Annotated in this window: 58 protein-coding genes and 1 riboswitch (1 of these 59 only partly in view); of the genes, 20 read left to right on the forward strand and 38 right to left on the reverse strand. The window is 45.4% G+C overall.

Annotation, left to right across the window (positions count from 1 at the left end):
• Positions 1–191: hypothetical protein (locus QOZ98_RS16875; RefSeq protein WP_308788479.1), on the forward strand; the 191-nt coding region annotated here is incomplete at its 5' end.
• Between the two features lie 571 nt (positions 192–762).
• Here the strand turns inward: QOZ98_RS16875 and QOZ98_RS16880 are convergent.
• The gene (locus tag QOZ98_RS16880) at positions 763–1629 is read right to left on the reverse strand and encodes a nucleotidyltransferase-like protein (protein WP_308788480.1); all 867 of its coding nucleotides are present in this window, start codon (positions 1627–1629) and stop codon (positions 763–765) included.
• Between the two features lie 263 nt (positions 1630–1892).
• Between QOZ98_RS16880 and QOZ98_RS16885 the strand changes: the two genes are divergently transcribed.
• Positions 1893–2246, forward strand: a complete 354-nt coding sequence (locus tag QOZ98_RS16885) for a YgzB family protein (RefSeq protein WP_142829770.1) — start codon at positions 1893–1895, stop codon at positions 2244–2246.
• A gap of 95 nt (positions 2247–2341) precedes the next feature.
• Here QOZ98_RS16885 and perR read toward each other — a convergent pair whose 3' ends face one another.
• The 4 genes from perR to bcp all read right to left on the reverse strand — a co-directional run bounded on the left by perR (position 2342) and on the right by bcp (position 4893).
• On the reverse strand, positions 2342–2785 hold the full coding sequence (perR, locus tag QOZ98_RS16890; protein WP_142829772.1) for a peroxide-responsive transcriptional repressor PerR: 444 nt from the start codon (positions 2783–2785) through the stop codon (positions 2342–2344).
• Positions 2786–2906: 121 nt separating this feature from the next.
• Positions 2907–3458: a cob(I)yrinic acid a,c-diamide adenosyltransferase gene (locus tag QOZ98_RS16895; protein WP_308788481.1), complete on the reverse strand. Its 552-nt coding sequence runs from the start codon at positions 3456–3458 to the stop codon at positions 2907–2909.
• A gap of 2 nt (positions 3459–3460) precedes the next feature.
• Positions 3461–4402: a D-2-hydroxyacid dehydrogenase gene (locus tag QOZ98_RS16900; RefSeq protein ID WP_308788482.1), complete on the reverse strand. Its 942-nt coding sequence runs from the start codon at positions 4400–4402 to the stop codon at positions 3461–3463.
• Positions 4403–4416: 14 nt separating this feature from the next.
• A complete protein-coding gene (gene bcp / locus QOZ98_RS16905; protein ID WP_308788483.1) occupies positions 4417–4893 on the reverse strand; it encodes a thioredoxin-dependent thiol peroxidase in 477 nt (158 codons plus the stop codon).
• Between the two features lie 125 nt (positions 4894–5018).
• On the opposite strand from bcp, the gene QOZ98_RS16910 reads away from it, so the two are divergent.
• Positions 5019–6305 (forward strand): glutamate-1-semialdehyde 2,1-aminomutase, encoded by a 1287-nt coding sequence (locus tag QOZ98_RS16910; protein WP_308788484.1) that lies wholly within the window; start codon positions 5019–5021, stop codon positions 6303–6305.
• A 40-nt stretch (positions 6306–6345) separates the two neighbouring features.
• The gene (locus QOZ98_RS16915) at positions 6346–7431 is read left to right on the forward strand and encodes an FUSC family protein (protein ID WP_308788485.1); all 1086 of its coding nucleotides are present in this window, start codon (positions 6346–6348) and stop codon (positions 7429–7431) included.
• Between the two features lie 32 nt (positions 7432–7463).
• Here the strand turns inward: QOZ98_RS16915 and QOZ98_RS16920 are convergent, their stop codons facing one another.
• From QOZ98_RS16920 to mutY, 9 genes are all read right to left on the reverse strand, one after another.
• The gene (locus QOZ98_RS16920) at positions 7464–8315 is read right to left on the reverse strand and encodes an ABC transporter permease (RefSeq protein ID WP_185960111.1); all 852 of its coding nucleotides are present in this window, start codon (positions 8313–8315) and stop codon (positions 7464–7466) included.
• 53 nt (positions 8316–8368) lie between these two features.
• The gene (locus tag QOZ98_RS16925; protein WP_308788543.1) at positions 8369–9373 is read right to left on the reverse strand and encodes an ABC transporter permease; all 1005 of its coding nucleotides are present in this window, start codon (positions 9371–9373) and stop codon (positions 8369–8371) included.
• An 85-nt stretch (positions 9374–9458) separates the two neighbouring features.
• Positions 9459–11075 carry an ABC transporter substrate-binding protein gene (locus tag QOZ98_RS16930; protein WP_308788486.1) on the reverse strand — a complete coding sequence of 539 codons (1617 nt, stop codon included), beginning with the start codon at positions 11073–11075 and terminating at the stop codon, positions 9459–9461.
• A gap of 29 nt (positions 11076–11104) precedes the next feature.
• Positions 11105–12088 carry an ABC transporter ATP-binding protein gene (locus QOZ98_RS16935; protein ID WP_308788487.1) on the reverse strand — a complete coding sequence of 328 codons (984 nt, stop codon included), beginning with the start codon at positions 12086–12088 and terminating at the stop codon, positions 11105–11107.
• The gene (locus QOZ98_RS16940) at positions 12063–13082 is read right to left on the reverse strand and encodes an ABC transporter ATP-binding protein (RefSeq protein ID WP_308788488.1); all 1020 of its coding nucleotides are present in this window, start codon (positions 13080–13082) and stop codon (positions 12063–12065) included. The genes QOZ98_RS16935 and QOZ98_RS16940 overlap by 26 nt, the downstream gene beginning before the upstream one ends.
• Positions 13083–13232: 150 nt before the next feature.
• On the reverse strand, positions 13233–14978 hold the full coding sequence (locus tag QOZ98_RS16945; protein ID WP_308788489.1) for an ABC transporter ATP-binding protein: 1746 nt from the start codon (positions 14976–14978) through the stop codon (positions 13233–13235).
• A gap of 59 nt (positions 14979–15037) precedes the next feature.
• A complete protein-coding gene (gene ntdP / locus QOZ98_RS16950; RefSeq protein WP_142829796.1) occupies positions 15038–15583 on the reverse strand; it encodes a nucleoside tri-diphosphate phosphatase in 546 nt (181 codons plus the stop codon).
• Positions 15584–15686: 103 nt separating this feature from the next.
• Positions 15687–16433, reverse strand: coding sequence for an enoyl-[acyl-carrier-protein] reductase FabL (fabL, locus tag QOZ98_RS16955; protein WP_142829798.1), 747 nt, complete (start codon positions 16431–16433; stop codon positions 15687–15689).
• 2 nt (positions 16434–16435) lie between these two features.
• Entirely contained in the window at positions 16436–17485 is a 1050-nt protein-coding gene (gene mutY / locus QOZ98_RS16960) for an A/G-specific adenine glycosylase (RefSeq protein ID WP_308788490.1), read from the reverse strand.
• Between the two features lie 148 nt (positions 17486–17633).
• On the opposite strand from mutY, the gene QOZ98_RS16965 reads away from it, so the two are divergent.
• Positions 17634–18614, forward strand: coding sequence for a metal-dependent hydrolase (locus QOZ98_RS16965; protein WP_308788491.1), 981 nt, complete (start codon positions 17634–17636; stop codon positions 18612–18614).
• Positions 18615–18718: 104 nt separating this feature from the next.
• On the opposite strand, the gene QOZ98_RS16970 is transcribed toward QOZ98_RS16965, so the two are convergent.
• From QOZ98_RS16970 to recX, 3 genes are read right to left on the reverse strand one after another with little or no spacing between them, the layout of a single operon-like run.
• On the reverse strand, positions 18719–18970 hold the full coding sequence (locus QOZ98_RS16970; RefSeq protein ID WP_142829804.1) for a YfhJ family protein: 252 nt from the start codon (positions 18968–18970) through the stop codon (positions 18719–18721).
• Between the two features lie 4 nt (positions 18971–18974).
• A complete protein-coding gene (locus QOZ98_RS16975; protein WP_308788492.1) occupies positions 18975–19307 on the reverse strand; it encodes a YfhH family protein in 333 nt (110 codons plus the stop codon).
• The gene (gene recX / locus QOZ98_RS16980; RefSeq protein WP_308788493.1) at positions 19300–20106 is read right to left on the reverse strand and encodes a recombination regulator RecX; all 807 of its coding nucleotides are present in this window, start codon (positions 20104–20106) and stop codon (positions 19300–19302) included. The genes QOZ98_RS16975 and recX overlap by 8 nt, the downstream gene beginning before the upstream one ends.
• Positions 20107–20315: 209 nt before the next feature.
• On the opposite strand from recX, the gene QOZ98_RS16985 reads away from it, so the two are divergent.
• Positions 20316–21215, forward strand: a complete 900-nt coding sequence (locus QOZ98_RS16985) for a TIGR01777 family oxidoreductase (protein ID WP_308788494.1) — start codon at positions 20316–20318, stop codon at positions 21213–21215.
• 41 nt (positions 21216–21256) lie between these two features.
• On the forward strand, positions 21257–22621 hold the full coding sequence (gene rlmD / locus QOZ98_RS16990) for a 23S rRNA (uracil(1939)-C(5))-methyltransferase RlmD (protein WP_308788495.1): 1365 nt from the start codon (positions 21257–21259) through the stop codon (positions 22619–22621).
• Positions 22622–23116: 495 nt separating this feature from the next.
• Here the strand turns inward: rlmD (QOZ98_RS16990) and QOZ98_RS16995 are convergent, their stop codons facing one another.
• Positions 23117–24295: an MFS transporter gene (locus QOZ98_RS16995; protein WP_308788496.1), complete on the reverse strand. Its 1179-nt coding sequence runs from the start codon at positions 24293–24295 to the stop codon at positions 23117–23119.
• A 79-nt stretch (positions 24296–24374) separates the two neighbouring features.
• On the opposite strand from QOZ98_RS16995, the gene QOZ98_RS17000 reads away from it, so the two are divergent.
• The 3 genes from QOZ98_RS17000 (at position 24375) to QOZ98_RS17010 (ending at position 27353) form a co-directional block, all read left to right on the forward strand.
• Positions 24375–24755 carry an OsmC family protein gene (locus QOZ98_RS17000; RefSeq protein WP_308788497.1) on the forward strand — a complete coding sequence of 127 codons (381 nt, stop codon included), beginning with the start codon at positions 24375–24377 and terminating at the stop codon, positions 24753–24755.
• 332 nt (positions 24756–25087) lie between these two features.
• Complete coding sequence (locus QOZ98_RS17005) at positions 25088–25282, forward strand: SE1561 family protein (protein ID WP_308788498.1); 195 nt, start codon at positions 25088–25090, stop codon at positions 25280–25282.
• A 202-nt stretch (positions 25283–25484) separates the two neighbouring features.
• Positions 25485–27353, forward strand: coding sequence for a heavy metal translocating P-type ATPase (locus QOZ98_RS17010; RefSeq protein WP_308788499.1), 1869 nt, complete (start codon positions 25485–25487; stop codon positions 27351–27353).
• Positions 27354–27375: 22 nt separating this feature from the next.
• Here QOZ98_RS17010 and QOZ98_RS17015 read toward each other — a convergent pair whose 3' ends face one another.
• On the reverse strand, positions 27376–28341 hold the full coding sequence (locus tag QOZ98_RS17015; protein WP_308788500.1) for a YihY/virulence factor BrkB family protein: 966 nt from the start codon (positions 28339–28341) through the stop codon (positions 27376–27378).
• Positions 28286–28861 carry a YtxH domain-containing protein gene (locus QOZ98_RS17020; protein ID WP_308788501.1) on the reverse strand — a complete coding sequence of 192 codons (576 nt, stop codon included), beginning with the start codon at positions 28859–28861 and terminating at the stop codon, positions 28286–28288. Before QOZ98_RS17020 ends, QOZ98_RS17015 begins: the two co-directional genes overlap by 56 nt.
• Positions 28862–29048: 187 nt before the next feature.
• Here QOZ98_RS17020 and QOZ98_RS17025 point away from each other — a divergent pair, with 187 nt between their 5' ends.
• Entirely contained in the window at positions 29049–30410 is a 1362-nt protein-coding gene (locus QOZ98_RS17025) for an alanine/glycine:cation symporter family protein (RefSeq protein ID WP_308788502.1), read from the forward strand.
• A gap of 58 nt (positions 30411–30468) precedes the next feature.
• Positions 30469–30690, forward strand: coding sequence for a DUF1128 domain-containing protein (locus QOZ98_RS17030; RefSeq protein ID WP_142829829.1), 222 nt, complete (start codon positions 30469–30471; stop codon positions 30688–30690).
• Between the two features lie 374 nt (positions 30691–31064).
• Here the strand turns inward: QOZ98_RS17030 and QOZ98_RS17035 are convergent, their stop codons facing one another.
• The 4 genes from QOZ98_RS17035 to QOZ98_RS17050 form a co-directional block, all read right to left on the reverse strand.
• A complete protein-coding gene (locus QOZ98_RS17035) occupies positions 31065–32051 on the reverse strand; it encodes a class I SAM-dependent methyltransferase (RefSeq protein WP_308788503.1) in 987 nt (328 codons plus the stop codon).
• The gene (locus QOZ98_RS17040; protein ID WP_308788544.1) at positions 32048–33355 is read right to left on the reverse strand and encodes an FAD-dependent oxidoreductase; all 1308 of its coding nucleotides are present in this window, start codon (positions 33353–33355) and stop codon (positions 32048–32050) included. The genes QOZ98_RS17035 and QOZ98_RS17040 overlap by 4 nt, the downstream gene beginning before the upstream one ends.
• Positions 33356–33466: 111 nt before the next feature.
• Complete coding sequence (locus QOZ98_RS17045; protein ID WP_308788504.1) at positions 33467–34378, reverse strand: pseudouridine-5'-phosphate glycosidase; 912 nt, start codon at positions 34376–34378, stop codon at positions 33467–33469.
• A complete protein-coding gene (locus tag QOZ98_RS17050) occupies positions 34375–35469 on the reverse strand; it encodes a carbohydrate kinase (RefSeq protein WP_308788505.1) in 1095 nt (364 codons plus the stop codon). The genes QOZ98_RS17045 and QOZ98_RS17050 overlap by 4 nt, the downstream gene beginning before the upstream one ends.
• A gap of 147 nt (positions 35470–35616) precedes the next feature.
• Between QOZ98_RS17050 and QOZ98_RS17055 the strand changes: the two genes are divergently transcribed.
• The 4 genes from QOZ98_RS17055 to QOZ98_RS17070 all read left to right on the forward strand — a co-directional run bounded on the left by QOZ98_RS17055 (position 35617) and on the right by QOZ98_RS17070 (position 39866).
• Entirely contained in the window at positions 35617–36849 is a 1233-nt protein-coding gene (locus QOZ98_RS17055; RefSeq protein WP_308788506.1) for an aminopeptidase, read from the forward strand.
• An 85-nt stretch (positions 36850–36934) separates the two neighbouring features.
• Positions 36935–37075: a hypothetical protein gene (locus QOZ98_RS17060; RefSeq protein WP_185960109.1), complete on the forward strand. Its 141-nt coding sequence runs from the start codon at positions 36935–36937 to the stop codon at positions 37073–37075.
• Between the two features lie 182 nt (positions 37076–37257).
• Positions 37258–38265 carry a rod-share determining protein MreBH gene (gene mreBH, locus QOZ98_RS17065; RefSeq protein ID WP_308788507.1) on the forward strand — a complete coding sequence of 336 codons (1008 nt, stop codon included), beginning with the start codon at positions 37258–37260 and terminating at the stop codon, positions 38263–38265.
• Between the two features lie 1034 nt (positions 38266–39299).
• The gene (locus QOZ98_RS17070) at positions 39300–39866 is read left to right on the forward strand and encodes a beta-class carbonic anhydrase (RefSeq protein WP_142829844.1); all 567 of its coding nucleotides are present in this window, start codon (positions 39300–39302) and stop codon (positions 39864–39866) included.
• Positions 39867–39873: 7 nt separating this feature from the next.
• On the opposite strand, the gene QOZ98_RS17075 is transcribed toward QOZ98_RS17070, so the two are convergent.
• The 3 genes from QOZ98_RS17075 to QOZ98_RS17085 all read right to left on the reverse strand — a co-directional run bounded on the left by QOZ98_RS17075 (position 39874) and on the right by QOZ98_RS17085 (position 42792).
• Complete coding sequence (locus QOZ98_RS17075; RefSeq protein ID WP_308788508.1) at positions 39874–40356, reverse strand: DinB family protein; 483 nt, start codon at positions 40354–40356, stop codon at positions 39874–39876.
• Positions 40357–40442: 86 nt separating this feature from the next.
• The gene (locus tag QOZ98_RS17080) at positions 40443–40991 is read right to left on the reverse strand and encodes a GNAT family N-acetyltransferase (RefSeq protein ID WP_308788509.1); all 549 of its coding nucleotides are present in this window, start codon (positions 40989–40991) and stop codon (positions 40443–40445) included.
• A gap of 1 nt (position 40992) precedes the next feature.
• A complete protein-coding gene (locus QOZ98_RS17085) occupies positions 40993–42792 on the reverse strand; it encodes a M3 family oligoendopeptidase (RefSeq protein WP_308788510.1) in 1800 nt (599 codons plus the stop codon).
• A 193-nt stretch (positions 42793–42985) separates the two neighbouring features.
• Between QOZ98_RS17085 and QOZ98_RS17090 the strand changes: the two genes are divergently transcribed.
• Positions 42986–43720 (forward strand): tryptophan-rich sensory protein, encoded by a 735-nt coding sequence (locus tag QOZ98_RS17090; protein ID WP_308788511.1) that lies wholly within the window; start codon positions 42986–42988, stop codon positions 43718–43720.
• Between the two features lie 130 nt (positions 43721–43850).
• On the opposite strand, the gene map is transcribed toward QOZ98_RS17090, so the two are convergent.
• Positions 43851–44603, reverse strand: coding sequence for a type I methionyl aminopeptidase (gene map, locus QOZ98_RS17095; protein ID WP_142829855.1), 753 nt, complete (start codon positions 44601–44603; stop codon positions 43851–43853).
• A 135-nt stretch (positions 44604–44738) separates the two neighbouring features.
• The gene (thiT, locus tag QOZ98_RS17100) at positions 44739–45314 is read right to left on the reverse strand and encodes an energy-coupled thiamine transporter ThiT (RefSeq protein WP_308788512.1); all 576 of its coding nucleotides are present in this window, start codon (positions 45312–45314) and stop codon (positions 44739–44741) included.
• 97 nt (positions 45315–45411) lie between these two features.
• Positions 45412–45510, reverse strand: a riboswitch (TPP riboswitch).
• A 147-nt stretch (positions 45511–45657) separates the two neighbouring features.
• Between thiT and QOZ98_RS17105 the strand changes: the two genes are divergently transcribed.
• Both QOZ98_RS17105 and QOZ98_RS17110 read left to right on the forward strand, forming a co-directional pair.
• Positions 45658–46731, forward strand: a complete 1074-nt coding sequence (locus QOZ98_RS17105) for a M20 family metallopeptidase (protein WP_308788545.1) — start codon at positions 45658–45660, stop codon at positions 46729–46731.
• 67 nt (positions 46732–46798) lie between these two features.
• Complete coding sequence (locus QOZ98_RS17110; RefSeq protein WP_185960110.1) at positions 46799–46945, forward strand: hypothetical protein; 147 nt, start codon at positions 46799–46801, stop codon at positions 46943–46945.
• Positions 46946–47284: 339 nt separating this feature from the next.
• On the opposite strand, the gene QOZ98_RS17115 is transcribed toward QOZ98_RS17110, so the two are convergent.
• The 4 genes from QOZ98_RS17115 to QOZ98_RS17130 form a co-directional block, all read right to left on the reverse strand.
• The gene (locus tag QOZ98_RS17115; protein ID WP_308788513.1) at positions 47285–48196 is read right to left on the reverse strand and encodes an SGNH/GDSL hydrolase family protein; all 912 of its coding nucleotides are present in this window, start codon (positions 48194–48196) and stop codon (positions 47285–47287) included.
• Between the two features lie 12 nt (positions 48197–48208).
• Positions 48209–49438 (reverse strand): aminopeptidase, encoded by a 1230-nt coding sequence (locus tag QOZ98_RS17120; protein WP_308788514.1) that lies wholly within the window; start codon positions 49436–49438, stop codon positions 48209–48211.
• Entirely contained in the window at positions 49435–50595 is a 1161-nt protein-coding gene (locus QOZ98_RS17125; RefSeq protein ID WP_308788515.1) for a DEAD/DEAH box helicase, read from the reverse strand. Before QOZ98_RS17125 ends, QOZ98_RS17120 begins: the two co-directional genes overlap by 4 nt.
• A 106-nt stretch (positions 50596–50701) precedes the next feature.
• A complete protein-coding gene (locus QOZ98_RS17130; protein ID WP_308788516.1) occupies positions 50702–52171 on the reverse strand; it encodes an MDR family MFS transporter in 1470 nt (489 codons plus the stop codon).
• 173 nt (positions 52172–52344) lie between these two features.
• Between QOZ98_RS17130 and QOZ98_RS17135 the strand changes: the two genes are divergently transcribed.
• Entirely contained in the window at positions 52345–53205 is an 861-nt protein-coding gene (locus QOZ98_RS17135) for a TetR/AcrR family transcriptional regulator (protein ID WP_308788517.1), read from the forward strand.
• A 33-nt stretch (positions 53206–53238) separates the two neighbouring features.
• Here QOZ98_RS17135 and QOZ98_RS17140 read toward each other — a convergent pair whose 3' ends face one another.
• The 5 genes from QOZ98_RS17140 to QOZ98_RS17155 form a co-directional block, all read right to left on the reverse strand.
• The gene (locus QOZ98_RS17140) at positions 53239–54687 is read right to left on the reverse strand and encodes an amidase family protein (protein ID WP_308788518.1); all 1449 of its coding nucleotides are present in this window, start codon (positions 54685–54687) and stop codon (positions 53239–53241) included.
• A 44-nt stretch (positions 54688–54731) separates the two neighbouring features.
• On the reverse strand, positions 54732–54890 hold the full coding sequence (gene fbpA / locus QOZ98_RS17145; RefSeq protein WP_308788519.1) for a Fur-regulated basic protein FbpA: 159 nt from the start codon (positions 54888–54890) through the stop codon (positions 54732–54734).
• A gap of 146 nt (positions 54891–55036) precedes the next feature.
• Positions 55037–56398, reverse strand: coding sequence for a 23S rRNA (uracil(1939)-C(5))-methyltransferase RlmD (rlmD, locus tag QOZ98_RS17150; protein ID WP_308788520.1), 1362 nt, complete (start codon positions 56396–56398; stop codon positions 55037–55039).
• A 72-nt stretch (positions 56399–56470) separates the two neighbouring features.
• The gene (gene cydS / locus QOZ98_RS18930) at positions 56471–56581 is read right to left on the reverse strand and encodes a cytochrome bd oxidase small subunit CydS (protein WP_407676716.1); all 111 of its coding nucleotides are present in this window, start codon (positions 56579–56581) and stop codon (positions 56471–56473) included.
• A 14-nt stretch (positions 56582–56595) separates the two neighbouring features.
• A protein-coding gene (locus QOZ98_RS17155; protein ID WP_308788521.1) for a cytochrome d ubiquinol oxidase subunit II crosses the window boundary here: on the reverse strand, positions 56596–57054 show its end. It continues 570 nt past the right edge of the window; the window shows 459 of its 1029 coding nt (coding positions 571–1029); the start codon falls outside the window, past its right edge — the gene reads right to left on this strand; the stop codon is at positions 56596–56598.

Below are 57054 nucleotides of genomic sequence, written 5' to 3' on the forward strand. Positions count from 1 at the left end.
GTGATCTGCCTACGCTGATCAGTAAAGTTGCGCGGGCCGTTTTGCGCGGCCGTTGCGTGTTTGTTGACGTTTTGCTGTTCAGTTTTCAAGGTTCAGTACGTCCGTCCTGTAAAAGCAACTTCTCTAAGTTATCACCGTTTAGTGAAAGAGTCAAGCCTTTTTATTATTGCGAAAAACTTAATTTCTCTTAGCGACGTGTATTATCATAATATATTTCCTCAAAGAATGTCAATGATTAAAGCGAAAAAAGTTTAAGAATCTTTATTACACTAGTAAACATATTAATAAATCATTATTCCTTTGCCCCTAAAATCATTTCCACTACGAAAAAAGAAGCTGCTGTTAAAAGCCGGATGAACGGATTTTAACAGCAGCTTCTTTTTTCTTCTTCATATTATACTTAAGCTTTGAACACCTTAATCATCTACTCATCAGCGTCAGAGGGGTGAATGTTCTCTTCGCTTTTCCAATTTTGTTTTATCCATCTGTATAAACTGAACTCAAGAATAATAATTCAAATGCAGCTTTGGGAATCACTCGATATGCCAGTGGATAGCCCAGCGCTAAGATAGGTGCACAAAAATTATAAGCTAATATTTTTCACGGTCACTTTTGAACATGAGAGCAGAAAAGCGATGACACCAATTAAAGATTATTAGTTCAACTTACTAGTTAAAAATAAAACATTTGCTTACCATTTTGAAGGAAAGGATAATCTACATCTTTCCTTCAAAAAAGTTCTTATCCACCACTACCCTCTTTTCAGTTCTTCACGTAATAATAGCGATGAAAGATCCCTTCGCTTTTAGTGGTAACACCGTTTATAAAAATCAGATCTTTCTCTATAAGGTATTCAATAAAAACTTCAAGGTTGGACGAATAATTTTTTAATTCTTCCTGTTCATGCAATTCTTGGATTGTCCAGCTGCTTTGTTTCTCCATGACTTCCCTTATATGAAGAGCCCCGTCCTGCGTTCGCGAATGAATATAAAACTCGCTTGCCAGAAACAGCAGCTCGAGCCGCTTGTCAATCGGCTCATCGCTCGATATCAATTCTTCGTATAGTTTGTAGATGGCGGGTTCCATCTGTTTGACCTGAGACCAGACCGTCACTTCTGGCGGCAATCCGTTTTCAAGTACTGCCAATCGCGCCAGATGATGCAGCGACTCTACCATATGGTGATAGGCATCCATGTAGTTTTTTTCTTCAAAAAATACTTTTCCTTCCATATAGCGGCGGATCAGTTTGGCAAACTCCATGCCCATTTTGATTTTACGGCCGTAGAAGGGATAATCTTTCAGCTCTGTTTTCAACTTTTCCATGAATTCATTGCGATCGTAAATGACACGGCCGTAAAAAAGCCAGTCAACAATTTTCCGGTTTGTTCCGAGCAGCAGCCATTTATGTAGTTGTTTTTCAGTAACGATATGCATCGCAGCCTTTTTATCTAAATACGTATAATGCTTAGTGAACACCGGCGTTTCGTTTTCCTTGGTGATAATCAGCAGAACCGAATCAAAGGTATCCGTAATCTGGCTGACTTTTTCTCTTTTTTCCACCAAAATCACCCCTAGCGTACTTTCCTGGCTGGCGCGTTCCTGGTAAATAGGTCGTAGGATTTGTTCCATCAATTTTCACTCCTTGCTGTCTCCATCGCATTCCGCCATACAGTGTATAGCGTGGATGGTAATGAACTGCAGTGTGTTTTCACTTTCCCTATGGTCTGCGGGGTTTCCCCGTTCTCTGTTTCTCAGACATTGAAGCCGAACATAGTGGCCTCTGCTTTTCTTTATTTCGACATATTTATTGCTGATTCCTTCATTTGAAAACCGATATCACTTTTTAAGGTCATTTATGATATAGTATGATGGATGCAAGGAGGAAATAAACCATGAAACCTTATAAAAATAAAATCAATCGCATTCGGACGTTTGCATTAGCGCTTATTTTCATCGGAATCGTCATCATGTACGTCGGCATTTATTTCAGAAATCATCCTATTGTTATGGTGATTTTCATGCTGCTGGGTGTTGTTGCGATTATCGGAAGTACAGCTGTCTATGGCTGGATCGGTTTGCTGTCTATGAAAACTGTACCGGTGGAATGTCCCAATTGTGGAAGACATACAAAAATGCTGGGCCGTGTAGATATTTGCATGCATTGCAATGAGCCTTTAACGATGGACCGTTCTCTTGAAGGAAAAGAGTTTAACCAAGACTATAACAAGAAAAGCTCACAACAATAAAAACATCCAGCGAATCTGAAATTCGCTGGATGTTTTTTCATATCCGCAAAAAAGAAGCTTACCGCTATTTTGCGGCAAGCTTCTTTAAATAAAAACTATTGGGCCTTTGCCGTTTTGCCTAAGCATCCCTGGCATGTCCCGTAAATTTCAAGACGGTGATAATCCACTTGAAAGCCCGTGACATGGGAAGCTAAATGTTCTACTTCGTCCAGTCCCGGATAATGAAAATCAACTATTTTTCCGCAATCGTTGCAGATAATATGATAATGATCATGTGTGACAAAATCGAAACGGCTTGAAGAATCTCCGTAAGTCAATTCTTTTACCAGCCCCGCTTTTCTAAACACGCGTAAATTATTATAAACAGTTGCAACACTCATATTAGGAAACGTTTTTTCAAGCGCGCGATAAATGTCATCCGCTGTTGGGTGCGTTGTTGAATGAATCATATACTCCAAAATCGCGTGGCGTTGGGGTGTGATTCTTACACCTGTAGACTTCAAAGCATCAAGCGCGTCTTTTAATTTTAATTCAGACATCGCCGTGCACCTCACTTCATAGATATTCTTACATTGTAATTGTTATAAACAGTGTACCTAATGAGAGTGGTGGATGTCAAGAAATCACTATAGTGCCGCCGTTTGCCACGTGTGATCCTCTTTATTTTTCGTGCAGCCCTTTTTCTTTCCGTCCAAGACGCTGATTGACCAGACGCGCTGCGACGAACAAAAAGTCGGACAAACGATTTAAGTAGGCTAAGACATTCGGAGAAATATCGGGACCAATCGACAAAACTGTACGTTCAGCTCTTCTGACAACAGTCCGCGCCACATGAATAGCAGCTCCGGACGGATGTCCCCCTGGCAAGATGAAGTTGCTGAGAGGCGGAACTTCAGCATCATACTGATCGATCCATTGCTCCAGCTTAAAAACATCCTGTTCTTCCAATTTCCATTTTACTTCTTTTCCTTTCGGCGTAGCCAATTCGGCTCCTACATGGAATAAAATCGTCTGGATTTCGTGAAAAACTTCGCAAAGCGCTTCTTTTTCTTCAAAAAATTCGACATTCATGTGCCCAATTGCCAGGCCGATCAGTGAATTCGCTTCGTCACACGTTCCGTATGCTTCAACTACTGCATCGTTTTTTGCGACCCTTGTGCCGTAAACCAAAGAAGTGGTGCCTTTATCGCCTGTTTTCGTATAAATCTTCATGCTCAATACCCCTTTTCCATATTGACCAAATTTGCCGGAATCGTTTGGTCGGCGAGCCATTTTTTAAGGTTTGGAATAAAGATATCCAGTGCACGTTCCACATACTTGCCGGAGTGGCTGGAGACATGGGGTGACACTACAACGTTGTCCATTGTCCAATAAGGGTGCTCTGTTGGCAGCGGCTCCAGTTCGAATACATCCAGAACCGCATAGGCAATTTCTTCACTTTGCAGCGCTTCAAGAAGAACCGCATCTGAAACCAGGTCGCCTCTTCCGAAGTTCATAAAAATAGCGGTGTTTTTCATCGCTTTGAAATGGGTGCTTGTTAACAGCTGTTTCGTCTCATGGGTGCTCGGCAAAATTGACAGAACATAGTCCGCTTGCGGAAGCTTTTCCAAAATGTGTTCAAACGAAACCATTTCGTCCATGTGCAAAGCTTGCTTTCCGGAACGGTTGCAGCCGATGGTACGGACCCCGAACGCCTGCAGCAGACGCCCGATTTCTGAACCTATGGCCCCTGGCCCCAGAATGATCGCTGTAGAGCCATGCAATTCTGAAGAACGGATTTTTCTGTTCCAATCCCGGCTGCGCTGATTTTCATAAATAGCCGGCAGCGAGCGTTTTAAAGATAATAAATGAGCCAAGACAGATTCAGCCATCGGAATTTTATGGATGCCTTTCACATTGGATACGGTAATTTCCCGTTCTGCGATGGCTTGATGAGGCAGCTTTTCAATGCCGGCACTGGCCACCATGATCCACTGCACTTTTTCAGCGGCCGCAATGTCTTCCGCTGTCAAGTCTTCCCCGTATGTGACAATAATGTCGGCAGACGCCAAACGCGTTTTGTCTTTGTAGAGGAAATGGAAATCGACTTGTGGAAATTCGGCTTCCAGCCTCTGCTGCTGATCTTCTTTCGGAATGAATGTAAACAGAATTTCCATAATTGTCCCCTTTCTTATTGATTGCTGATGGTCTTCAATGTTTCCAGCACATCCTGGATGTGGTTCGGAACTTTAACTTTGCGCCACTCTTTTACCACCGTTCCTGTTGGATCGATCAAGTATGTCGCACGTTCAATGCCCATGAATTTTTTGCCGTACATATTCTTCTCAACCCATACACCATAATCTTCCGAAACTTGATGGTCTTCGTCCACCAACAGCGAGAACGGCAAGCCGTGCTTTTCAATGAATTTATTGTGCTGATCTTCTGAATCGGCGCTGACGCCAAGAATCACTGCATTAAGCGCTGAAAAATCAGCCTGGGCATCCCGGAAATCACAAGCCTGCGTCGTACAGCCAGGTGTCATATCTTTTGGATAGAAATAAAGAACCACGTATTTGCTGCCGGAAAAATCTTTTAGTGAAACCGTTTCTCCTACTTCGTTCTTTAATGAAAATTCCGGTGCGTGTGTACCTTCCAATGCAGTCATCTCCATCACTCCTTTTCTTCTCTCTATCGTACCGAACCGTGACTCCAGTTTCAATTTCTTTGGCGTTTCTGAACGACATTGTCTACAATAAGGAATAGATTAATCTATAGGAGGCATTCTACCCAATGAATCATACAACATCAGAGACGCTCCATAAGGAAGCATTAGAACATATCGTAGGCGGCGTCAACAGCCCATCCAGATCTTTTAAAGCGGTAGGCGGAGGCTCCCCCATTGCTATGGAACGCGGAAAAGGCGCTTATTTTTGGGACGTCGATGGCAACAAATACATAGACTATCTGGCAGCTTATGGCCCCATCATTACCGGGCATGCGCATCCTCATATTACACAGGCAATTACGCATGCAGCGGAAACAGGGCTGCTGTACGGCACTCCGACACGCCATGAAATTACTTTCGCCAAGATGTTGAAAGATGCCATGCCGAACATGGACCGTGTGCGTTTCGTCAATAGCGGAACAGAAGCGGTCATGACGACGATCCGGGTGGCTCGCGCCTATACTGGACGGACAAAAATCATGAAGTTTGCCGGCTGCTACCACGGCCATTCCGATTTGGTCCTTGTCGCTGCCGGTTCCGGTCCTGCGACCCTAGGAACACCAGATTCAGCAGGCGTACCAAAGTCAATCGCAGAAGAAGTGATTACGATCCCATTCAATGACCCACAGGCATTCTCGGAAGCAATGGATCGATGGGGCGAGGAAATCGCTTGCCTGTTGGTCGAACCGATTGTCGGCAACTTTGGAATTGTTGAACCAAAACCCGGCTACCTCGAAGAAGTTCATCGCATCGCTCATGAAAAAGGAGCGTTGATTGTTTATGATGAAGTCATCACGGCTTTCCGCTTCCATTACGGCGGTGCTCAGGACATGCTCGGCTTAGTGCCTGACCTGACAGCACTCGGAAAAATCATTGGCGGCGGTCTGCCGATTGGCGCTTACGGCGGCAAAAAAGAAATCATGGAAACTGTAGCACCTTTAGGACCTGCATACCAAGCTGGCACAATGGCAGGAAACCCTGCCTCTATCCAAGCCGGCATCGCCTGTTTGGAAGTACTCCGTGAAAAAGGGGTCTACGAGAAAATGGACAAACTCGGGGCACAGCTTGAAAAAGGCATCTTGGCCGCTGCCGAGGAATTTGATGTGACCATTACCTTAAATCGCCTGAAAGGCGCGCTGACCATCTACTTTACTGACGTAAAAGTTGAAAACTATGAACAAGCTGAAGCAACTGACGGAGAAACCTTTGGCCGTTTCTTTAAGCTGATGCTGGAACAGGGAATCAATCTGGCTCCTTCCAAGTACGAAGCATGGTTTTTAACAACCGAACATACCGAAGAAGATGTAGAAGTTTCCATCCAAGCCGTCCGTGAAGCGTTTAAACAGTTATAATTAGTAAAACTTAGATTTACCGGAAGGAGTCCTTGAGTCAATGAGATTAGGTGCACGTATTTTAAAAACAGGCGTGGCCATTTCTTTGGCCCTGTTTCTGGCTAACTTATTGGAATTGCCTTCTCCTGTATTTGCGGGTGTAGCAGCTATTTTTGCTATCCAGCCCTCTATTTATCGCTCTTACCTGACTTTGCTTGATCAAATTTACGGCAACTTGATTGGTGCAGCCATTGCGATTATTTTCGTATTGACGCTCGGCAGCAATTATTTAACAATTGGTGCAGCCGCGATTTTAGCCATAGCGCTTATGCTCAAGCTGAAGTTGGAAAATACCGTTCCTTTGACTTTGGTAACCATCATCATCATCATGGATTCCCATTCCGCCAACTTCCTGACATTTGCTTCACTGAGAATTGGCACCGTCATGCTTGGTATTTTATCGGCTTTTGTCGTCAATATGATCTTTCTCCCGCCGAAATACGAAACTCGGCTTTTTACGTCAATTCATGAAGTCAGCGAAGAAGTGATTCGCTGGATCCGTGTTTCCATTCGCCATGCATCCGATCATGCATCGGTTAAAGAAGACATCGATAAACTGACGGAGAAGTTGTTGAAAGTCGACCAATGGTATTTGTTTTATAAGGAAGAGCGCAGCTACACCAAGAAGCAACAATATGCAAAAGCACGCAAACTGGTGCTTTACCGCCAAATGATTGCTACTTCAAAGAAAAGCCTAGAGGTTCTGAGGCGCCTGAATCGATTTGAAAATGAATTGATGGAGCTTCCTGACCACTTTCATATGATGGTCCAAGAACGACTGGAAAGTTTAGCCAGCTATCATGAGCAGCTTTATATGAAATACGTTGGCAAACTGCGGCCGGACCACAGTGAAGGTTCGGGGGCAGATGCCATTATGAAACGCAACGAGGTAATGACAATTTTTGTAAAAGAAATCAATTTAGCGCATGAGGAAAATGATGATGAGTTTTCGGTCTATCATTTAATGCATGTGTTATCGGCGATATTGGATTACGAAGAACAACTGGAACATTTAGACTTGCTGATCATTGCTTACTTGAATTACCATGCAGAAGAAGTTGACAGCGATTTAGAGAATTCCATATAAAAAACGTGTGGGGCGATTGCCCCACACGTTTTTTATGATTTCATTCGCGGATCTAAAGCGTCTCGCAAGCCGTCACCCATCAAGTTAAAGCCAAGAACCGTCAACATGATGGCAACCCCAGGAAAAATCATGGTCCAGGGGGCATTGGTCAAATACGAACGCGAATCTGCCAGCATCTTGCCCCATTCCGGTGACGGAGCTTGTGCGCCTAGTCCAAGGAATCCCAGTGCAGCCGCTTCGATAATAGCGGTCGCAATGGCAAGTGTCCCTTGGACAATCACTGGTGCCATGGAGTTCGGCAGGATATGCGACACCAGGATCCGATTGTCTTTCATGCCGATTGCTTTTGCCGACATGATGTATTCGTCTTCTTTAATGCTCAATACTTTTGAACGGATCAAACGGCCGAAGTTCGGCACGTTAATGATTGCAATAGCAATTAATGCGTTGCGAAGCGAAGGTCCAAGAACCGATACAACCGCAATCGCCAACAAAATACTTGGAAATGCCAGCATGATATCAAAGATGCGGGAAATGATTGTATCTACCCAGCGCCCGTAATAACCTGCTAAAATCCCTAAAATACTTCCCACTACGACCGATCCGATTACGGCTAAAAATCCGACCCATAACGAAATTCTGGCGCCATATACTACGCGGGATAAGATATCCCGGCCAAAATCATCTGTCCCCATCCAATTTGTGGAAGAAGGAGGCATAAGCCGTTGAGACAGGTTTTGTTCATTGATGCCTTGCGGCGTAAATAGCGGACCGAAAATCGCCAACAGGATAAAGAATATGACGATTCCCATTCCGACAACCGCTACTTTGCTTTTGCGGAAACCGCGCCACGCCTCTTTCCAGGGGCCAGCGACTTTCTGCATTTCCGCTTTGTCTTGTTTGATTGCTGTTTCAGCCAAGGTACGTCTCCTCCTTCCTAATCATATTTGATGCGTGGGTCGACCAAGCCATACAGCAGATCGACAAACAGGTTGATCATAACAAAGATAAACGCGACTATCAGAATTCCGGACTGAATAACTGGATAATCACGGAAACCTATCGCTTCATAGATATAACGCCCGATTCCTGGCCATCCGAAAATGGTTTCTGTCAAAATGGCACCGCCAAGCAGCAGTCCCATCTGAAGCCCGATAATTGTCAACACAGGGATAATGGCGTTCTTAAGTGCATGTTTATAAACTACCCAGAACATTGACAAGCCTTTTGAACGGGCTGTACGGACATAATCTGAACGCATTACTTCAAGCATGCTTGAGCGCGTCATTCTAGCAATAATTGCCATCGGTATCGTTGCTAAAGCTGTCCCCGGCAATACAAGGTGTTTCAAAACAGTAGCTAATTGATCAAAATCTCCTGCAATCAAAGTATCAATCACATAGAAATTCGTGATGACATCCACGGGATCGCGAACATTTTCACGGCCAGTGGTCGGGAGAATTCCCATTTCAATAGAAAAAATCCATTGGTTCATTAATCCCAACCAGAAGATTGGCATAGAGACGCCAATCAACGCAATGATCATTGCCGTATAATCGAACCATGAATTCTGGAACCAGGCTGAAATGATGCCTGCATTGATTCCGATAACGACTGCAATAATAATAGCGAATAAAGAAAGCTCGATTGTTGCAGCCAAATAAGGCCATACTTCATCTACCACTGGAGTTCGTGTACGAAGTGACTCTCCCAGATCGCCTGTCACCAGCCCTTTTAAATAATCAAAGTACTGGATATACCAAGGATTATCCAATCCCAAATTTGTTCGCAATGCTTTTATCGCTTCTTCGGATGCTTGCTGGCCAAGGATGACTTGTGCAGGATCACCAGGAATTGCGCGGATGATCATAAATACGATAAATGTCATGCCGAGTAAAACCGGGATTAACTGTAGAAGCCGCCTGCCGATATAGTGAAGCATCTTCTTCACCTCTCCATCTCTTGCAATATGTATAACAGGAAGAAAAAAAGGGAGGAAATCATCCGACTTCCTCCCTGAGTATTGCCTACTCTAAATCTACTGAAGCCAATTTGTCAGAACCTGTTGGATGTGCTTTGAAATTGATTACGTTACTACCACCAGCAAGCAGCGGGGTAGAATGCGCAAGCGGTACCCATGGAGCATCTTCATGGATGATTTCCTGAGCTTGCATATACAATTCATTTCTCAGGTCTTCGTCTACTTCTGATTGCGCCTGGATTAAGACATCATGCAGTTCTTGGTTTTCGTAATACGTGTAGTTGTTTGTACCAACATTGTCTTGGTCAAGCAACGCGTAAAGGAAGTTATCTGCATCGCCGTTATCGCCAGTCCATCCCAATAGGAATGCATCAGCTTCTCCGTTTGCAGCTTTTTCAAGGTAAGTCGCCCACTCAAATGACACAATTTCAGCAGTTACGCCAACATCAGCCAAGTTCTTTTGAATGGCTTCTGCCACTTTTTGGCCATCAGGCATATACGGACGTGGAACTGGCATTGCATAAAGTTCCATTTCAAAGCCGTCAGGAAGACCTGCTTCTGCCAATAATTCTTTTGCACGTTCAGGATCGAACTCATAACCTTCAATGCTGTCGTTATATCCACTGATTACCGGAGGAATCGGGTTTTTCGCTACTTCGGCACGGCCTTCGTAAAATGCATCTACAAGAGCCTGCTTATCGATCGCATGGTTAAACGCCTGACGTACTAATGGATCATCAAAAGGTTCACGTGTTACCGTCATGCCAAGGTAGCCGACGTTCATAGATGGACGTTCAAACAATTGAAGATTTTCGTCTGCTTCGATTGTCGCGCCATCAGAAGGTGTGATACCGTCTGCCAAATCAATTTCTCCTGATAGTAAAGCGTTCAAACGAGCGGAGTTATCTGGAATCGCGCGGAAGACCACTTGATCCAATTTCGGCTCGCCATCTACCCAATAATCATCAAATTTTGCAATTGTGATGGTGTCATTGCGTTTCCATTCAACAAACTCAAATGGACCTGTTCCAACTGGATTATCGCCGAACGTATCGCCTGCTGCTTCAAAGGCAGTTGGTGATGCGATGGCGAATGGGCTCATTGCCAGGTTTTTAAGGAATGGTGCCTGTGGGCGTTTTAGCGTGAAGACCACTTCGTAGTCGCCTGTCGCTTCAACAGATTCGATGACATGTCCTTCGTCATCGCCATATCCACCAAACATCGAACCGTAGTAAGGGTATTGTTCCCCATCACCGGCTGCCCAACGTTCAAAGTTCTTTACTACTGCCTCTGCGTTGAAATCAGTATCGTCATGGAACTTAATGCCTTCTTCCAATGTAAAAGTATACGTCAAGCCATCTTCAGAAGCTGTCCATTCAGAAGCTAATGCGGGTTCAATTTCTGTATCCTGTTCACCAAAGTTCACAAGTGTATCGAAAATGTTTTTTGTAACTTTAAAAGATTCACCGTCTGTTACTGTAATCGGATCTAGAGAAACCGAGTCGCCTCCACGTCCAAAGATCAATGTTTTCTCTTCAGCAGATTCCTCTTCACTGCCACTTTCGCCGTTTTCTGATGCATCATCAGAACTACAGCCATAAAGAGCTGTCGATACTAATAAGAGCACCAGAAATGCCCACGATAAGAACTTTTTCTTTCCCAAATTAACCCCTCCATTTTTTCTATTTATTATCATTGCGGCCTGCACTCTTCGTAAAGATGGCAAGCAACAGAATGACCTTTTTCAACTTCTGCAAAAATTGGCACTGCTTGCGAACAAACATCCATTTTAAACGGGCAGCGCGTATGGAATCTGCAGCCGCTCGGTGGATTTGCCGGGCTTGGAACATCCCCGGTAATTACGACTTCTTCCCGCACGAATTCCGGGTCTGGTACCGGTACAGCAGCCAATAAGGCTTGTGTATACGGGTGCAGTGGTTTTTCATACAAGTCTTCCGTATTGGCAAGCTCCGCCATTTGCCCGAGATACATGACCCCTACGCGGTCGCTGATATGGCGAACCACTCCTAAATCGTGGGCAATGAAAATATAAGTCAGCTTCAACTCTTTTTGCAGATCCTGCATCAAGTTCAAAACTTGTGCCTGAATTGATACATCAAGGGCTGATACAGGTTCATCGGCAATTATCAGTTTTGGATTCGTCATCAAGGCGCGTGCAATGCCGATCCGCTGACGCTGCCCGCCGCTAAACTGATGCGGATAGCGTTTGGCATGATAGCTGCTCAAGCCGACTATTTCCAAAAACTCGTGGACTTTCTTTTTACGTTCTTTCGGATCGCCTATATTATGGACATTGAGCGGCTCCATCAGGATTTTTTCAATTGTATGGCGCGGGTTCAATGACGCGTAGGGATCCTGGAAAACCATCTGAATATCTCGCCGCGCTTTGCGCATATCGTGATTTGACAAGCTGGTCAATTCCTGGCCATCGAAAGTGACGGTGCCTTCGGTCGGTTCCAAAAGGCGCATCAGCATGCGTCCGGTTGTCGACTTTCCACATCCCGATTCGCCGACAATTCCCAAAGTCTCGCCTTCTTGAACGGTGAAGGACACATCATCCACTGCTTTGACATGGTTGTTTACCCTGCCTAAAATGCCGGACTTAATCGGAAAATACTTTTTCAGTCCTTCAACTTTTAACAACGGTTCTGTCATGAGACTGTACCTCCTTCGGGTCGAATAGGAAACAGCGGGTTTGATGATTTTCCGCTGTTTGGTACAGTTCCGGTGTTTCTCCTATGCAGCGGTCAAAAGCAAATTCACAGCGCGCTGCAAATTTACAGCCTGTCTTGATTGTTCCTGGCTTTGGAACATTTCCTGGGATCGAATACAGACGCTCTTTTTTAAAGCGCATATCCGGAACCGATTCCAGCAAGCCTCTTGTATAAGGGTGCTGCGGATCGTTAAATATGGTACGGACCGGCCCTTCTTCAACCACTTTGCCCGCATACATGACAACAACCCGTTCACAGGTTTCAGCGACAACTCCTAAATCGTGGGTAATCAACAAAACTGCAGTATTCAAACGTTCATTCAGATTTTTGATCAATTTCAAAATCTGCGCCTGAATGGTTACATCCAATGCTGTCGTCGGTTCATCCGCAATCAATACTTTCGGGTCGCACAATAACGCCATTGCAATCATGACGCGCTGGCGCATACCGCCTGACAGCTGATGCGGATATTCCTTCATCAACCCTTCCGGCCGGGGCAAGCCCACCAATTTCATCATTTCAATGCCGCGTTCCTGAATCTGTTTTTTTGACCAATCCTTCTTATGGATTTTGATAGCTTCGCGAAGCTGATCGCCAATCGTAAACAATGGATTTAACGAAGTCATTGGCTCCTGGAAAATCATCGCAATATCATTGCCCCGGATTTCCCTCATTTTTTTCTCAGGTAGTTTGGTTAAATCTTTATCCTGAAATAAAATTTCGCCTCCTGTGATTTTTCCTGGAGGACTTGGAACCAACCCCATTATCGACAGTGAAGTTACGCTTTTTCCGCATCCGGATTCTCCGACAATACCGAGCACTTCGCCTTCCCGTATGTGAAAATCTACATTATCTACTGCTGGTATCTCTCCATCATCTGTGAAAAAGGATGTTTTCAAACCTTTAACGTCTAAGATGGTTTTACGTTCATTCATGATGCTCCCCCTTTTGCACAAAAAATGATTCAGATTATTCTCCTTCTTTTAATTATACGTAATATTATTATTAATGCAATATCTTATTTGTATTTGTTGGAAGCTCGATGCATAGAAAAAAGCCCCCAAAATATTGGAGGCTTTCGATGCTCAATCAAAATGCTGAACTTGAAACAGGCTTGAATAAACGCCCTGCCGTTTCATCAATTCGTTATGTGTCCCACTCTCGGCAAGTTTGCCGTGGTCGATCACAAGTATTTGGTCTGCGTGAGTGATGGTAGAAAGACGGTGCGCGACAATAAGTGTCGTCCGGTCATGTGCCAAACGCTCCAACGAATCCTGAATCAATGCTTCACTTTCAAGATCCAGAGCGGATGTAGCTTCATCCAAAATCAGAATCGGAGGATTTTTCAAGAACACGCGCGCAATTGCGACGCGTTGTTTTTGTCCACCGGATAATTTCACGCCGCGCTCTCCAACTTTCGTGTCATAGCCTTCAGGCAGCTGTGAAATGAATTCGTCAGCATTAGCCGCTTTGGCTGCCGCAATTACTTCTTCATCAGTAGCCCCTGGTTTCCCCATCAGGATATTGGCTTTTACAGAGTCGCTGAAGAGAATGGAGTCCTGCAAAACCAAACCGATCTGGTCGCGCAACGTATGGGTCGTCACATCCCGCAGGTCGTGGTCATCCATATAGATGCCGCCGCTTGTTACATCGTAAAATCGTGGGATCAAGGAGACGATGGTCGATTTCCCGCCACCGCTCATTCCGACAAAAGCAACCGTCTCTCCGGGTTTCACCGTAAAGTTTAAATCAGTCAGCACTTCCGAACCGCCATCATTGTAATGGAAAGAAACGTTGCGGAATTCCAGTTTGCCGTCGACTACTTTCAAGTCACGCGCTTTTTCTTTATCCGTCACATCGTAATCTTCATCGATCAACTCAAAAACCCGGTCCATAGAGGCAAGTGACTGCACCAGCGTCGTTGAAGAATTGACCAATCGGCGCAGTGGATTATAAAGCCGTTCAATGTAAGCAATGAAAGCCACCATCGTACCCAGCGTCAGATTCCCCTGAATCACTTGGTAACCCGCATAACCGATAACCAGCAGTGGCGCGACATCCGTAATCGTGTTCACGACAGCGAATGCTTTGGCATTCCATTTCGTATGGTCGATTGCTTTTTCCAGAAATTGATCGTTTGTATCGTTAAAAATTTTCTGTTCATGCTTCTCAAGCGCAAAACTTTTGATGATGCTCATGCCCTGCACACGCTCATGCAAATAACTTTGGACATTAGCCAAAGCCTGCGAACGTTCACGGGTCAAATCGCGAAGCCGGCCAAAGAAATACTTGACGCTGAACGCGTAGAACGGAAATGCCAGCAAAGCAACGATGGTCAACGACACGTCCATTGTCAGCATGATGATGATGGCAATCAGAATTGTTGCGAGATCCAACCAAACGTTCATCAGGCCGATCATGACAAAATTTTTGGTCTGCTCGACGTCATTAATGACACGAGAAATAATTTCCCCTGCCCGCGTGTTGGCGTAATAACGCAAACTCAAGCGCTGCAAATGGCCGTAAAGGTAGCCGCGGATGTCATAAAGAATTTTATTGCTGACGTATTGTGCATAATACTGGCGGTAATACTCAATGGGCGGACGCAGCAGGAAAAAAACGATGGCTGTTCCTCCCAGCCATAAGTACAACTGCTCCAGCTTTTCTGCATTCGACAGTGCATCCGCTCCGATAATATCATCAATGACGATTTTGATCAGCAGCGGAATAAAAAGCGGAATAGCGAATTTGAATATCCCGATAAAAATCGTCAGTGCAATCTGCCAATAATAAGGTTTGACGAATTGCATATAGCGTTTCATACTGCTCAAAGCTTTCACTCCATTCTATTCAAAACGAAAAACCTGTTGGCAAGCAACAGGTTTTCATCTTAATCACGAATCCGGTTTAGTCTATGAAATTCATAGCGGTTCGTCCATACTTCGATAAAGTCCTGGGCAAATGGCCCTCTGCGCTGTTTGATCCAGCCGATCAGCTTTTCCACATTTCGGTGAAGAATTTGATCAATCACTTCAGGATAACCCATTTGCCGCTTATGGTCTTCATATTCGTCTTCATCCAACAGCGTGTAAGACATGTCTGGAAACACTTTTACATCCAAGTCATAATCGATGTACTTCAACGAGCCATTATTATAAACGAATGGAGAACTGACATTGCAATAATAATAAACACCGTCGTCTCGGAGCATACAAATGATGTTGAACCAATGCTCTGCGTGAAAATAACAGATTGACGGTTCGCGCGTCAACCAGGTTCGGCCATCGGATTCTGTCACTAGCGTCCGTTCGTTTGCACCAATTACAATATTATTTGTACCTTTCAGTACAGTTGTTTCCTGCCAGACACGGTGGATTCGGCCGTTGTGTTTATAACTGTGGATTTGGATTGTTTCACCCTCCGCAGGAATCGCCATGTACTATCCCACCTTCTTGTCTAAGCCTTTGTTTATCTGCTATTTCAGTATTATATCAATCAATTCTGAAAACATACAGCAATAAGGCGGAAGAACCAAAGGATTACATGACGACCGAACGTCCGCCGTCCACAATAATAGTCTGGCCGCGAATCATGTCCGAGTCAGATGAAATCAGGAATAACGCCGCTTTTACCATATCTTCAATTTCAACCATTCGCCCTGCAGGCGTATTGACACGGGCATCATTCAATAAATCTTCACGGTTCGGAAAATGTTTTAATGCTTCAGTATCAAGCGCTCCACCCGACACTGTGTTGACGGCAATTCCAAGCGGTGCCAGTTCAACAGCCAAATAGCGCGTAATGGACTCTACCGCTGCTTTTGAAACTCCTATCGTCGTATAATTTTCCAAATAACGAATTGAGCCAAGTGAGCTGATGCCGACGATTTTGCCGCCTTTATCCATCAGTTTTGCCGCTTCCTGGGCACCAAACAGCATCGCTTTCGCGTTGATGTTCATGGTCCAGTCCCAATGCGATTCTTCCAGTTCCATGATTGGGCGCAAAACGCCCGAAGCTGCATTGGATACGAAAACATCCAAGCGTCCAAACTCTTCTTTGATGGTTTCAAACATGCCGCGGAGTTTCTCGACATCTCCAACGTTAGCACGGACTAATAGCGCTCTTTGCCCTCTTGCTTCGATTTCCTTGACTGTATCAAGTGCAGCGGTTTTGCTGCGCGCGTAATTGACGACGATATCGTATCCCTGATCGGCAAGAGCGATTGCCATCGCCTTGCCGAGACCTCTGCTGCTGCCTGTCACCAATGCTACTTTTTGTTCTGCCATCATTAAACATCTCCTCTTTGCTGTAAAGCTGTTTTCATTTTTTGGACCGGTCCTGCGATCGGCAATAAATCCATTTCTTCCGCAGTCACCCATCTCATATGTTCAGGTGCGACTATATTTTCACTGTCGGCGATAAAGCCATCCACGTTCCATGTTAAATGAGAAAAGACATGTTTGAAAGAAGTAATTTTTTCCGCTTTGTCTACAATGCCTTTCAAGTTTTCCGAAAGCTGCTCTTCGATTTCGAGCGGCAGCACGTCTGCTGCTGTTTCCAGCATTGGAAATTGCCACATATTTGCTAGCAATCCGGTTGCTGGACGCTGTTCCATCAGCAGTTTGTCGTTGCTGCGAATAGCGATCATTGCATACTGAAGTGACTTTGTTTTTTTCGCTTTGGTTTTGATCGGCAGGTCGTGCTGCCTGCCTTCGTGAAATGCGGCACAATGTTCACGCACTGGACACAGCAGGCATTTTGGTGAAGTCGGTGTGCAGATCAAGGCTCCCAATTCCATGAGTCCTTGATTAAATGAAGAAGGATCTTCATGGCTGATAATTTCAGTAACTGCCTCTTCAAAGATTTTCCGTGTTTTCGGCTTGGCAATGTCTTCTTCGATAAGTAGGATACGCGACAACACACGCATGACGTTGCCGTCCACTGCATGCTCCGGAACGCCGTAAGCTATGCTCAGAACAGCTCCGGCTGTGTATGGCCCGACACCTTTTAGAGACGAAATTTCCTTCCGGTTATCCGGAACGATTCCGCCATAATTCTCAGCCACTTCTTTGACTCCCGCCTGAAGGTTGCGGGCACGAGAGTAATATCCAAGCCCTTCCCACTGTTTCAGCAAGATTTGTTCGTCGGCTTCTGCCAGGTCGTTCAAAGTGGGAAATTTTTCGATAAAGCGTTTATAATAAGGAATAACCGTATCCACCCGCGTTTGCTGCAGCATAATTTCTGAGATCCAGATTTGGTAAGGGTCTGCCGTACGTCTCCATGGCAAATCTCTTTTCTCTGCTGCAAACCAGCTGATCAAGTCATGTTGAAATTGCATTTTTTCTATATTAATAAGGTTTGCCTCCGTTCAGCTTGATTATTTCGGTCTCATTTCGGGTATATACGTAAATGAGGAATTAAGTTTATTTTATCAAAACTTTTCAGTTCCCCATAAAAATTACTTCTTTAGAGAGGGGGATGAGGCAATGGATACAGGAACTCATATTGTCATGGGCATTGCCCTAGGCGGCCTTGCAATGGCCGACCCGGCCGTCGCCAGCCACCCCGTCACCATGACAGCCGTTGTTTCCGGTGTCATCATCGGTTCTTTGGCACCAGACGTTGACACCGTTTTAAAGCTTCGCGACAACGCCGTCTACATCCGGCATCATCGTGGTGCTACCCATTCGATTCCCGCAGTGCTGACATGGCCTCTGTTGATAGCAGGTGCGTTATCTCTTGTGTTCCCTGAAGCCAATTTGCTCCATCTATGGCTCTGGACTTTCCTGGCTGTCTTTATGCATGTGTTTGTCGATATCTTCAATTCCTATGGCACTCAGGCACTCAGACCAATTTCCAACCGGTGGGTCGCGCTTGGTGTCATCAACACGTTTGATCCTATTATCTTTGGTGCACATGTCGTAGCTTTGACAATCTGGGCATTCGGTGCAGATCCAGTATGGACCATCGGCATTTTGTACGTTGCCATGCTCTTCTATTATATTGCAAGATTTGCAGTGCAGGCAGCCATCATACATGCCGTCCGCAATACCATTCCTGGCGCTACTGACGTTTTTGTGGCACCGACGATGCGTTTTTTTCACTGGCGTGTTGCCGCCAATACAGAGCAGCACCATTATGTCGGACGAGCATATGGCCGGACCATCAATATCTATGATAAATTCATGAAAAAAGAGATGCCTGAAAACAATCTGATCCAAGCAGCAATGAAGGATAAAAACATCTCAGCCTTCATTTCATTTTCTCCTTTATACCGTTGGGAAATCAACGAATATGGTGATGTTTTCGAAGTGCGGCTGATTGACCTGCGTTACCGCAGCAATGACTATTATCCGTTTGTGGCTGTCGCCCATTTGGATAAGGAATGCAAAATCATCAATTCCTATACGGGATGGATTTTCAGTGAAGACAAGTTAAGGAAAAAATTGGATTTCAGCCACAACTAGAAAACGCACACCCCTGGGTGCGCGTTTTCTTTTTTACCCTTAACAAGCTTAAAGTTCAGCAGTGCAGTTAAGATAGCTGTTAAACGGACCTTGACGCTTTTCCATTAGTCTTTCAGCAAATGAGCGTACTTAGGATTGGTGCTGGCAAATTCGTGTATTTTATCGCCATAGCTGTCAATCCACTGGCGCATCACTTTTTCAACAACTGCTGTTCCCTGGTAGTCATATCCTGCTTTAGCATAGGAAGATTCAAAATCAGAAGCAAGCAATTCAATCCAGATTCGTGCTTTTTCCTCTGTTAAATTTGGATTTTTTTCCAATAATTCAATTGTCAGTTGTTCAATAATTTCTTTCATCTGCTTACTTCCCTTCCTTCAACGGACGCAGCATGGAAATCGGCAGCGCTTCCGTATGTTTTTCTCCGCCCATTCGGTAACCCCAGGCAAATCGGCCTTTTAGGTAATCGATCTGAAAATAGACATTGGGATCTCCTTCAATTCGGTATACTTCGCCTTTTTTAAAATCGGCAGGGTCTATAAGATAAGCTGCCGCCATCATAGCTTTTCGCTCCAGCACCGCAAACTCATTGACGATGCCCAGCTGTTCAGCTTTTCTGGCTTTTTCTTTTAGGCGCGCAATTTCCCCGCGGAGTTCATGTTCTGTCATGTCGCTGTAACGCTTTTCTTCAGTCATCTTCAAGCTCCTTTTTATCCAGGTAGTCATTGATCACTTCACCAGGAAAACCTTTTTGGTATAATCCCTGTTTCACTTTTGACTTTAAATCATAGCCTGTCAGCTTTGAGCTGTGCTTGCGCCATAATTTATCCCCTTGTTCAGTGACAATCTCCGTCCATTGATCGTCATCTTTTTCAAGCTCCAGATCTTCAATCGCCAGTTTGATCAGCGAATAGTTATAGCCTTTTCTCAGCAAAGTGTCAGTAATTTTTTGATGGATTTGGCTTGGTGTTTTCATCTTTTCTTTAGCCGCAATTTTTTCTGCAAGGACTTTGGCAACTTCCAATTGTTCTTCTTCCGAATACGAATCCAGAACGTCTTTTTGCATTTGCTTGTCAATTCCTCTCTTTTGCATATCCTGCTGGATTGCACGCGGCCCTTTTTTGCCCGAGTTGATTTGCGTTCGCATCAGCGCCTCTGAAAATTGCTGGTCATCCAGAAAGTTATGCGTATACAATTTTTTGATGGCTTCATCTATTACGGCATCTCCGTATTCTTTTTCTTTCAGCTTCTTGCGTACTTCCCCTTCGCTTCGCATGCGGAATCCCAGGTAGTACAACGCTTTGTTATAGGCTTTTCGGACTTCATCTTCGAAATTAATTTCTTCGATGGTCCATTGGTCCAACTCTTTCCCTTTTGTGAGCTGATGCCTGACAAGCACCGCTTCATCCACGCTAAAAGCATATTTATCTTCAAAAAAGATATTATACCTTTCAGGGTTTTTCTTACCCTGCGTGATTTTTGAAATAATCGGCATTTACTGGCACCTCTCTTCTTCTTATATTATACACCTTCCAAGCAAATATACACATAGCCTTACGCCTAAAAGGGTATGCTATGTGTATATTTACTTTCTATGCAGCTGTTCAAGACAATCGTGTTCATTTTTAAAGAGCTATGCAGCAAATGGCCAATAAATAATGAGCAAGTGCCCGATTACTACAACTAAAACTGGAGGCGGTCAAAATGAAAATAGCAATTACTGGCGGTACTGGATTTGTAGGCAGAGAACTGACCCGTTTGCTGCTGGATAGAGGCGATGAGGTAGTTATTTTGACAAGAAAGCCGAAAGCCCCTTCCGATAAAATTACATACGTCGAATGGCTGACAAAAGATGCCGTTCCTGAAAGACAGCTGGAAGGCGTAGACGCTTTTGTCAACTTGGCTGGCGCATCCATAAATGACGGGCGCTGGAGCGAAGAACAGAAAAAACTGATTTATTCGAGCCGGATGGATGCCACTAACGAATTGCTGCGGATTTTTCATAAACTTGAGAAAAAACCGAAAGTGCTTGTGAATGCCAGCGCCATCGGAATTTATCCGCCGTCTGAAACGGTGACTTATACAGAAGCTTCCGCCGACAGAGGTTCTGATTTTCTGGCTCAAACTGTTCGCGACTGGGAGATACTAGCGGCCAGAGCGGAAGAAGCCGGCTTGCGTGTAGCGTGCGGCCGATTTGGCATTGTTCTCGGAAAAGATGAAGGGGCACTTCCACTGATGGCTTTGCCATACAAACTTTTTGCAGGCGGTACAGTTGGTTCCGGCAAGCAATGGCTGTCATGGATCCATGTAAAAGACACAGCACGGGCATTGATTTTTGCGATCGATAACGATGGGCTGAACGGTGCATTCAATGTTGCAGCTCCACAGCCAAAACAAATGAAGGATTTCGGCAAAGAAATTGCACATGCGCTCGGTCGTCCTCACTGGATACCGGTCCCCTCATTCGCATTGAAAACGGCTTTAGGCGATAAAAGCCAATTGGTTCTTGAGGGACAACGGGTCCTGCCTACCGTACTTGAACAGCATGGTTTCCAGTTCAAGTTTCCCAATTTACGATCGGCACTGGCTGATATCTACAAATAAGGCTATAATGGGGGGATGATTAACTGAAGGACGTGATATCCATGAACGATAAACCCATTATTGAAGAAGGCCAAAAATTTCCGATGACGATTAAACGGCTTGGCATTAACGGCGAAGGCATTGGCTATTTCAAACGCAATGTGGTATTTGTACCGGGAGCTTTGCCGGGAGAGGAAATCACAGCGCAAGTGACTGTGGTCAAGCGCAATTTTGCTGAAGCCCGCATCGTCAAAATGCGCACCGCTTCGCCTCACCGCCAGACACCGCCCTGCCCAATTTATGAAGCTTGCGGCGGTTGCCAATTGCAGCATATGACTTACGACCAGCAACTGGTCGAAAAACGTGATCTTGTTGTGCAGGCATTAGAACGTTACTTGAAAGGCTCGAAAGTCCATGTCGAGAAAACCATTGGCATGGAAGATCCGTGGCATTACCGCAATAAAAGCCAGTTCCAAACACGCCTGAAAGGTTCAAAAGTCATTGCTGGCTTGTTTGCAGAAGGTTCCCATCAACTACTGGACATCGAACAATGCATCGTTCAGCATCCTGACACGACAGTTATCACCAATGCTGTTAAACGGATTCTGGAAGAACTGAAAATGCCGATTTATGACGGCAAGACGATGAAAGGCATTATCCGCACCATTGTCGTTCGCACCGGCGTCAAAACCGGCGAAATCCAATTGGTTTTGGTGACGACACGATCAAAAATTCCACAAAAAGAATTATTGCTGGAACGTTTGAAAAAAATTGATACGAATCTGGTATCGATCGTCCAAAACATCAACAAAGAAAAAACCTCGCTCATTTTCGGAGATGAAACGATTACATTATTCGGCAAAGATACCATCCATGAAGAGCTGGGCGAATTGGCATTCGATTTGTCTGCCCGTGCTTTTTTCCAACTCAACCCGACACAGACCGTTCGCCTATACAATGAAATTAAACGTGCTGCTGATTTGACTGGGCAGGAAAAAGTAGTCGATGCTTATTGCGGCGTCGGCACCATCGGTCTTTGGCTGGCAGACAGTGCCAAGGAAATCCGTGGAATGGATGTTCTTCATGAAAGTGTCGTTGATGCAAAAGCAAATGCCAAGAAACAAGGGTATGCGGCAAAATATGTAACCGGCACAGCCGAAAAATGGCTGGAGCTTTGGAGCAACGAAGGATTTGTTCCTGATGTACTGACTGTTGATCCACCACGCACCGGATTGGCTGATTCGCTATTGGAAACCATTTTGAAAGTAAAACCGAAACGCTTTGTCTACACATCGTGCAACCCTTCCACATTGGCAAAGGACTTGCAGCAATTGACGAAGATCTACCGGATCGAATATATCCAACCGGTCGACATGTTCCCACAAACCGCACAAGTAGAATCCGTAACAAAATTAGTGTTGAAATAGGAAAAGCGCAAGCAGCCGTTTAGCCCCGACAAGCGCTGGAAGCCTTACCGGTAATGGCGGCCTTTGCCATTGCTGGTAAGGCTGAAGCGACTCGAGGGGCTGGCTGCTGGAGTCTGGACAATAAAGAAAAGCGCAAGCGCCCGTTTAGGTCCGACCGGCATAAGATGCTCCGGCGAAGCGGCGTTTCTTCAGCCGCACAGCTGGAGTGGCTTATGACCCTAGGACCTGGGCGCTGGAGTCTGGACAAAGAAAAGCGCAAGCTGCCAATAGCAGTAGCTAACCTAAAAGCGCGACTTCCTGTCGCAACGGTTAGCTGACCCGCATCCTGCGGCCCCTCGATGGGCATAAGACGCGCTGGCGAAGCGGCATGTTTTCAGCCGCACAGCTGGAGTGGCTTATGACCCTAGGGCCTGGGCGCTGGAGTCTGGACAATAGGAAAAGAAAAGCTGGACCAGAGAATTCTACTCTCTGGTCCAGCTTTTTTGTTGGAATACTCTATATCGCATCTGCCCTCTTCGTATTGCCCTTCATGGCGATCAACAGCAAAATCAGCAGCAGCATCCCTGCAATCAACAGCAAAAAACTGAGTCCTCCTGAGTATTCAATAAACAATCCGCCCAGCGACGGTCCTGCCAGGCTGCCGATGCTAAAAGCGATGCCGCACAGTAAATTACCAGTGGGCAATAGATCTTTCGGCATTAAGTCCGCCATATAAGAAATGCCAAGCGAAAACGTAGATCCGACAAACATGCCGGCCAGTGCAAATAATCCGACAGTCAGCCAGGCATTAGATTCATAGAAGCTGGCGGTTGCAAATGTTGCCGCTCCTCCCGCTAAAATCAGCAACAACACTTTTCTTCTGCCAATCCGATCACTTAAATTCCCCAACGGCAATTGCGTTGCAATCGCACCTAGGGAAAAAGCAGCGAGCATGATGGAAACCATGCCTACTTCTATCGATTGCCGCAAAGCGTAGACTGGATAGATGGCATGGAGCGAGGCTTCCAAAAAACCATAGCCGAGCGGCGGCAGGAATGCGACCCATGCTATAATCAAAGCCGCTTTAAAGCGCCCCAATGTACCTTTCGCAGTCATACTGCCTCCTGAAAATTCCGGAAAATCGTTTTTTAACAGGAACACCAGCGACCAGGCGACCAGACACAGTAAGCCAGAGACGATAAACGGCAATGCTTCAAATACTTCCACCATCGGCACGAAAAGAGGGCCTGCCCCAAAACCAATGCTGAACGACATTCCATAAATGGCGATATTGCGCCCCAGCCGGTGCTGCGGCGACGTGCTGGTAATCCAGGTTTGAGTTGAAAAATGCAGCGCCTGGTCACCTATACCGATCAATATGCGCAGGACAAACCAAAACAAGACCGATTTCCACAGGGGAAAAAGCAAAAGGGACAGGATGACTAATCCCCCTCCCACTAAAATCAATGGCTTATAGCCAAACTTTCGCAGCTGCGGTTCCATAAATGGTGCAATTAATAAGGTTCCTACATACAAGCCGGTGGCACTCAAGCCATTCAATGCAGACGAGACGCCGTCCTGCTCAAAAATAACCGCAATCAGTGGCAGCAGCATCCCTTGCGAAAAACCGGATATGGAGACGATGGCCACCAAAATCCAAAAACGGCCACGTTCACTTTTCAAAAAACTTTTCATGATGCCTCCCCGAACAAGCACGTTCTTTTGTATTTAATAAGAATTCAGATACAATTCTAACATAAGGAGGCGTTAACAAATGAATTATTCAATGAACAAAAATGGCTTTACGGGGCATCTGCCTTTTGGCAAGCTCGAAATTTCAAGTAATGAAGAATATGGCTTTCGTCCATATCAACTACTGGTTTCCTCATTGGCAGTTTGCAGCGGCGGAGTGATGAGGAAAGTGCTTGATAAAATGAGAATGCCTGCTGAAGATATCCAAATCGAGGTTAAAGAGATTGTGCGCAATAAAGAAGAGGCAGACCGGGTTGAAAAAGTCCATTTGCATTTTATCATTGCGGGCAATATCAACAAAGAAAAAATGCCGCGTATTATGGAACTGACCCGAAAAAACTGTTCAATGGTGCAGTCTGTTCAGGATTCAATTGAAATCATTGAAACTTTCGAAATCCGTTAGCCATCATAAAAGGCTCATTCCGCATCTGATTTCAGATTTTGGATGAGCCTTTATGTTTTATATACAGTTAAGTTATCTTTCATAATCCCATTTTCGGTTAAGGCACCGATGAAATGCGCGAACCGCCTCCTTTGGAATTCCTGATGTTGTGGTTTGGTTTCGCTGATTCCCTTCGGCCTCCCCTCTCTGTTGAATAAGCCTACTTTAACACAAACTTTATATTAAGTAAATATTCTAAATAAATAAACTAGTAAAATAATTAGTTCTACCTATAGTTATTGAAATCGTCTCCATTATCCGTTACGATTAACATGCGAAATGAGGTGTATCCATTGGGGAAATCCATTACGAACAAAGAACAGCAGGTCTCTTATATGAAACAGCGCTTAAGCATGTTTTTAGAAGTATTAGATGCTATTGAACCGGAAAACACAGAACTTGAAGATATTGATCGCTTAATTGCGATGGTCGATGACTTAGATGACAAGATGAAGCAATTTCAGGATCGTCCAACTGAAGAGCAGTAAGCAGAAAATCCTTTGCCTATCCGGCAATGGATTTTTCTTTTGTTCTCTATTAAGACATTCCCTGCTCTCATAGTCTGGAGTAACCATGATAAAATAGAATAAATACAGAATATTTAAGCTCCTCTCCAAGATTTGCTAGCACTTTGTAGATTCTTTTCCTTCTGCAAATCCGCAATAATTCCAAGGAAGCCGGGTGGCACTTATGGTATTTTTAAAAACTCATATCGAATTAATTGCATCGATTTTTTCAGGAATTTTAATTGTGCTCGCCTTTACTTTGGAAACACAGCAATACTTCACTTATTCGGTTTTTACTTATTTGCTGGCATTCGGGATTGGCGGCTATGCGAAAGCGAAATACGGCATTCTGAAAACACTTGAAGACCGGCAGCTGAATGTTGAAATCTTGATGATTTTAGCAGCAGTCGGTTCTTCCATCATCGGCTACTGGACAGAAGGCGCTATCCTGATTTTCATCTTCTCTTTAAGCGGTGCCTTGGAAACCTATACGATGAACAAAAGCCGCAAAGAAATAACTTCCTTAATGGAACTCCAGCCTGAAGCTGCTTGGCTGCTTAAAGAAGGGCAGACGGTGCGTGTCCCAATCGAAGAACTGGCTACAGGGGATCTTATCGTCGTAAAGCCCGGAGAACGGATACCAGTGGACGGCGCTTTGCACATCGGCCAAAGCGCTGTAGATGAGTCTGCCATCAGCGGAGAAGCACTTCCTGTCTCAAAATATGAAAAAGATGAACTTTACGCAGGTACTGTGAATTTGTCTGGCGCCATCACCATGGTGATGACCAAGCCCAGCTCTGAAACCATGTTCCAAAAGATTATTGATCTCGTTCAATCGGCGCAAAGCGAGAAATCCCCTTCCCAGCAATTTATCGAGCGTTTTGAAAGCCGTTATGTAAAAGTGGTGCTCGCTACGTTTGTGCTTATGCTGTTTATGCCGCATTACCTTTTGGGCTGGGATTGGAATACAACCTTTTACCGCGCAATGGTTTTGCTGGTCGTAGCGTCACCTTGTGCGCTAGTTGCTTCCATCATGCCTGCCACGCTTGCCGCCATTTCCAATGGAGCTAAAAGCGGCATTATTTTCAAAGGCGGCATGCACCTCGAAAATTTGAGTGTGGTACGAGCTATCGCTTTTGATAAAACCGGCACATTGACGCGGGGCCAGCCGGAAGTCACAGATTTTGTCATTCGAAAAGGAGCAGATCCTCAACTTGCGATGGCGAAAATTGCCGGCATCGAATCTCAATCGAACCATCCGCTTGCCAAAGCCATCCATGATTTTATTGTCTCAAAAGGAATTGTTCCGCTGCAGAATTTGGCCATTGAAGATGTTCCCGGCAATGGTTTGAAAGCAACTATTGGCCGGGAGAAGTTTCTCGTCGGAAAGCCAAAGTTTGTAGATGAAAGCCTGGCAGAAGCATTTGAAAATGGTCTTTTGACTAAACTGGCCAATCAGGGGAAAACAGTCACATTTGTCCGTGATAATCACGGAATACTTGCTGCCATGGCCTTAAAGGATACGGTCCGTGATATTACCAAATCAACAATTGAAGAATTGCAAAAATCAGGCATTTACTGCATCATGCTGACGGGTGATAACCGCAAGACAGCAGCCGTGATTGCCAAAGAAACAGGCGTTAATGATTACATTGCTGAATGTCTGCCGGCTGACAAAGTAAATGAGCTGAAAAAACTATTGGAAAAGTATAAGTATGTGGCCATGACAGGCGATGGCATAAATGATGCACCTGCCCTGGCAACTGCAACGACAGGCATCGCAATGGGTGCTGGAACCGATATTGCTTTAGAGACTGCCGACGTCATCCTCATGAAAAATGATTTGTCGCGTATTGCCTATTCAATCCGCCTGTCCCGTAAAATGCAGCGCATTGTGAAGCAGAATATCTTTTTTTCTGTTTCGATTATCATCCTCTTGATTATTTCCAACTTTTTTCAAGCCATCACGCTGCCCATTGGCGTCATTGGACACGAAGGCAGCACAATTTTAGTCATCTTAAACGGCTTGCGCATGCTAAACCGGCACGTATAGAAAAAGGCATCCTGAATGGTAATCATTCAGGATGCCTTCTTTTATTGAAATGCCGGCGTTCATTCATCACGGCATTAATTTGTCCACCAATTATCAATAGCATGGCGGAGATATAAAGCCATAGCATCAGGATGATAACACCGCCGATACTGCCATAAGTGGCTGAAAAGTTACCGAAATTGCTAATGTAGATGGAAAACAAATAGGAAGTCACTATCCAGCCAATGGCTGCAAATGCGGCGCCTCCCAGAACGCTCAGAATGTTCATCTTTACATTTGGGGCTAGCCAGTAGATGATGGCGCAAGCGACAAATGTGATGACTGCTGGGATGGTAAAGCGAATTGAACTCCACAAAGTCAGAAATCCTGCTTCCAAACCCAGGAATGAAAATATCAATAACCCAAGCTGCTCACCAAAAACAGGCAATGCCAAAGCTACAATCAAAATAAAAATTAACAGGATGGTCATCAAAATCGACATTCCCCGAGCTATGAGAAGCGGGCGATTTTCTGTTACTTTGTAAGAAAGATTCAAAGACTTGATCAAGGCGTCCATACCAAGGCTTGCCGACCAAATCGTCGCTAAAATACCAAATGACAACAATCCAGTGTTTTGACTGGTTAAAATTTCTGCCAAAGTACTTTCAATCAGTACATAGACTTCTGCTGGAACAACTTCTTCCATGAAACTATAAATTTGATCTTGCGATAGAGATAAATACGGCAACAGGGTTACCAGGAAAATCAGCAAAGGAAAAATTGACAAGAGGAAAAAAAACGCCAACTGTGCTCCAAGTCCTGGCACGTCGACGTCTTTAATCCGCTGAAACAACTCTTTCAAAAAACCTTTTCCCGTTGTCACATCATAACTGACTGCATGCTCACGGTCTTGGTCCTTTTGCTGTCCTGCAGGTTTTGAGGGAGTAATCGGCTTATGACCGATTCCCAGAATTTGAATTGTTGCCAGACTGATTGCTTTTCCCAGCATTGTTATTAGATGTTGATGAATTGTTGCTCGATGATTTGTTGCTTGATGATGAGTTGTTATTTGATGATGAATTATTGCTTGATGATGAGCTGTTGTTCGATGTTGAAGAAGAATCTTTATCATCTGTCAACGAAGAAGTTGGAGACGGGTTGTCTTCTTTAACTGCTGAGATGACATCATCCTTCGTTTCTACAACTGCCTTTTTAGTGTCCATAAATGCTTCTTTTGTTTCTAATGCCATTTCTTTCACTTGCGGAGTCATATCTTTCAACTCATTTACTTTGCTGCCCACGTAAGAAGCATCTTCAGAGATACGTGAATACAGATTTTGTGCTCTTTCAGCTTGTTGCTGGAAAGCCTGCACTAATTCATCTCTATTTGAAGCATAGTATTTTGCACTGCTGCTTGCTTTTTTCGATTTGTTCACAACATCGTTTCTCGTGTTTTTATCAAGTAGTGAGACAATAATCCCCACTGCTGCTCCTACTAGTAAACCTGTCATTAATTTGTTTTGGCTCATCCTAAATTCCTCCCAATATAAAATAAGATTTTCACATCTGTTAGGAATTTTCCCTAATCTTTGAAATTCTAAACACTTATGCATAAGTTATTTTTTAAAAATAACTTGACTATATTGAAAAAATTTCGGAATATTATGCTTACGGGAGGTTTTAAAGAAAGGAAAGTTAAGAAAAGGAGGAGAAACAATGGCACAGATCGAAGAACTATTGGGCACTATCAGCGGTTACGTATGGGGACCGCCTTTATTGATTTTATTAGTAGGTACTGGAATTTTCTTAACTGTCCGACTCGGCGTTCTGCAGGTCCGTCTATTGCCTTACGCCTTGAAATTGGTTTTCACTAAAAATACGGATACAACTTCTAAAGGGGATATCAGTCATTTCCAGGCTCTTTCCACCGCAATGGCGGCGACGGTCGGAACCGGTAATATAGTCGGTGTCGCAACAGCGGTCATTCTAGGTGGACCGGGTGCTGTTTTCTGGATGTGGTTTTCTGCATTTTTCGGAATGGCCACTAAATATGGTGAAGCTGTGCTTGCAGTCAAATACCGTGTAGTCGATGCCAGAGGCCAAATGGCTGGCGGACCGATGTACTATCTTGAGCATGGATTGAAACAGAAATGGCTTGCTGTCATGTTCGCTGTTTTTGGTGCGATTGCCGCCTTTGGAATTGGAAACGGTACTCAATCAAACTCCGTAGCGTCAGTTGTTCGTGATACTTTCAGCGTTCCGACATGGGTTACCGGAATTATTTTAACTATCTTCACAGCATTGGTATTGCTTGGCGGCATTAAGAGTATCGGCCGCGTCACTTCATACTTTGTTCCTTTCATGGCGCTTTTCTACATAATCGCTGGAATTATTATTATGATCTTCAATATGGAGCTGATTCCTGGAGCGTTTGCTACAATCTTCAGTGCGGCGTTTACTGGTGAAGCTGCAGTCGGTGGTGCTATTGGTGCCGCTATCCGCTATGGTGTGGCACGAGGCGTATTCTCCAACGAAGCAGGGCTTGGATCTGCTCCGATTGCTGCCGCTGCCGCTATCACGGATCTTCCTGGTCGCCAGGCATTGGTCTCCATGACACAGGTGTTTTTCGATACCATCATCATCTGTTCAATTACAGGTGTCACAATCGTTATGTCAGGTCTTTATACAGACAAATCTTTAGAAGGTGCAGCATTGACAACAGCCGCTTTTGAACAATTCCTCGGCGGCGCAGGCCCAATTGTTGTAGCCATTGGATTGATTTTCTTTGCCTCCTCTACGATTATCGGTTGGTCTTACTACGGAGAGAAATGTTTCCAGTACTTGTTTAAAAACCCGGCTTTGCTTGTCGTTTACCGCATCGCTTTCGTATTGATGGTGTTTGTCGGTGCAACCGTTTCTCTAGATGTTGTTTGGACATTCTCTGATGTTATGAACGGTCTGATGGCGTTCCCGAACTTGATCGGACTCCTTGGTTTGTCCGGTGTCATTGTTTACGAGACAAAGCGCATCATCGCCAAAATCAAAGAAGAAAAAGAAGCCGAACGCGCTGGCAATTGACATTGCATTTGAATAATGAAATGATAAAGCATATCCACCTGAAAGGCAGGAACTTATCATGGACTTATCAAAACCATCTCCAGAAAATGTCAGCTATATGATTGAAGAAATAAAAGCGAAATTGCGCATGGTTAATGTCGACGCAATGAAAGCTGAACATTTCAACGCATCACAGTACGAAGACTTGCATGAACTGTATGAAATGGTCTCAACACGTGACAAGTTCAGTACAAGTGAAATGCAGGCCATCGCAACGGAACTTGGTTCTTTGCGCAAATAAGACAAATTGAAATGCCCTGAAGGAATTTTTCTTCAGGGCATTTTTTTGCTGAGTCGAATATTTTCACTTTGTTTCTTAACGGTCGCCTTAGCTTTTATTTGTCCAGCTTCGGCGTCTAGTCTCTCGAGTCGCTTCGGCATTTCTTTGTCCAGCTTCAGAAGCCAGGTTCTCGGGTCATAAGCCAACCCGTCTGTGCGACTAAAACACGTCGCTTCGCCGGTCTGTCTTATGCCTGTCAAACCTTAACGGCTTCTTCAGCTTTTCTCTGTCCAGCTTCAGAAGCCAGGTTCTCGGGTCATAAGCAGCACTACCTGTGCGGCAAAATACGCCGCTTCGGAAGTGCTGCTTATGTCTGTCGGAGCAAAACGATCGCCTCAGCTTTTCTTTTCATACTGAACAATATACCAGCCGCCTTCTTTTATGACGGTTTGGAGGCTGAGCAATTCGAGTCCTGCATGTTTTCCCCACTGGGCTAACTCTTGGCGCGTAGGCAGGCGGTAGAGGTTGTCGAATGATGAGAAGAAGCTGTTGAATACATTGGCGAATGGTGTGCTATCGCTATCTCCAGCAATCGGCGTCACCACCGAAAGAATTCCCTCTTCTTTTATCCAGCTGGACAGTTCAGTGAAGAGATCCTGGCGTTTTTCGAGGTCGATATAGTGGATGACGTTGTTCATCATGACCATTCCTTGCAGTTGGACAGGTTTATATTTCCATAGATCAGCATTTTCAATGGAAACGTTCTGATTATCTCTTGTCAGGCTTTTCGCAACTTCGGTTACAGCAGGGCTAATCTCAATTCCGGTGAAATGCGTATTCGGAAAACGTTCAGCCAACTTCTTGATATAACCGCCTTCTCCACAGCCGATATCCAATACGGTATCAACATCTTTCCCTTTTAGGCGCCTGGACATCTTCGGCAATGCCAGCACTTCCAACAAACGGCTCGTTTCAGCAACGGTTGGTGCATGCTTTTCTTCATCGAAATGCAGACGTTCCTGTTTGCGCATCATCTCCGGATAACTCAATAATGTCGGAATGTGCAGCTCCATCATTTCCTTCAGCAGCACTCCGGAAGAATTATTGCCTTTCGGTTTCGGCAGTTTCCAAGCGTTCCATGTTTTGTAGCGATCTCTTCCTGCTTCTTTCAAATGGCCAATCGACACCCCGACATTCACCCATTGGTTCAGCAGATCTTCGTCCAATTGCAGAGCATCTGCTACATCAAATTTCGTTACCGGGCGTTCGAAGGCTTTAAATAAATCCAATTCGTAGCCCACATATGCGTGCCAGCTGTATAAAAAAGGTTCATTTCGTTTCATGTACATTCTTGCTTTAAACATCTTCATGACATCGATCATGTGAGTCCCTCCGCTTTCCATGGATAATCTTCTTCCGGTGTATAATATTTCATTTCTTTTGTGTCATCCGTCAGATCTTTCATGCGGACAGGCATAATGCCTCCTTGGATAAAACGGTCACGGAAATTCTCCTTCCACATGCCAAGACCCGAAACGTTCAACATCTGCTTAAAATGGAGAATTGGATCTTCCTCCATGCGCTCAAATGTCCGCTGGCGTATATAGCTCACCGGTTTGAACGGGAACGAGTAGGCAAGCGCCGCCAAATGGCTTAGTTGAATTACATGGTCTGCACGCTTGTAGCGCACAGTTTCGTACCACTTTAAATTACTGGCATCCATTTTTCCTTGTTTGAACATATCTGCCGCCAATTCACCCAGAATATCAGCATCCTGAATGGCCATATTCATTCCTTCTCCTGCCATCGGATGGACAGCGTGGCAGGCATCGCCAATAATTGCCTTGTTGCCGCTTACGTAGGAGTTGGCATGATACATGACGGGAATCATCAATTGGATTTTTTTCCAATCCGTCAATCGCTGGACATACCCATCCACCGCAGGTGCCAAATCGGTATACAATTTATGAAAGTGGGTGATCGGCTTTTCTTTCAGCTGCTTGTAATCCCCAGGCGGAATCAAATACACGCTGCGCACTTGATCGTCAGGCAGCGGAAAAAGTCCTAAAAAGCGATTGTAGGTGGAAATGATTTTCCCATCTGTAAAACTTTCGGAACGCGGAAACGTCACTGTCAGAAAATGATGATTATAGGTGGTCTGCTTAACTTCGATTTCCATCGCTTTTCGCGTCACTGAAGACCTGCCTTCGGCACCAAAGAAAAACTGCGCCTCTACTTCGAATTTCTCTGTCCCTTTTTGAAGCAAGGCTGTTCTTTCTCCGTAGCCTTTGCAGGAAGTACCTTTTAAATAATGAAAGTTCTCATATTCTGAAGCTGCTTTTAAAATAACGGATTTCAATTCTTCGTGGTGCATCATGTATGCTGCATTATACTTGCCCGGCAGCACACTGTAATCCATGAATGCCTGGTCTTTCACTTGCAGGGTGCTTGAAAGTTCAAGCATATCCAGTACTTTAATTTCATTTGAACGATCACATATTTGTTCGTACAGTCCGAGGCCATCAAATATCTGCATACTTTTTGGTTGCAGAAGCTCTCCCTTGTAAGTAGGAGCTTTAACAGCCATTCGTTCGGCGAGAACCACATCGATTCCGCGCTGCACCAATTTCAATGCCAGCGTTAATCCACCGATTCCACCCCCGCCGATGAATACGTCAGTTTTCATCTGCTTCATCCCCTTCTCTCTCCTTACCCTACCTCTAGGAGACTGAAAACCCATTAAACCTCTTCAACAAAAAAAGAAGCCCATGGATGGACTTCTTTTCACAAATTATTCTTAAAGTTGGTTATAGGCTGCAGCGAGCTGAGCTCCGACTTTCGCATTATGCTTAACCAGTTCGATATTGGCGACCAGGCTTTTCCCTTCAGTCAGCTCTTTGACTTTACCTAAAAGGAATGGCGTCACTTCTTTTCCTGAAATGCCATTGTCATTCGCTTCAGCCATTGCTTGAGCGATGATGCCATTGATAAACGATTCCTCCAAAGCATGTTCTGCTGGAATCGGATTGGCGATAACTGCTCCGCCTTTTATTCCCAGATCCCATTTTGCTTTTAGCACTTTGGCGAGCTCGGCTGAGTCGTCGCTGCGGAACGTCAGGTCAAAACCGCTTGAACGGGTATAGAATGCCGGCATTTCATCTGTTTGGAACCCTATGACGGGTACACCCTTTGTCTCTAAGTATTCCAATGTCAGGCCGATATCCAAAATCGACTTCGCTCCTGCACAAACGACTGCGACTCCAGTGTTTGAAAGTTCTTCCAAATCAGCTGAGATATCCATCGTTGTCTCAGCCCCCCTGTGCACTCCGCCGATTCCGCCAGTAGCGAAAACACGAATGCCTGCAAGCTCTGCGCAAATCATCGTTGCCGCTACTGTTGTTGCTCCGATTTTTTTCGTAGCGATCAATTGGCCGATGTCTCTTCTCGATACTTTGGAAACGCCTGGGCTGTTGCCGAGCAACTCCAATTCTTCTTCAGACAAACCGATCTTGATCTTGCCGTCCATAATTGCAATGGTTGCAGGAACTGCTCCATTGTCACGGATGATCTGCTCTACCATGCGGGCCGTTTCAACATTCTGCGGATAAGGCATGCCATGCGAAATGATGGTTGATTCGAGCGCCACGATTGGTTTTTTTCCCTCTATTGCCTGTTGTACTTCAGTTGAATAAGAAATCATTGATGTCATTGTAATTCCTCCAGTTCTTTTTGTAGTTGTGCAGCGTTTAATTCAAGACGCACTGTCGCATTGCTTTCCAATGTTTTGGCTGCATTGACCATAGCCGTTTGAATAGTTAACTCAAATTCCTGGCCATCCATCACGCTGTGAATGATAGCACTGGAAAATGCATCTCCAGCTCCAGTTACATCCGCAACCTGTTCGATTGGCATGGAGTGGTAATGGCGGATGCCATCAGAATTTCCAGCTACTGCTCCATCTTTTCCGCCTGTGATCACCACAGCTTCTGCTCCCCGTGCCAAGAGCTGCTCAGCAGCCTGATGCCAGCTATCCAGTGAATCAATAGACCGCTGCAAATATTTGCTTGCTTCATCTCTGTTCAGGATCAGCCAGCTTATGCCCGCCAAATTATCGCTCAACCGCTCCATTTTTGGAGCAGATACTGGAATAACTGCCAGTGGAATGTTATTGATCAAAGCCAGTCGCCGAACATACTCCAGCGTTTCCAACGGACTGTTTAAATCGATGACGAGAAAAGCAGCCGACAATAGGACACTTTCATTTTTAGCCACATATTCCGGGGTCAGGGAATCATAAATTTTCATGTCCGCCATGGCCAGCAGCATTTCGCCATCCGGTTCCAAAATGGCTGTATATGTCCCTGTCGACAGCCCATCCATGGCTTTTGTCAATTCAGTCGACATAAAAGAGCTCGAAGCCGCCTCAATTAAATTCCATTCCGGATCATTACCGACAATTGACAGGAGTTTGACGGACCGGCCAAGCCGTCCCAAATTCTCCGCAACGTTTCTGGCGACTCCCCCGACACTGCCGGAAACCGATGCGGGATTCGAGGTTCCCATCTGAGCAGGCTGGTCCATCAGGAATTTCCGGTCGACATTGGCGCCGCCGATGCAAATGACCGTTTTTTCTTCCGGCAATACATAAGCACGTCCCAAAATCTTTCCTTGACGCATCAGATTTGAGATAAAGTTGGCAAGCGATGGCCTGGACATATTCAAGTGTTCCGCCATTTCCTGTTGGGATAAATAAGGGTTGCGGCGGATCAATTCCAGTACTTCCACTTCTTTCTGATTCATTTCAACACCTCCGTTCAAACATTTGTTTAAATCATAAACTTTTATAACGAAAAAGGCAAGGGAAATATTATTTCGAATATCGTTATAAAACATTGCAGGGGGTGACTGAAAATTGCTACTATAGAAGAGATGAGAGGAGAGATTTATTTGACATCTTTTAATGAAAAGTTAACCCGCTATGCTGAACTGGCTGTAAAAGTGGGAGTAAATATTCAACCTGGCCAGCAGCTTTATATTGCTGCTGCAATTGAGGCTGCACCACTGGTTCGTTTGATTACTAAAAAAGCTTACGAAACAGGAGCTAAACAAGTGTATGTCGACTGGAACGACGATGCTATTTCACGTCTGCGCTTTGAAATGGCGCCAGAAGATTCGTTTTCAGACTATCCGGCCTGGAAAGTACAGGAACGAGAGCAATTGGCTGACCAAGGGGCTGCTTTTATCAGTGTCGTATCTCAAAGCCCGGACCTTTTAGCCGGAATCGACTCGAAACGCATTGCTGCTTTCCAAAAAGCGACTGGGCAGGCATTGAGCAAATACCGCCAATACGTCCAATCGGATAAAATCAGCTGGACTGTTATTGCAGCTCCTTCCCAAAAATGGGCTGCGAAAGTCTTTCCGGATGTACCGGCAGAGCAACAAGTCGATACGTTATGGGATGCGATTTTTAAAGCAGTGCGTGCAGATCTCGACCAGCCGATCGAGGCATGGAGTGAGCATGACCAGTTGCTTCATACAAAGGTCGATTATTTGAACGGCAAGAAATACGCCAAACTTCATTACACATCACCGAAAACTGATTTGGAAGTCGCTCTTCCAGAAGGCCACCTATGGTGTGGAGCCGGATCAATCAATGAAAAAGGTGATGCTTTCATGGCGAACATGCCAACTGAGGAAGTTTTCACAGTACCGCATAAAACGGGTGTAAACGGCTATGTCTCCAGTACGAAGCCATTGAGCTATGGAGGCAACATCATTGACGATTTTAAAGTTACCTTCAAAGACGGTAAAATTGTTGACGTGACAGCTGCACAAGGCGAAGACGTCCTGAAACAACTGGTTGCAACCGACGAAGGATCGCATTTCCTTGGCGAAGTGGCATTGGTTCCCCACCAGTCACCGATTTCTGATTCGAATATTTTATTCTATAACACCCTGTTCGATGAAAATGCATCAAACCATTTTGCCATCGGAAGCGCTTACGCATTCTGTATTGAAGGCGGAAAGACGATGTCTCAGGAAGAGTTGTTGAAAAACGGCTTGAACCAAAGCATCACGCATGTTGATTTCATGGTCGGCTCTTCAGAAATGGACATTGACGGAATCATGGAAGACGGATCGCGCGAGGCAATTTTCCGCGGCGGCAACTGGGCATTTTAAGTATCGATAATTCGACACTTATTTTTTCCGCTAAAATCATGTATACTTAACATTGATAATTACAGATTAGAGAGGAGTTATCATTATGTTTTATGGCATTACTGTCACACTCGGCTTTATGGTCGTAATTTTCCTGTTTTTCTTTACGCTTCTACACTTTCTTGGGAAAGAGCTGCATCCGCACGACGCAGAGCATGTAGACCCTATTCCTGAAAAAAAATACTAAGCGACTAAAACCGGCTTCTTCATTGAAGCCGGTTTTTATGTTCCCTGCTCCAGAAGCCATACAAAAAATAAATGTTTTATCCATTTCTATGCGCTTTAGGTCCCTTCGGCTCTTTCACTTACCCTTTGGCAATGGTAAAATCCGTACTAGTTAGCGTCTTTATTCATAGGAGGAATTTATATATGTTTTCTGCAATAGATATCGGTATCGATTTAGGAACTGCAAATATATTAGTTTATACAAAAGCAAAAGGCATCATCATAAACGAGCCTTCTGTCGTAGCATTGGATGCGAAAACACGGGCAGTGCTGGCAGTTGGAGATGAAGCAAAAGCTATGCTCGGCAAAGCTCCCGATTCCATCCTGGTTATCCGCCCCTTAAAAGACGGAGTCATTGCAGACTTCGATGTCACCAGAGACCTTTTGAAAATCATCATGCAAAGAGCAGCAAAACAGCTCGGCAGTGCTTACCGAAAACCCAATGTTATGGTTTGTACACCTTCTGGGGCTACGACAGTAGAACGCCGCGCTATCCACGATGCGGTAAAGCAAAGCGGTGCTAAAACTGTTCACTTGATCGAAGAAACCGTAGCGGCCGCTATTGGAGCAGATCTGCCCATAAGCGAACCGGTCGCAAGCGTCATTGTGGATATAGGGGGCGGCACTACAGAAGTCGGCATCATCTCATTTGGCGGAGTGGTTTCTTCAAACACTGTCAAAGTGGCCGGCGACCGCATGGATGAAGACATTATCCAATATGTCCGCAAGCATTATAATATCCTGATCGGCGAACGCACTGCCGAAAATATCAAAAAGGAAATCGGCTATGCGCCAGTTCCCCATGAAGTGGAGCATATGGAAATCCGAGGTCGTGATATCATGAGCGGCTTGCCGAAAACCATCACATTAAGTTCTCTTGAGACCCAGGAAGCGCTAAAGGAATCATTGTCCGCAATTTTAGAATGCATCCGAGCTACCTTGGAAAATTGCCCGGCTGAACTGTCCGGTGACATGGTTGACCAGGGAGTCGTCATTTCGGGAGGCGGCGCCTTGCTGAAAGGCATGCAGGAATGGCTGTCGAAAGAAATTTCAGTCCCAGTCCATATTGCCCCGCAGCCTCTCGAATCGGTTGCGATCGGAACAGGCCTGTCACTAGGCATGATTAAGCAATTAGAGAAAATGTCCCGGTAACAAAGAAATGCGGAAGCAGCCGTTTAGCCCCGACAAGCGCTGGAAGCCTTACCGGTAATGGCGGTCTTCGCCATTGCTGGTAAGGCTGAAGCGACTCGAGGGGCTGACTGCTGGAGCTGGACAACAAGAAATGCGCAAGCGCCCATGTAGATTCGACGGGCATAAGACGCTCGGGCTGTGCGGCGTTCTTCAGCCGCACAGCCAGAGTGACTTATGACCCTAGAATCTGGGCGCTGGAGCTGGACACAAAGAAATGCGGAAGCAGCCGTTTAGCCCCGACAAGCGCTGGAAGCCTTACCGGTAATGGCGGTTTTCGCCATTGCTGGTAAGGCTGAAGCGACTCGAGGGGCTGGCTGCTGGAGCTGGACAACAAGAAATGCGCAAGTGCCCGGTTAGCTCTGACAGGCATAAGACGGACCAGCGAAGTGGCGCTTTTTGCCGCACAGCACGAAAAGTGAAAGTGCCTGTTCAGCTCTGACAGGTGTAAGACGATCTGGCGAAGCGGCGTGTATTCAGCCGCATAGCCAGAGTGGCTTACATCCCGAAGAGCTAGGCACTGCAACTGGACACCAGGGCTGGCTTATGACCCGAAGAGCTGGGCACTGGAGCGGGACACAAAGAAAAGCGCAAGCAGCCGTTTAGCCCCGACAAGCGCTGGAAGCCTTACCGGTAATGGCGGTCTTCGCCATTGCTGGTAAGGCTGAAGCGACTCGAGGGGCTGGCTGCTGGAACTGGACAACAAGAAAAGCGCAAGCGCCATGCAACTCCAATTTGTGCCACAAGAAAATAGACAATAAAAGAAAACTGAAGACATGACGAGATAATCGCATTGTCTTCAGTTTTACAGTTGTAGAAACTTGCTGCATGAGAACCATCAATATATATTCGTTTCCTATAAAAAGCATCGTGTTATCAAAAAACACTTCCGAGGAATGACTTTTCCCCTAATTTTCTTTGTAGCTATCATTTCCATTCGTCTTTTTCAGAAATTTGGATTAAACTTAAAAGGTATCACTCAATAAGGGGGAAGCATAATGGCTTTATTAGATGAAATTCTGGAGTATAACGAAGAGTTTGTGAAGGAAAAGCGTTATGAAGAGTTTATGACCACCAAATTTCCTGACAAGAAAGTTGTTATATTGACATGCATGGATACGCGCCTGTTTGAAATGCTGCCAAAAGCGATGAATTTTAAAAACGGCGACATTAAAATCGTCAAAAGCGCCGGGGCTGTCATCAACCACCCATTCGGCGGCATCATGCGCAGCCTGCTTGTTGCTGTGTACGAGTTGAATGCAGATGAAATCTACATTATCGGACACCACGATTGTGGCATGGCTTCCATTAATCCTGAAAAAATGCTGGAAAAGATGAAACATCGGGGCGTAGATGAAAAGACCATTGATATGATGGAGTATTCCGGAGTGGATTTGAAAGGCTGGCTCCGCGGATTTGATGATGTGACGGAAAGCGTCGCCCACAGCGTCAATATGGTCCGCAACCACCCTCTGCTCGACACCACGGTTCCTGTTCATGGCCTGGTCATCGACCCGACCACAGGCAAACTGGATGTTGTCGTTAACGGAAACAAAAACCGCTGAGAAATTCTCAGCGGTTTTGTTTTTGGTAATAAATATAATCGAGGGCCGTTCCCTCTTTGCCAAATTGCCGGAGAAACGAGGTAATCTGTCCTCTATGGTAGCTGGCATGATTGACAACGGTAAACAGCATCTCTTCCCGTGTTGAGGAAAAATCGTCTCCACGCATATTTTGGTAATCGAGTGTTTCCTGCCACTGCTCTTCCGACAATGATGCAAAAAACAATTCCATTTCAGCATGCAGCAGCATAAATGCCTCCATCGCTTTTTGGGTTGTTTCCACTTCATAATGCTCAAATGCCGGTTTAGCTACCCCCATCATCCGAAGCAGCCACAGTTTCTCCACTCCGATCACGTGTTCAACTATCGCATGAATCGAAGCAAAAGAATTTGCTCCTTCTTTCTGATACAAGTCCTCGCCCAAGGTTTGAACATGTTCCAAGCAAGCCAGTGTCGCCCATTTATGATAAGAGAACATTTTTTCTTTATCCATTTTTACGCACCTTCCTCTACTTTTATTCACGTTTCAAACCAACGCTGCATCTCTTTCCACCATTTTTTATAGGTGGCCTTGCCCTTTCAAAATTCTTTCTCAATCATGGCATAGTAATAATGGTCTTTCCATTCGCCATTGATATAGAGAAACTCCTTAAGCAAGCCTTCCCGGCGAAATCCGGTTTTTTCCAATACCCGTATAGAGCCTTCATTCTCCGGTGAAACATAGGCTTCCATCCGATGGAGGCGAAGCTCTTCAAAACCGAAAACAGTCATTAGTTTTACCGCTTCTGTTGCAATGCCTTTGCCAATATATGCTTCATCAATGGAATAACCGACCAATGCACTTAAAAAAGGCATGCGCTTGACACTGTAGACGGAAATGTGGCCAATCAGTTTTTTCGTGTCATATTCAAAAATTCCTACACTGTACTCCCGATTTTCTCTCGCCTGGTAGATCGATTCCCGAATTTTTTCCCGCTGAACGGCTGCTGAAAAATAACTGTCCCGGTGACGCGGTTCGTACACAGACCAATAATCCCGGTTGCGCAGCAGCAATTCCATCATCTCTTCTGCATCGTCGACGGTTAAACTGCGCAGGTAACAAGTCTGTCCTTCGAAAAGCAAATTCATATTAGGCCTCAGCAGAAGTCAGCGAAATAAATTCTTCGGCATCCTGCACACATAAAGCGATTCCTTTTTCCCAGAAAGCCTGCTGCGTGATATCTTCGCCCAAATGTTTCATTGCCAAGTCTTCTGCTGACATCACTGCTGTATCACGAAGCAAAGCCAAGTATTTTTCTTCAAAGCCGCTTCCTTCTTCCAATGCTTTTGCATAAACACTCAAAGAGAACAAATAGCCGAACGTATACGGGAAGTTATAAAATGGCACATACGTAATGTAAAAATGCAGTTTAGATGCCCAGAAATGCGGATGCGTTGATGCCAATCCACCAGCAAATCCTTCTGTTTGTGCCTGCTCCATCAATTCATTTAATCGGGATGCCGGAACGACGCCCTTTTTGCGTTCTTCATAGAAACGGGTTTCAAAAAGGAAGCGAGAATGGATGTTCATAAAGAACGCTACATTGCGCTGGACTTTATCTTCCAACAACGCGATTTTTTCTTCCTTGGACTGCGCATTTTTAACAGCCGCATCTGCCACAATCATTTCAGCGAATGTCGACGCGGTTTCAGCTACGTTCATCGCGTATGACCGGTTCAAGGAGTGGACAGGGCGCAACGCATACGTATGGAATGCATGCCCGAGTTCATGCGCCAAGGTAGCCACATTGGACATAGATCCGCTGTAAGTCATGAAAATGCGTGATTCTTCACTTAACGGCAAGCCGGTGCAAAATCCGCCTGGGCGTTTATTTGGACGGTCTTCCGCTTCGATCCAGCCTTTTTCAAATGCCTGCTGTGCAAATTGCTCCAGTTCAGGGCCGAATTTGCCAAACTGTTTGAGTATGAATTCCGCGCCTTCCTGATAAGAAAATTGCTGCGTGCTTTCAGTTACCGGTGCATCTACGTCATACCAATCAAGTCCATCTTTTCCAAGCAGTTTGCCTTTTTGATCCAAATAATCGACGAAAGGCTGTTTGTTGCTGCTGATGGCTCCCCACATGGCGTCCAGTGTTTCCTGCTTCATGCGGTTGATATGCAATGGCTCCTGCAGCGGGTTGTCCCATCCGCGCTTTTTATAAGTCTCCAAGCGGAAACCGGCTATGGAATTTAACGTCTTGGCAAAAAACTCTTCTTTATCCGTCCAAGCCTCCTCCAATTTCTCGTAGGATTCCTTGCGTACCGCTGCATCTTTATGGGAGCTTAAGTTATTTGCCTGCCCCACTGATAACGATTTGGACTCGCCGTCGACGCTGACAGTGACATTGATTTCTCCGACCAGCATATCGTATAGCTGGCTCCAGCTATGGTAGCCATCAACGCCTAAAGCCGTAATCAAACTTTCTTCCTTTTCAGACAGCAGCATTTTTGCTTCTTCGCGCCATTCGTTCAAGATAAAGGTGAATTCACGCAAGGATTCTTCTTTGAGCAGCTCTGTCCATGCCCCATCTTCTGTTTTCGACAGGTCCTGCTGGATTTTTTGGAACGAGTTTTGAAAACGTGCCGACAGAGAAGACGCTTCACTTTCCAAAATCCCGGCTTTTTTATCTTGCGTATTCTGTGCCATCAGACAGCCTATAAATGCACCGGATTGGCTAAGGTGCCGCATCACACCGCTCATTTGTTCAAGCAAGTCAGCTACTTTTTGAGCATCTTCTTTTGCAGCCGGCACTTTGAAGTTGTGGACCAGTTCTTCAAACGCTGAAAGCTTTGTTACTGCTTCGTTCATATGTAGCCGCAATTCCTGTGATTCGCTGCCTCCTGGAAAAAGCGTATCCAAATCCCATACTTCCGGATAGTTAACTGTCATGATTCTGCCTCCTGGTAAACTAAATTTTCTAAAAACGCTCCTTTAGTATATCATTTTTCTTTTCGAAACCGGAACAATATTCCACTTCGCATAAAACACTTCACCTTATCGCCATTTTTAGGAAATTTTTTGGAAAAGGATATTTGTTGATTGAAACTGCTACCGTTATACTAAAAAGAAGGAGGGATTTCGCATGATTCGTATTTTGCTTATGACAATCGCTTTTATCGCAGTAATTGTCATGAATACTTTAGCAAACACCATGCCGCTGAATGGCCAAACCACAGGCGAAATTTCTAACCGGCTTCTTGTGCTGTTCACTCCCGCCGGTTATGTATTTTCAATTTGGTCCATCATTTATCTTTTGCTGGCTGTTTGGATCATTGCATTCTGGGTGCGCTTAAGAAAGGGACAGACCCCCTCAACCAAGATTGCCTTATTTTTCATTTTAAGCTGCGTCTTTAATATCAGCTGGCTGCTGTTGTGGCATTATGAATTTTTTGCCTGGTCAATCGCCGCTATGCTTGGCTACCTGTTAGCCTTGATTGCGCTTTATCTGCAATACAGCAATTCGGAGAGAACATTTACGGAACGGCTGCCAATTTCAGTGAACATGGGCTGGATCAGTGTCGCAACCATTGCCAATATCAGTTTTGTTCTGACTTATTATAATTGGAACGGCTGGGGACTCAGTGACCAGCTATGGACAGTGATTATGCTGACAGTGGCGACTGCGCTTGCACTGCATATCCGTTTCCATCACTTTGACATTCCTTTTGCACTGGTCTTTATCTGGGCATTTATCGGAATTGCCGTCAAGCACGGTACGAGTGAAATGCTGGTAACCACAGCCTCTATTTTCTTAAGCGGCGTCATATTAACCGGTATTTTATTAATCAAGAAAAAAGCTGCACCGGCAGTTCAATAAACTGTGGACTACTCGATTAAAACGAGTGGAACCGCAGTTTTTTTATGCGGTAAAACTTTAGTTATGAAATGAAAAACAAAAAAGATCCGGCTGGATAAACCGGATCTTTTTTGTCTGTTTATGGAATTTGTTATTTATCCAGCTTTGTCAGTAGGATAGGTTCGCCTTTTGTAACGAGAACGGTATGTTCGATCTGCGCCACCAAAGATTGGTCCGGTGTGATGAATGTCCAGCCGTCACCTGATTCTATAATATGCTCTGCCTTCTGTGAGATAAACGGCTCTACTGCCAGCACCATGCCTTCTTTCAGGATGGTCGTCTCCCACGCATCATAATAATTTAAAATGTGCTGAGGGGCTTCATGCAGTGATTTGCCGATGCCATGCCCGGTCAGATTCTTGATGACGAACAAGCCTTGTTCTTTTGCTTCACGTTCCACAGCTTTGCCGATTTGGTTGAGTTTGGCGCCGGCTTTGACTTTTGTCATCGCGCGGTCAAAGGCTGAAGCAGCCGCTTCACAGATTTTTTCTTTATCCGCATGCCCTTCCCCAACAACAAATGAGATGCCTGTGTCAGAGAAAAATCCTTCGTAGGAGCCAGAAACATCGATATTCACAATATCGCCATCCTGAATCACGCGGTCACCCGGAATGCCATGGGCCACTTCTTCATTGACGCTGATGCATGTGAATCCCGGAAAATCATATTCTGATTTTGGACCGGAGACGCCGCCCAACTCTTCAAACAGTTTGCCGCCCAAGTCGTCAATTTCCTTCGTAGTAACGCCCGCTTTGGTTGCGGCTTTCATCGCTTCGCGAATTTCAGCCACCATTTGGCCGGCTTTTTTTAACATTTCGATATCTTTTTCATTAGTTGCTATCATCAATGACCCTTCTTTCAAGCTTTTCTATTCAAGAATTATACCACAAAATTAAATCACTGGCTCTCAGTCCGGTTCAACTAATCTCCGGAAACGGACAGAGAAAAGAAGGCTGCCAAAAGGACAGCCTCCCAAATTTTAAGCTTCTGCATCGACCAATTTTGGAGCGGCCGCAAAAAGCGCAGCACAGACAAAAGCCGCCAGCAAAAATACCGGAATCATATAAGTGGCATTGTATATCACCGAATAGATAACCACATTGCCTTCAGCAAACATGCCGAAGAACAAGATCCCTGTCACAACGTGAACTAGATAGCGGAGAGCTGAAGCAATCAGTACCCCCAGCACAATCACCAGAAGCATCTTCCCTGTTTGCTTGGCTTGCGCATGCTGCAAGTATTTTGTGCGCATGACACCTGCCAGCCCCACTACTCCATATGCCAATAGATAGTCCAGCAACACCTGCATGACGACAAATCCAAACGACAGCGGCGTTACAGAGATAAACCCGGAAACGATCTGCAGCAGCCCTACAAGAATACCTGTCAGTACTCCTGCACCGACTCCTCTTCTGAATGCGATCAATACAATTGGAATCATCACCAGGCTGACAGATCCGCCTTGGGGCATCCGGAACGAAATGAAATCCAGGACAAATCCAAGAGCGGCGAAAATGGCGATTTCCATCATTAACAAAACTTTTTTATTTCTCATGACTTCCTCCTTAATGTGTTATGCACATCACCAGAAGGGCCGTGAATAAAACCATATTAAAAACGGCGCCAGGACAGAGCCTGGCGCCGTTGTAAGGGCCGGTTTCCATCCACATCCCTGCGCAAGTGTTAACTTACAGGTTCAAAGGGTAAGAACAATTTGTTCACTCTCAGCAAAAGCTCCCCTTGTGGTGTATACAGATATTTGACTTTCACCTGTATTGTACACAACCCTTCCCTTTAATGCAAGGCTGTTTTAAGATAGTCTGACAGGGTAAAGAGTTCAGTAGTAAAGCTATTTGAAAGGTGGTGGAGGCAGCCGGGAGTTTGGGCTTGCCGAAAAAATGATTGAACTGTTAAAGGAACTGATTAAAATTCAAAGTGATACAAAAGAAGGGGCCAATGAAGCTCTTCTTTTTTGTGCAGACTGGTTAAAGGAAAAAGGCGAAACCGTTACGATTCATGACAATAATGGCTATCAAATGCTGACAGCCACTAAAGGGCAAGGCAATGAGACCATTATTTGGAATGGCCATGTAGACGTGGTCCCGGGCCACAAAGAGCAGTTTGTTCCCGTTGAAGAACAGGACCGCATTTACGGACGCGGCTCCGCAGACATGAAAGCGGGTGTGGCAGCGATGATGCAAGCCTTTATCGAGCTCGATAATTCCAACCTGAACCGCATTGTCCAACTGCACATCGTCACCGATGAGGAAATTGGGGGCCGCAACACATCCAAATGGCTGGTTGAACAAGGTTATCATGGCGACTTTGTCATTTGCGGCGAACCGACGGGATTAAAAGTCGGTCTGCAGTCCAAAGGCATTCTGCGGATGGACATGACATTCAAAGGCAAGCCTGCTCACGGCAGCCGGCCATGGGAAGGCATCAATGCGATTGAATCGGCGATGAAGTTCCATATGGCAATTGCAGACCTGCCTTTCCGGAAAGAATCAACGGAATATTACGAGCATCCCTCCGTCAACTTGCCTATCATTAAAGCAGGAGAACGCTACAACGTCGTTCCGGAAATTTGTGAAATGTCTTACGATATCCGCTTTATGCCAGGCCAGGATAAAGATGAGATAGTTCGCCAGCTGGTTGACTTGGCCGACAAATTGGATGTCGATATGGAGTACAAAGCTTCCGGCTCCACACCTGCCCTTACCACAACTAAAGAAAACCCGTATATTCAAAGCTTGCAAAAAGCGATTTTGGACACGACTCAGCAAGAACCTGTTTTATTCGGCCAGCACGGTGCTGCAGATACCCGCTATTATGCGGCGGTAACTGGCGGCGAAGGTGCAATAGAATTTGGTCCGAGCGGAGATGATTGGCATGGCAATGCTGAATATGTCTTGATATCAAGTGTCCACTCATACAAGGACATCCTGCTGGCACATGCACAATCTGCTTAAAAAGGTTTGCATCCTGTGGAATTCGGGAAAGTAACATATACTAACCCCTATGAATGGAGAGATTTAAATGGCAATTGGAAGACTACTGAAATCAGCGATAAAATACGGTCCGATCGCATACCCGATCATCCGTAAAGTATTGAATAAAAGAAAACAAGGCAAAGCTGGACAATCAGCTCCACAACAGCCTGATACGCGTGGCAGAAAACGCTAAAAATAAAAAACGTTCCGGCATACCTATGCCGGAACGTTTTTTTATGGATTAAGACTCCAATTCATTGATCATAAGACGGGCGCTTCCGCTTTTCTTATTGTCCAGACTTCAGCGCCCAGCTCTTTGGGTCATAAGCCAACCCTGGTGTCCAGTTGCAGTGCCTAGCTCTTCGGGTGTAAGCCACTCTGGCTATGCGGCTGAATACACGCCGCTTCGCCAGATCGTCTTACACCTGTCAGAGCTGAACAGGCACTTTCACTTTTCGTGTTGTGCGGCAAAGTACGCCGCTTCGCCAGCGCGTCTTATGCTTGGCAGAGCTACACGGGCGCTTCCGCTTTTCTAGATATAAGGCATTGCTTCGCGCAGCGCAAAGTAGCCGGTTGGGCTGTCGCTAGAAGGCCGCTGTGCTGTTTCTTCGGCATCATTACTCTCAGAAGCCTCTTGCTCATCCTGGTCCTGTGCTTCCATGATTTCCTCGAAAGACAATGGATTCGGAGGCGGCAGTTCAAAATCCTCCACCGTCCAGCCTTCCTGGTATTCAGTGAAAAATGCATTGGCCATCGCCTGATAACCGGCTGTGTTCGGATGGACATCAGCTGGATTCGGAACTTTATCCACAGCATTCGAACCAAATGATTGGTCAACCGATACAAAAACAGCCCCTGCCTTTTCAGCCGATCGCTGAAGAATTTTATTAAGCCGATCAAGCTGTTTAGCAGTCCCATTTTTTTGGTTTTCTCGAACGTGCGGATAAGCAAAGTAATAACCCATCACGTAAACAGTTGCATCGGGAGATTGTTCAGCAAGCTCTGCCAGAATCAAGTCCATGTTCTTTCTTGCCTCGTTTAGTGCAAAGTCTACCTGGACCTGCTGGAAAACCAAAGAACCCTGCGCTGAATCATTCTGCACCAGTCGCAGTAAATCATTGGCCCCAGCTGATACAGTGATGAGATTGGCTGAAGACAGAACTTCCTGCGCTTCGTCACTTTGAATGCTTTCTAATACATCCGTAGTGGTAAAGCCCGGAAATGCCAGGTTTTTCGAATAAAACGCAACAGGCTGATTGCGCGACAGCTCCTGTGCAATCAAATCCGCGTAACCGGCATCTATTTGGCGGTCAGGTGTCTGCCCCGCTGCGAGCGAGTCACCGATGGCGATATAAGCTGCTGGAATTTGAAGCTCTGCCTGTGCAGCAACTGTTCCGCTGAATAACAGAAATCCTGTCATTGCCGCAATCCAATACTTCTTCATTTCAATCACCTCTTAGAATGCCCAGTTTCCGTTGCGGAAGATGGGCTCTTTTGAACCTTCTGCTGTAATGCCGTCAATATCCATCTTGTCGCTGCCAATCATGAAATCTTCATGGACAATTGAGGTATTCAAGCCAATGGCTGCCAGTTGTTTGCGCTCTAAATCGCGTGCCCCTTCGTAGCAGGTCGGATAAGAATCCCCGATTGCCAAATGATTCGAAGCATTTTCATCGAATAGGGTATTGTAGAACAGTATGTTCGAATCAGAAATTGGCGAATGGTCCGGTACCAGTGCCACTTCTCCCAAATAAGCCGCCCCCTCATCCGTATTGATCATTTCGCTGAGCAGCTCTTGGCCAGTTTCCGCTTTTGCATCAACAATTTTTCCTTTTTCAAAAGTCAGCGTAAAGCCATCAATAACATTCCCTTGGTAAACCAAAGGCTTTGTGTTGCGGACCGTGCCGTCCACTCCATGTTTTAACGGAACGGTATAAACTTCCTCTGTTGGCATATTGGCAATAAACGGATTGCCTTGAGGCGTTTTTGACGCGCCTGACATCCAAATATGCTTATTTGGCAGCTCAATGGTCAGATCTGTTCCTGGTGCGCTGTAGTGCAATTTCACGTAGCGTTTGTTGTTTAATTGACTAGCCCGCTGCTCCAATAAAGCGATGTGGTTTTTCCAGGCCTCGACTGCATCTCCTTCGCCAATGCGGACTGTTTTAAAAATGGCTTGCCAAAGTGCATCCATTTGTTTTTCAGCTGATAAATCCGGAAAGACTTTTTGCGCCCACTTCGGCGATGGGATGGCTACAATCGACCATGCAATTTTATCTGTTCCCACTGCCTGGCGGTATCGTTCTAATGCTTTTCCGGCAGACTTTTGCGAATCAGACAGTCGTTTCGCCGGAATACCAGTTAACAAATCTGGATCTTCCGCATCAATCCATAGGAAAGAACCGCCTGTATTGATCACTTCATCACGCTGGACGACAGACCATTCCGGATATTCCTTGAACGCATCTTCCGGCGCCAATTCAAAATGTGTCCGTGTCAGGACTGGATCTTCGTAGTTGACCTGGACTCGTTTGGCGCCTGCTTCATAAGCTTTTTTGACGACAATCCGTGTAAATTCCAGCGTATCGGTCGTAGTATTGATCACGACCAATTGCCCTTTTTGAACATTTAACCCTATAGAAACTGTCAAATCGGCATATTGTTCAAGCTTTTCTTGGAAATTCATCGTTTATTCCCCTTTGCCGCGATGGTTTTGCTGGAACCTTCTATCAGCTTTCCGCCATGGATTACTTTCTGGACAGGTTTGGAAGGCAGTTCTTTTGTGAACTTCTTATAATGGCGTTCATCGGAATATGCCAAGAGTGTCAGCACTTCGCCGTCTGCTCCGGCTCGTCCCGTTCTGCCAGAGCGATGCAAATACTGCTCGACCGTTTGCGGAACATCGACATGGATGACATGCGTCACTTGGTCAATATCCAATCCGCGCGCCGCTACTTCTGTCGCAATCAACACAGCCACTTCGCCTTTTCGGAAAGCATCCAATGCTTTTTTGCGTTCATCTTTTTTCATTTCGGAATGCAGGGTGACAATTTTCGCATCACGGAATTTTAATTTATTTTCCTTCATCAGCAATTGATCCAGGTTATTGACGAATGCCAATCCCTTCATGCCCGGGATATGCGAAATGCTGCGCAGCATTTCGGTCTTGTCGCGTTCATCCACTTTGATAAATGAATGCGTCACTTTGCCGAACATCGGCAGATCCTCCGCAGTTACCTGCAGGCGTGTCGGATGCTGCATCAAACGTTCCGCCACCAACTCGATTTCTTCAGTGATCGTAGCTGACACCAAGACCAATTGACGGTCGTGTTGGGTTTTTTCAATCAAGTCTTTCATAATGCCGCGGTGTTCACGCGCCATCAACTGATCGCCTTCATCCAATACCAAAATCCGGATTTCGTGCATTTTCAGCTTTTTCGTTTTCACCAATTCATTTAGACGTCCGGGTGTACCTACAACAATGGTCGGTTTTTTCTTGAGCGTATCCAATTGGCGCTGAATGTTTGCACCGCCAATCAATTGCGTCACACTTACGTCTGTTCCTTCTGTCCACTCACGCAATACATTGACGATCTGCATCGACAGCTCCTGGGACGGAGCTACAATCATTGCTTGAATTGCCTTTTTTTCAGGGTTGACCCGCTGCAATATTGGCAGAACATATGCCAAAGTCTTGCCCGATCCCGTTGGAGATTCTGCAACGATATCATTGCCTGCCAGCATCTCTGGAATCATCTGTTCCTGAATTGGCATTGCCGCTTCAAATCCAGCCTTTTCCCATTTTTCTTGCCACAATGGGTTTAATTCATTTATAAAAGTCATTTGCGATTCCACCTTTTTTTCAATGCTTTTAGTGTACCATATTAGCTGTTTTAACGCCTTTTTTGGCATGTAAAAAGCCAGCCTGTTTAGGGGCTGGCCTTTTGGATTATTCAGTTGCTTCTTGTTGTCTATAAATGATCTCTTTCTCTGTTTCAGTTACCGGACGTACCGGTTTTTTAATAAAGAAAGCCAGGATCAATGCTACTAACGCTATAAACGTCGAGACGAAAAAGGCAAAGTTGATGCCGTCAAGCATGGCGATGTTCATGATGCTTTCAGGAGCAACCCCTTCTGCTGCCAATGTTTGTGCTGTGGAATCCGTACGTGTGTTCATGATAGTGATGAGAAAAGCAGATCCAACAGCACCAGCTACTTGCTGCAATGTATTGTTGATTGCCGTTCCATGTGGATAAGATTTTATCGGCAACGTGTTCAAGCCGTTCGTCATAACCGGCATCATCACCATCGAAATGCCGAACATCCGCAATGTGTACATCAGCATGATGCTGATGTAGCTGGAATCCAAGCTTAATTGGCTGAACATATACGTCGTGATCACGACAATGGCCAAACCAGGTATGGCCAGCACTTTAGCGCCAAACCGGTCGAACAGCCGTCCGGTAATCGGAGACATAAAGCCCATAGCCAAAGCGCCGGGCAGCATCAATAATCCCGAGTCGATTGGCGATATGCCTTTAATGGTCTGAATATAGATTGGCATCAGGATCATTGCCGAGAACATCGACATGGATAACGCAATTGAGATTGCTGATGACAAAGCGAACATCGGGTATTTGTAAATTCGGATTTCCAATAAAGGTTCATCCAGTTTCAATTGGCGGAAGCCGAAAACAATCAGTGAAATAATACCGATCGCAATGGTCACCACAACTACCGGATCGGTCCAGCCCAGGGTCCCGGCTGAACTAAATCCATACAATACACCCCCGAAACCTAAACTTGAGAGTGCCAGTGAAGCTTTATCAAGCGATATTTCCCTGTTCTGGAATGTTAAATTCTTTAATTTGAAAATCCCTAAAGCAAGCGGCACCAAAGCAACCGGCAAGACAATCCAGAAAAGCACTCGCCATGAGTAATGCTCTACAATAAATCCGGACAGTGTCGGCCCGATTGCAGGCGCAACAACCATGACCAATCCGAATACGCCCATCGCAGATCCGCGTTTTTCAACTGGAAAAGCAGCCAGCATGACATTCATCAATAATGGCATCATCAATGCTGCACCGGCAGCTTGAATCATTCTGCCCACTAGCAGGATGCTGAATACAGGCGCTACTGCCGCCAATAATGTTCCGAGCGCAAACAGCGACATCGCGACTATAAAAATTGAACGGTTCGAATAGCGCTGAATGAAAAAAGCACTGGCCGGAATCAAAATCCCGTTGACCAGCATATATCCTGTCACGAGCCATTGCGCCGTAGAAGCGTCGATATTCAAGTCCAGCATGATTTCAGGCAGCGCAATGTTTAATAAGGTCTGATTAAAGATGGCTACGAATGCGCCGGTAAAGAGAATGGCAATGATGCCATAAGGTGTTTTTTTCTGTTCTTTCATATTAATACTTCCTCCGTAAATGGTACTCTATATTTTTTCTGTTTCTCCATTTCATTATTCTATACCTGCTGTATATTTATTTCAAGTATTTCGTAATGACTATTTCAAAACATTGATATGAAAGTGTTTTCAAGTTATAATAAAAATAGACTAACGGTATAAAGGTGAGGTAAATGAATCCTAAAAAACAACAGATCCTAAATGCAGCTTATGATCTTTTCATCAATAAAGGCTATAACTCTTCCTCCATTCAGGACATTCTGGACGGAGCCAAAGTTTCAAAAGGAACGTTTTACAATTATTTCGGATCCAAATCGGAATGCCTCATGGCAATCATGGAATCCATTGGCAGTGAAATCCGGCAGCGGCGGATGGCAGCAGCAGTCGGAATGTCTGCAAATGATCCGGAGGTGTTGGCAGAACAGCTGTACATCCGCATTAAGCTGAACCTTGAAAAAAACCTTTTTGCGCTATATGAAAGCATTTTCTATTCACAGGATCCGGAATTAAAATCCTTTTCTGTCAAACAGTACTCACTCGAAATGGAATGGATTTCTTCACGAATCGTTGATGTTTTCGGCAAAGAAGCAGCGCCCTATGCATTGGAAAATGCGGCATTCGTCCACGGTTATGTCCAACAGCTTATTCACTTGTGGCGTCTTGTTTCTGTCGATAATTTGCCGGCAGATAAACTTTCTTCTTTCGTTATCCGCCGACTGCAGGCGACCATCGCTCTTCAAATAGCCGCAAAAGATACTTTTTTTGGCAATCTGAAACTGCCGCTTGCCGCTTCAGCTGACGATGTCACTTTAGAAGAGCTCGCTCCCTTGCTGGAACAGTATGCCCAAAAGCTAAAAGACCAAGACAACATAAAACAGCTCGCGCAATTTCTTGCAGCAGAGCTGGCAGCGGAAACTCCTCGAAAAGCATTGATTGAAAGTGTTCTCACTACGCTTGCCAATGATAACCGGATTGAATCTGAGCTGTCGATTATGATTGAACAGATTTGGAAGCATTTAGCTGACATTGCATAAAAAAGAGCGAAGCCTCAATGGCTTCGCTCTTTTTTATGGTTTGCGCCGTCCTTTGACAGCTTGTTCGAATGCATAGGCATATTCGATCAACGACGGCTCGGTAAACGCCAGGCCTGAAAATGTGAGGCCAAAAGGCTCACCCTTTTCACAATATCCAAATGGCACGGTAATCGATGGGAACCCGGCGGATGCACCGATATTGCAGCCATAATCCTGTGGCAGTACCAAAGCGTCTACTCCAATTGTTTTTAACACTTTCTTCATCCCCGGCTCTGCAGCTAAAAAGCGGTTGCGTTCAAGTGCTTCCACGTATTCCCGCTCTGTCAGCATGCCCGTCATGCCATTCGCTTGCTCCAGCATATTTTGACCATACTTCAGCATTTTTTCCGGGTGTTTATTATTAAATGCGATGACATCCTCTATGGAACGGATCGGCTGGTTCGGATTGGACTTTGCCAAATAGGCGTTAAGGTTTGCCTTGAACTCATGCTGCAGCACCGCAAATCCCAAATCTTCCTGCTCAACACCTAAATCGATCCCATCAATAATTTCCGCACCATTGGCGTGCAGTGCTTCCAGTGCCTTTTCAAATATCACGGCCTGTTCATCGTTGATTTTTTTGAATAACCCTCTTGCTACTCCTAGCTTCGCACCTTGCAGACCATCTTTTTTCAGGTGCTGCTTCCAGTTATAGTCTTCGAACGGTGCTGCAAAAGTTGTAATGGGGTCTTCCGGGTCGCAACCGACAATGATCTCAAAAAGAGCCACAGCATCAGCAACGGTTCGTGCCAAAGGCCCCGGCACATCCTGCGTGTGTGACAGTGGAATGATTCCTGTCCTGCTGGCCATGCCGACTGTAGGTTTAATGCCGACCAAACTGTTTTGCGCGGCGGGATTAATAATCGATCCGGAGGTTTCCGTTCCGATTGCTCCCGCTGCCAAATTCGAAGCAACGGCAGCTGCCGAACCAGAACTCGAACCGCCAACATCAAAATCACCAAAAGGATTTTTTACTTGCCCGCCTCTGGAGCTATAGCCATTGGTCATTTTATCCGACATGAAGTTGGCCCACTCCGTCATATTGGTTTTCCCCAAAATTACAGCACCTCCCTGGCGCAGCTTTTCTGCCACTTTGGCATCACACAGTGCATAGTGGTCCTTCATTGCAAGAGATCCCGCACTTGTATGCATCTTATCCCCAGTATCTATATTGTCCTTCAGCAAGATTGGAATGCCATGAAGCCTTGACCGCGGACCGGTTTGGCGGCGTTCAAAGTCAAGCGCCTGCGCAATCAATAAAGCATCTGGATTCAACTCAAGTACAGCGTGTGTATGTTGGTCACGCAATGAGATATTTTCTTTATACATCAGCACCAGTTCTTCGGAAGTCAAATTGCCTTGGTCCATCTCTTCCTGCATATCAGCTATTGTCATTTCGTCGAGTCGCTCAAGGCGATACTCTTCCAACTTTTTATTGTGCATGGTTTTCCCTCCCATTCAATATAAGCCATTGAAAAAAGCCGGAGTCAGCCGGCTTGGTTAGTATCTGTATAGGTTTTCATTAATTCATAAAGTGAAGTTTCATATAGTTGGCGCCCATTTATCTTAAATACGTTCTGTTCAACCAATCCTTGTATGATGGTTTCACGTTTATCTGTAAACTTTGATTCGGGTATGTGTTCCATTGATCCGTTCTCTCCTTCAAGAAGTATTCCCTTTTCTTTACCCTGTAGGCTGTTCAGTTAAAACCCTCATTTGATCAAAATGGCACTTATTAACCGGAAATAGTAAAACAACCCGATCAGCATGGATCACTGATCGGGTTGTTGCATTATGCCAGCTCCAGCCAAGCCACCGCTTCACAATGCGTGGATTGCGGGAACATATCAACGGGCTGCACTTCTTTCGTGCGATAGCCGCCGTCTTCGAGTAGGCGCAAATCACGCGCCAAGGTTGCCGGGTTGCAAGACACATAAACCACACGCGTCGGGCGCTGCTTGAGGATGGTCCGCAGCAATTGTTCGTCACAGCCTTTTCTTGGAGGATCGACGACCAATACGTCAGCTTTCTTGCCTTCTTTATACCAGCGAGGTATGACCTGTTCAGCCGGACCCGCCTCGAACAGCGTATTGGATAAGCCATTCAGCTCTGCATTGCGCTTTGCATCTTCTATAGCCTGCGGGACAATTTCGACCCCCATGACAAATTTAGCACGCTGGGCGAGAAACAGAGAAATTGTTCCGATGCCGCAATATGCATCGATTACGGTTTCATTGCCGGTCAACTGAGCATATTGGAGCGCTTGACCATATAAGACTTCTGTCTGTTCGGGATTGATCTGATAAAAAGAACGGGCGGATATTTCAAAACGGACATCCCCGATTTGGTCTTCTATCACGTCTTTGCCCCATAGCGTCAAAGTCTCATCACCAAAAATGACATTGGTTTTTTCACTGTTGATGTTCTGGACAATCGATGTCACTTCCGGCACGGTCGCTTGTATCAACTCAATCGCCCGCGCTGCCTGCGAAAATTTCTTTTTCTTAGTCACCAGGACTACCATAATTTCTCCGGTCGCCCGGGCTTTCCGAACAACTACATGGCGCAGCATTCCCCGGTGCGTCGCCTCTTCATAGGGTTCGATCCCGAGTTCAGCCAAATTCTTTTTCAGCGACACCATAATGGCTTCCGCTTCCGGTGTCTGGATTAGACAGATGTCTGTGTCTGCAATGTCATGCGATCTCGGCTGATAAAATCCAGCCACCACTTTGCCATTTTGTGTGCCAAACGGAATCTGGGATTTATTGCGGTAACGCCAAGGATCTTCCATGCCTTTCACCGGATGAACCGGTACGTCCGGCAGCTTGCCGATTCGTGTAATGGCATCGCGCACCAATTTCTGTTTGAACGTCATCTGCCCCTCGTAAGACAGGTGCTGGATCTGGCAGCCGCCGCACGTATCAAATACCGGACAGGGTGCCGTAACCCGAAAAGGTGAGGCCTGCTGTATTTCAATTAGCTTGGCAAAGCCATAGGATTTCAAAGTTTTTAATACATGGACCAAAACATCTTCTCCCGGCAAAGCTCCCGGGATGAACAGCGGATAGCCGTCTACTTTTGCTACACCTGCACCGTCATGCGTCAAGTCTTCTACGTGGACCATAATCCGGTCATTTTTATTTACTGGTTTCAAAAAGTTCACTCCATTTCACATCTACTTATCATACAACAAAAAAACGCGGCAGGCAAAAGCCTGCACGCGCTCTTAGTCCCGGTCTTTCGTAACCGGACCGTCTTTTAGTGAGAACCAGAAACCAAAAATGATGGCTCCAAACAAAACTAAAAATGGTGCGTAAAATATCATGAAATCCTGCATAAATAATGCCTCCTCTATGCGTGGTAATCCGATTTGCCTTCGATGTAATCTTTATCAAACAAGAACAGACGGAACAATAAGTAAAGCGATGGCAGCAACAGGCAAAGCCCTGCGATAAACGCAATGATCAATGCGATTGCCATGGATTCGTTTGTAAAGCTGTCATAGATCGTCAAATACGGATACAGCAAATACGGATAATGCGACGCCCCATATGCGAAAAATGCGGTAAAGAACTGCCCCATCAACAAAATGAAAGCCCAGCCGTAATGGCGTTTTTTCCAGATCAGGTAGACCGTTCCGGCAAACAGCAGGAACGATACAGCAAATACCCACCATAAGTCGAGAATGCGCGCGAAATGCTCAGGGTTGTGGCCGCGCAGTTCGTATATGATCCCGGTGGCTGTAATAATGGCAGGAGCCGCCCAAACCAGCGCATATTTGCGCATCAAATCAGTGGCTTTGGCATCACC

It is taken from the genome of Planomicrobium stackebrandtii (assembly GCF_030814955.1).
Taxonomy (GTDB): Bacteria; Bacillota; Bacilli; order Bacillales_A; family Planococcaceae; genus Planococcus; species Planococcus stackebrandtii.

Coding starts and splice junctions, on each gene's coding strand:
- QOZ98_RS17115 (WP_308788513.1), bottom strand. CDS start 48,196: ATGAAGAAGTATTGGATTGCGGCAATGACAGGATTTCTGTTATTCAGC.
- QOZ98_RS17135 (WP_308788517.1), top strand. CDS start 52,345: ATGAATCCTAAAAAACAACAGATCCTAAATGCAGCTTATGATCTTTTC.
- thiT (WP_308788512.1), bottom strand. CDS start 45,314: ATGAGAAATAAAAAAGTTTTGTTAATGATGGAAATCGCCATTTTCGCC.
- QOZ98_RS16985 (WP_308788494.1), top strand. CDS start 20,316: ATGAAAATAGCAATTACTGGCGGTACTGGATTTGTAGGCAGAGAACTG.
- QOZ98_RS16900 (WP_308788482.1), bottom strand. CDS start 4,402: ATGGAAATTCTGTTTACATTCATTCCGAAAGAAGATCAGCAGCAGAGG.
- QOZ98_RS17110 (WP_185960110.1), top strand. CDS start 46,799: ATGGCAATTGGAAGACTACTGAAATCAGCGATAAAATACGGTCCGATC.
- QOZ98_RS17125 (WP_308788515.1), bottom strand. CDS start 50,595: ATGACTTTTATAAATGAATTAAACCCATTGTGGCAAGAAAAATGGGAA.
- QOZ98_RS17060 (WP_185960109.1), top strand. CDS start 36,935: ATGTTTTATGGCATTACTGTCACACTCGGCTTTATGGTCGTAATTTTC.
- QOZ98_RS17140 (WP_308788518.1), bottom strand. CDS start 54,687: ATGCACAATAAAAAGTTGGAAGAGTATCGCCTTGAGCGACTCGACGAA.
- QOZ98_RS17020 (WP_308788501.1), bottom strand. CDS start 28,861: ATGAGCCAAAACAAATTAATGACAGGTTTACTAGTAGGAGCAGCAGTG.
- QOZ98_RS17050 (WP_308788505.1), bottom strand. CDS start 35,469: ATGAATCAGAAAGAAGTGGAAGTACTGGAATTGATCCGCCGCAACCCT.
- mutY (WP_308788490.1), bottom strand. CDS start 17,485: ATGCAATTTCAACATGACTTGATCAGCTGGTTTGCAGCAGAGAAAAGA.
- QOZ98_RS17015 (WP_308788500.1), bottom strand. CDS start 28,341: ATGCTGGGAAAAGCAATCAGTCTGGCAACAATTCAAATTCTGGGAATC.
- fabL (WP_142829798.1), bottom strand. CDS start 16,433: ATGGCAGAACAAAAAGTAGCATTGGTGACAGGCAGCAGCAGAGGTCTC.
- QOZ98_RS17030 (WP_142829829.1), top strand. CDS start 30,469: ATGGACTTATCAAAACCATCTCCAGAAAATGTCAGCTATATGATTGAA.
- QOZ98_RS17075 (WP_308788508.1), bottom strand. CDS start 40,356: ATGGATAAAGAAAAAATGTTCTCTTATCATAAATGGGCGACACTGGCT.
- cydS (WP_407676716.1), bottom strand. CDS start 56,581: ATGCAGGATTTCATGATATTTTACGCACCATTTTTAGTTTTGTTTGGA.
- QOZ98_RS16965 (WP_308788491.1), top strand. CDS start 17,634: ATGGATACAGGAACTCATATTGTCATGGGCATTGCCCTAGGCGGCCTT.
- QOZ98_RS17070 (WP_142829844.1), top strand. CDS start 39,300: ATGGCTTTATTAGATGAAATTCTGGAGTATAACGAAGAGTTTGTGAAG.
- QOZ98_RS17025 (WP_308788502.1), top strand. CDS start 29,049: ATGGCACAGATCGAAGAACTATTGGGCACTATCAGCGGTTACGTATGG.
- QOZ98_RS17010 (WP_308788499.1), top strand. CDS start 25,485: ATGGTATTTTTAAAAACTCATATCGAATTAATTGCATCGATTTTTTCA.
- QOZ98_RS17035 (WP_308788503.1), bottom strand. CDS start 32,051: ATGATCGATGTCATGAAGATGTTTAAAGCAAGAATGTACATGAAACGA.
- ntdP (WP_142829796.1), bottom strand. CDS start 15,583: ATGGCGATTCCTGCGGAGGGTGAAACAATCCAAATCCACAGTTATAAA.
- QOZ98_RS16885 (WP_142829770.1), top strand. CDS start 1,893: ATGAAACCTTATAAAAATAAAATCAATCGCATTCGGACGTTTGCATTA.
- QOZ98_RS17000 (WP_308788497.1), top strand. CDS start 24,375: ATGAATTATTCAATGAACAAAAATGGCTTTACGGGGCATCTGCCTTTT.
- QOZ98_RS17040 (WP_308788544.1), bottom strand. CDS start 33,355: ATGAAAACTGACGTATTCATCGGCGGGGGTGGAATCGGTGGATTAACG.
- QOZ98_RS16920 (WP_185960111.1), bottom strand. CDS start 8,315: ATGCAGAAAGTCGCTGGCCCCTGGAAAGAGGCGTGGCGCGGTTTCCGC.
- bcp (WP_308788483.1), bottom strand. CDS start 4,893: ATGACTGCATTGGAAGGTACACACGCACCGGAATTTTCATTAAAGAAC.
- QOZ98_RS16975 (WP_308788492.1), bottom strand. CDS start 19,307: ATGACTGAAGAAAAGCGTTACAGCGACATGACAGAACATGAACTCCGC.
- QOZ98_RS16940 (WP_308788488.1), bottom strand. CDS start 13,082: ATGAATGAACGTAAAACCATCTTAGACGTTAAAGGTTTGAAAACATCC.
- map (WP_142829855.1), bottom strand. CDS start 44,603: ATGATAGCAACTAATGAAAAAGATATCGAAATGTTAAAAAAAGCCGGC.
- QOZ98_RS16915 (WP_308788485.1), top strand. CDS start 6,346: ATGAGATTAGGTGCACGTATTTTAAAAACAGGCGTGGCCATTTCTTTG.
- QOZ98_RS17080 (WP_308788509.1), bottom strand. CDS start 40,991: ATGAATTTGCTTTTCGAAGGACAGACTTGTTACCTGCGCAGTTTAACC.
- QOZ98_RS16995 (WP_308788496.1), bottom strand. CDS start 24,295: ATGAAAAGTTTTTTGAAAAGTGAACGTGGCCGTTTTTGGATTTTGGTG.
- perR (WP_142829772.1), bottom strand. CDS start 2,785: ATGTCTGAATTAAAATTAAAAGACGCGCTTGATGCTTTGAAGTCTACA.
- mreBH (WP_308788507.1), top strand. CDS start 37,258: ATGTTTTCTGCAATAGATATCGGTATCGATTTAGGAACTGCAAATATA.
- QOZ98_RS16910 (WP_308788484.1), top strand. CDS start 5,019: ATGAATCATACAACATCAGAGACGCTCCATAAGGAAGCATTAGAACAT.
- QOZ98_RS16935 (WP_308788487.1), bottom strand. CDS start 12,088: ATGACAGAACCGTTGTTAAAAGTTGAAGGACTGAAAAAGTATTTTCCG.
- QOZ98_RS17130 (WP_308788516.1), bottom strand. CDS start 52,171: ATGAAAGAACAGAAAAAAACACCTTATGGCATCATTGCCATTCTCTTT.
- recX (WP_308788493.1), bottom strand. CDS start 20,106: ATGCCGATTATTTCAAAAATCACGCAGGGTAAGAAAAACCCTGAAAGG.
- QOZ98_RS17085 (WP_308788510.1), bottom strand. CDS start 42,792: ATGACAGTTAACTATCCGGAAGTATGGGATTTGGATACGCTTTTTCCA.
- QOZ98_RS17105 (WP_308788545.1), top strand. CDS start 45,658: ATGATTGAACTGTTAAAGGAACTGATTAAAATTCAAAGTGATACAAAA.
- rlmD (WP_308788495.1), top strand. CDS start 21,257: ATGAACGATAAACCCATTATTGAAGAAGGCCAAAAATTTCCGATGACG.
- QOZ98_RS16880 (WP_308788480.1), bottom strand. CDS start 1,629: ATGGAACAAATCCTACGACCTATTTACCAGGAACGCGCCAGCCAGGAA.
- QOZ98_RS16925 (WP_308788543.1), bottom strand. CDS start 9,373: ATGCTTCACTATATCGGCAGGCGGCTTCTACAGTTAATCCCGGTTTTA.
- QOZ98_RS17090 (WP_308788511.1), top strand. CDS start 42,986: ATGATTCGTATTTTGCTTATGACAATCGCTTTTATCGCAGTAATTGTC.
- fbpA (WP_308788519.1), bottom strand. CDS start 54,890: ATGGAACACATACCCGAATCAAAGTTTACAGATAAACGTGAAACCATC.
- QOZ98_RS16895 (WP_308788481.1), bottom strand. CDS start 3,458: ATGAAGATTTATACGAAAACAGGCGATAAAGGCACCACTTCTTTGGTT.
- QOZ98_RS17120 (WP_308788514.1), bottom strand. CDS start 49,438: ATGAATTTCCAAGAAAAGCTTGAACAATATGCCGATTTGACAGTTTCT.
- QOZ98_RS16970 (WP_142829804.1), bottom strand. CDS start 18,970: ATGAAAGAAATTATTGAACAACTGACAATTGAATTATTGGAAAAAAAT.
- QOZ98_RS17045 (WP_308788504.1), bottom strand. CDS start 34,378: ATGACATCAATGATTTCTTATTCAACTGAAGTACAACAGGCAATAGAG.